The 57671-nt window shown below is 71.5% G+C and carries 48 protein-coding genes and 1 tRNA gene (1 of these 49 running past the window's edge); 17 read left to right on the plus strand and 32 right to left on the minus strand.

What is annotated here, in order from left to right; all coding sequences use genetic code 11:
- Positions 1-171: 171 nt before the first annotated feature.
- From ABZ794_RS30910 to prmC, 4 genes are all read right to left on the minus strand, one after another.
- Positions 172-2283 carry a transglycosylase domain-containing protein gene (locus ABZ794_RS30910; protein WP_210785732.1) on the minus strand — a complete coding sequence of 704 codons (2112 nt, stop codon included), beginning with the start codon at positions 2281-2283 and terminating at the stop codon, positions 172-174.
- A gap of 106 nt (positions 2284-2389) precedes the next feature.
- The gene (locus ABZ794_RS30915) at positions 2390-3001 is read right to left on the minus strand and encodes a phosphotyrosine protein phosphatase (RefSeq protein WP_210785733.1); all 612 of its coding nucleotides are present in this window, start codon (positions 2999-3001) and stop codon (positions 2390-2392) included.
- Positions 3002-3649: an L-threonylcarbamoyladenylate synthase gene (locus ABZ794_RS30920; RefSeq protein WP_091406475.1), complete on the minus strand. Its 648-nt coding sequence runs from the start codon at positions 3647-3649 to the stop codon at positions 3002-3004.
- Positions 3649-4596 carry a peptide chain release factor N(5)-glutamine methyltransferase gene (prmC, locus tag ABZ794_RS30925; protein ID WP_210785734.1) on the minus strand — a complete coding sequence of 316 codons (948 nt, stop codon included), beginning with the start codon at positions 4594-4596 and terminating at the stop codon, positions 3649-3651. The genes ABZ794_RS30920 and prmC overlap by 1 nt, the downstream gene beginning before the upstream one ends.
- Before the next feature lie 73 nt (positions 4597-4669).
- On the opposite strand from prmC, the gene ABZ794_RS30930 reads away from it, so the two are divergent.
- Positions 4670-6214 carry a GGDEF domain-containing protein gene (locus ABZ794_RS30930; RefSeq protein WP_210785735.1) on the plus strand — a complete coding sequence of 515 codons (1545 nt, stop codon included), beginning with the start codon at positions 4670-4672 and terminating at the stop codon, positions 6212-6214.
- A 37-nt stretch (positions 6215-6251) separates the two neighbouring features.
- On the opposite strand, the gene prfA is transcribed toward ABZ794_RS30930, so the two are convergent.
- Together prfA and rpmE are read right to left on the minus strand one after the other, a co-directional pair.
- Positions 6252-7340 (minus strand): peptide chain release factor 1, encoded by a 1089-nt coding sequence (gene prfA, locus ABZ794_RS30935; RefSeq protein WP_210785736.1) that lies wholly within the window; start codon positions 7338-7340, stop codon positions 6252-6254.
- Positions 7341-7473: 133 nt separating this feature from the next.
- Positions 7474-7698, minus strand: a complete 225-nt coding sequence (rpmE, locus tag ABZ794_RS30940; RefSeq protein ID WP_030333150.1) for a 50S ribosomal protein L31 — start codon at positions 7696-7698, stop codon at positions 7474-7476.
- Between the two features lie 273 nt (positions 7699-7971).
- On the opposite strand from rpmE, the gene ABZ794_RS30945 reads away from it, so the two are divergent.
- Positions 7972-8868 (plus strand): AAA family ATPase, encoded by an 897-nt coding sequence (locus ABZ794_RS30945; RefSeq protein WP_210785737.1) that lies wholly within the window; start codon positions 7972-7974, stop codon positions 8866-8868.
- A 42-nt stretch (positions 8869-8910) separates the two neighbouring features.
- Here ABZ794_RS30945 and ABZ794_RS30950 read toward each other — a convergent pair whose 3' ends face one another.
- The 10 genes from ABZ794_RS30950 to argS form a co-directional block, all read right to left on the minus strand.
- A complete protein-coding gene (locus ABZ794_RS30950; protein ID WP_357518875.1) occupies positions 8911-12408 on the minus strand; it encodes a phosphodiester glycosidase family protein in 3498 nt (1165 codons plus the stop codon).
- A gap of 194 nt (positions 12409-12602) precedes the next feature.
- Entirely contained in the window at positions 12603-14792 is a 2190-nt protein-coding gene (rho, locus tag ABZ794_RS30955; protein ID WP_357518876.1) for a transcription termination factor Rho, read from the minus strand.
- A gap of 297 nt (positions 14793-15089) precedes the next feature.
- Entirely contained in the window at positions 15090-16034 is a 945-nt protein-coding gene (gene thrB, locus ABZ794_RS30960; RefSeq protein WP_357518878.1) for a homoserine kinase, read from the minus strand.
- A 64-nt stretch (positions 16035-16098) separates the two neighbouring features.
- Complete coding sequence (locus tag ABZ794_RS30965) at positions 16099-17343, minus strand: MFS transporter (protein ID WP_210785741.1); 1245 nt, start codon at positions 17341-17343, stop codon at positions 16099-16101.
- A 106-nt stretch (positions 17344-17449) separates the two neighbouring features.
- Positions 17450-18097 (minus strand): polysaccharide deacetylase family protein, encoded by a 648-nt coding sequence (locus ABZ794_RS30970; protein WP_357518880.1) that lies wholly within the window; start codon positions 18095-18097, stop codon positions 17450-17452.
- Positions 18098-18257: 160 nt separating this feature from the next.
- A complete protein-coding gene (locus ABZ794_RS30975) occupies positions 18258-21536 on the minus strand; it encodes an efflux RND transporter permease subunit (protein ID WP_357518881.1) in 3279 nt (1092 codons plus the stop codon).
- 141 nt (positions 21537-21677) lie between these two features.
- A complete protein-coding gene (thrC, locus tag ABZ794_RS30980; RefSeq protein ID WP_357518883.1) occupies positions 21678-22727 on the minus strand; it encodes a threonine synthase in 1050 nt (349 codons plus the stop codon).
- 139 nt (positions 22728-22866) lie between these two features.
- Entirely contained in the window at positions 22867-24177 is a 1311-nt protein-coding gene (locus ABZ794_RS30985) for a homoserine dehydrogenase (RefSeq protein ID WP_208740978.1), read from the minus strand.
- A gap of 8 nt (positions 24178-24185) precedes the next feature.
- Positions 24186-25571 (minus strand): diaminopimelate decarboxylase, encoded by a 1386-nt coding sequence (gene lysA / locus ABZ794_RS30990; protein ID WP_238688517.1) that lies wholly within the window; start codon positions 25569-25571, stop codon positions 24186-24188.
- 1 nt (position 25572) lies between these two features.
- Positions 25573-27240 carry an arginine--tRNA ligase gene (argS, locus tag ABZ794_RS30995; RefSeq protein WP_357518885.1) on the minus strand — a complete coding sequence of 556 codons (1668 nt, stop codon included), beginning with the start codon at positions 27238-27240 and terminating at the stop codon, positions 25573-25575.
- A 97-nt stretch (positions 27241-27337) separates the two neighbouring features.
- Here argS and ABZ794_RS31000 point away from each other — a divergent pair, with 97 nt between their 5' ends.
- The 4 genes from ABZ794_RS31000 to ABZ794_RS31015 all read left to right on the plus strand — a co-directional run bounded on the left by ABZ794_RS31000 (position 27338) and on the right by ABZ794_RS31015 (position 29912).
- The gene (locus tag ABZ794_RS31000; RefSeq protein ID WP_210785745.1) at positions 27338-28135 is read left to right on the plus strand and encodes a DUF3105 domain-containing protein; all 798 of its coding nucleotides are present in this window, start codon (positions 27338-27340) and stop codon (positions 28133-28135) included.
- 8 nt (positions 28136-28143) lie between these two features.
- Positions 28144-28812, plus strand: coding sequence for a DUF305 domain-containing protein (locus tag ABZ794_RS31005; RefSeq protein WP_357518888.1), 669 nt, complete (start codon positions 28144-28146; stop codon positions 28810-28812).
- A 242-nt stretch (positions 28813-29054) separates the two neighbouring features.
- Positions 29055-29747: a winged helix-turn-helix domain-containing protein gene (locus ABZ794_RS31010; RefSeq protein ID WP_210785747.1), complete on the plus strand. Its 693-nt coding sequence runs from the start codon at positions 29055-29057 to the stop codon at positions 29745-29747.
- A gap of 90 nt (positions 29748-29837) precedes the next feature.
- Positions 29838-29912: transfer RNA gene (locus ABZ794_RS31015), tRNA-Arg, on the plus strand.
- A gap of 89 nt (positions 29913-30001) precedes the next feature.
- On the opposite strand, the gene ABZ794_RS31020 is transcribed toward ABZ794_RS31015, so the two are convergent.
- The 6 genes from ABZ794_RS31020 to ABZ794_RS31045 all read right to left on the minus strand — a co-directional run bounded on the left by ABZ794_RS31020 (position 30002) and on the right by ABZ794_RS31045 (position 37021).
- Positions 30002-30916 carry a hypothetical protein gene (locus ABZ794_RS31020; RefSeq protein WP_357518890.1) on the minus strand — a complete coding sequence of 305 codons (915 nt, stop codon included), beginning with the start codon at positions 30914-30916 and terminating at the stop codon, positions 30002-30004.
- A gap of 283 nt (positions 30917-31199) precedes the next feature.
- Positions 31200-33581 carry an excinuclease ABC subunit UvrA gene (locus ABZ794_RS31025; RefSeq protein WP_210785749.1) on the minus strand — a complete coding sequence of 794 codons (2382 nt, stop codon included), beginning with the start codon at positions 33579-33581 and terminating at the stop codon, positions 31200-31202.
- Between the two features lie 29 nt (positions 33582-33610).
- On the minus strand, positions 33611-34021 hold the full coding sequence (locus tag ABZ794_RS31030; RefSeq protein ID WP_357518892.1) for a VOC family protein: 411 nt from the start codon (positions 34019-34021) through the stop codon (positions 33611-33613).
- 5 nt (positions 34022-34026) lie between these two features.
- Positions 34027-34476, minus strand: a complete 450-nt coding sequence (locus tag ABZ794_RS31035) for a helix-turn-helix transcriptional regulator (protein ID WP_357518894.1) — start codon at positions 34474-34476, stop codon at positions 34027-34029.
- A gap of 69 nt (positions 34477-34545) precedes the next feature.
- The gene (locus ABZ794_RS31040; protein ID WP_357518896.1) at positions 34546-35505 is read right to left on the minus strand and encodes an ATP-dependent DNA ligase; all 960 of its coding nucleotides are present in this window, start codon (positions 35503-35505) and stop codon (positions 34546-34548) included.
- A 31-nt stretch (positions 35506-35536) separates the two neighbouring features.
- Complete coding sequence (locus ABZ794_RS31045) at positions 35537-37021, minus strand: MFS transporter (protein WP_357518898.1); 1485 nt, start codon at positions 37019-37021, stop codon at positions 35537-35539.
- A 75-nt stretch (positions 37022-37096) separates the two neighbouring features.
- On the opposite strand from ABZ794_RS31045, the gene ABZ794_RS31050 reads away from it, so the two are divergent.
- From ABZ794_RS31050 to ABZ794_RS31060, 3 genes are all read left to right on the plus strand, one after another.
- Positions 37097-37531 carry a helix-turn-helix domain-containing protein gene (locus tag ABZ794_RS31050; protein ID WP_238688513.1) on the plus strand — a complete coding sequence of 145 codons (435 nt, stop codon included), beginning with the start codon at positions 37097-37099 and terminating at the stop codon, positions 37529-37531.
- 102 nt (positions 37532-37633) lie between these two features.
- Entirely contained in the window at positions 37634-38221 is a 588-nt protein-coding gene (locus ABZ794_RS31055) for a TetR/AcrR family transcriptional regulator (RefSeq protein ID WP_357518900.1), read from the plus strand.
- On the plus strand, positions 38221-40461 hold the full coding sequence (locus ABZ794_RS31060) for an MMPL family transporter (RefSeq protein ID WP_210785755.1): 2241 nt from the start codon (positions 38221-38223) through the stop codon (positions 40459-40461). The genes ABZ794_RS31055 and ABZ794_RS31060 overlap by 1 nt, the downstream gene beginning before the upstream one ends.
- A 103-nt stretch (positions 40462-40564) precedes the next feature.
- On the opposite strand, the gene ABZ794_RS31065 is transcribed toward ABZ794_RS31060, so the two are convergent.
- Positions 40565-41821: an erythromycin esterase family protein gene (locus ABZ794_RS31065; RefSeq protein WP_238688511.1), complete on the minus strand. Its 1257-nt coding sequence runs from the start codon at positions 41819-41821 to the stop codon at positions 40565-40567.
- Between the two features lie 128 nt (positions 41822-41949).
- On the opposite strand from ABZ794_RS31065, the gene ABZ794_RS31070 reads away from it, so the two are divergent.
- Positions 41950-42141, plus strand: coding sequence for a DUF2795 domain-containing protein (locus ABZ794_RS31070; protein WP_210785757.1), 192 nt, complete (start codon positions 41950-41952; stop codon positions 42139-42141).
- A 153-nt stretch (positions 42142-42294) separates the two neighbouring features.
- On the opposite strand, the gene ABZ794_RS31075 is transcribed toward ABZ794_RS31070, so the two are convergent.
- Positions 42295-43197 (minus strand): Gfo/Idh/MocA family oxidoreductase, encoded by a 903-nt coding sequence (locus ABZ794_RS31075; protein ID WP_238688510.1) that lies wholly within the window; start codon positions 43195-43197, stop codon positions 42295-42297.
- A 322-nt stretch (positions 43198-43519) separates the two neighbouring features.
- Here ABZ794_RS31075 and ABZ794_RS31080 point away from each other — a divergent pair, with 322 nt between their 5' ends.
- Positions 43520-43912 (plus strand): hypothetical protein, encoded by a 393-nt coding sequence (locus ABZ794_RS31080; protein ID WP_181539482.1) that lies wholly within the window; start codon positions 43520-43522, stop codon positions 43910-43912.
- Complete coding sequence (locus tag ABZ794_RS31085; protein WP_210785355.1) at positions 43905-44321, plus strand: hypothetical protein; 417 nt, start codon at positions 43905-43907, stop codon at positions 44319-44321. The genes ABZ794_RS31080 and ABZ794_RS31085 overlap by 8 nt, the downstream gene beginning before the upstream one ends.
- Positions 44322-44429: 108 nt before the next feature.
- Here the strand turns inward: ABZ794_RS31085 and fabG are convergent, their stop codons facing one another.
- Both fabG and ABZ794_RS31095 read right to left on the minus strand, forming a co-directional pair.
- Positions 44430-45188: a 3-oxoacyl-ACP reductase FabG gene (gene fabG, locus ABZ794_RS31090; protein WP_357518903.1), complete on the minus strand. Its 759-nt coding sequence runs from the start codon at positions 45186-45188 to the stop codon at positions 44430-44432.
- Between the two features lie 43 nt (positions 45189-45231).
- Positions 45232-46884 (minus strand): alpha-amylase family protein, encoded by a 1653-nt coding sequence (locus ABZ794_RS31095; RefSeq protein WP_210785357.1) that lies wholly within the window; start codon positions 46882-46884, stop codon positions 45232-45234.
- Between the two features lie 85 nt (positions 46885-46969).
- Between ABZ794_RS31095 and ABZ794_RS31100 the strand changes: the two genes are divergently transcribed.
- Both ABZ794_RS31100 and ABZ794_RS31105 read left to right on the plus strand, forming a co-directional pair.
- On the plus strand, positions 46970-47584 hold the full coding sequence (locus ABZ794_RS31100; RefSeq protein WP_357518906.1) for a DUF1349 domain-containing protein: 615 nt from the start codon (positions 46970-46972) through the stop codon (positions 47582-47584).
- 70 nt (positions 47585-47654) lie between these two features.
- Positions 47655-48326, plus strand: a complete 672-nt coding sequence (locus tag ABZ794_RS31105) for a DedA family protein (protein ID WP_210785359.1) — start codon at positions 47655-47657, stop codon at positions 48324-48326.
- Positions 48327-48377: 51 nt separating this feature from the next.
- On the opposite strand, the gene ABZ794_RS31110 is transcribed toward ABZ794_RS31105, so the two are convergent.
- The 3 genes from ABZ794_RS31110 to ABZ794_RS31120 all read right to left on the minus strand — a co-directional run bounded on the left by ABZ794_RS31110 (position 48378) and on the right by ABZ794_RS31120 (position 50978).
- Positions 48378-49763 (minus strand): cellulose binding domain-containing protein, encoded by a 1386-nt coding sequence (locus tag ABZ794_RS31110; protein WP_357518908.1) that lies wholly within the window; start codon positions 49761-49763, stop codon positions 48378-48380.
- A gap of 63 nt (positions 49764-49826) precedes the next feature.
- Positions 49827-50582: a membrane protein insertase YidC gene (gene yidC / locus ABZ794_RS31115; protein ID WP_238688504.1), complete on the minus strand. Its 756-nt coding sequence runs from the start codon at positions 50580-50582 to the stop codon at positions 49827-49829.
- A 102-nt stretch (positions 50583-50684) separates the two neighbouring features.
- Positions 50685-50978, minus strand: coding sequence for a DUF6412 domain-containing protein (locus tag ABZ794_RS31120; protein ID WP_357518910.1), 294 nt, complete (start codon positions 50976-50978; stop codon positions 50685-50687).
- A gap of 161 nt (positions 50979-51139) precedes the next feature.
- Between ABZ794_RS31120 and ABZ794_RS31125 the strand changes: the two genes are divergently transcribed.
- The 3 genes from ABZ794_RS31125 to ABZ794_RS31135 all read left to right on the plus strand — a co-directional run bounded on the left by ABZ794_RS31125 (position 51140) and on the right by ABZ794_RS31135 (position 54720).
- Positions 51140-52276 (plus strand): glutamate--cysteine ligase, encoded by a 1137-nt coding sequence (locus tag ABZ794_RS31125; protein WP_357518912.1) that lies wholly within the window; start codon positions 51140-51142, stop codon positions 52274-52276.
- A 23-nt stretch (positions 52277-52299) separates the two neighbouring features.
- Positions 52300-53679, plus strand: coding sequence for an FAD-dependent oxidoreductase (locus tag ABZ794_RS31130; RefSeq protein ID WP_210785363.1), 1380 nt, complete (start codon positions 52300-52302; stop codon positions 53677-53679).
- 72 nt (positions 53680-53751) lie between these two features.
- On the plus strand, positions 53752-54720 hold the full coding sequence (locus tag ABZ794_RS31135) for a LacI family DNA-binding transcriptional regulator (protein WP_210785390.1): 969 nt from the start codon (positions 53752-53754) through the stop codon (positions 54718-54720).
- A 184-nt stretch (positions 54721-54904) separates the two neighbouring features.
- Here the strand turns inward: ABZ794_RS31135 and ABZ794_RS31140 are convergent, their stop codons facing one another.
- The 3 genes from ABZ794_RS31140 to ABZ794_RS31150 all read right to left on the minus strand — a co-directional run.
- Positions 54905-55858 carry a carbohydrate kinase gene (locus ABZ794_RS31140; protein WP_357518914.1) on the minus strand — a complete coding sequence of 318 codons (954 nt, stop codon included), beginning with the start codon at positions 55856-55858 and terminating at the stop codon, positions 54905-54907.
- Positions 55855-57120, minus strand: coding sequence for an AGE family epimerase/isomerase (locus ABZ794_RS31145; RefSeq protein ID WP_357518916.1), 1266 nt, complete (start codon positions 57118-57120; stop codon positions 55855-55857). The genes ABZ794_RS31140 and ABZ794_RS31145 overlap by 4 nt, the downstream gene beginning before the upstream one ends.
- Positions 57121-57355: 235 nt before the next feature.
- Positions 57356-57671: the 3' portion of a nucleoside deaminase gene (locus ABZ794_RS31150; protein WP_210785366.1), read on the minus strand. Its footprint extends 110 nt past the window's final position; only the last 316 of its 426 coding nucleotides appear in the window; its start codon lies beyond the right edge, outside the window; the stop codon is at positions 57356-57358.

Here is a 57671-nt window from a genome sequence, read left to right on the forward strand (position 1 = left end):
CCGCTGCCTCAAGCGCTACATCGCCCGACAGCTCTACCGAACCATCACCCCCCACCACCGCACCCCTTGACAACCCCCACTCACAGATCGGCGCGGCGCGGCGGGGCGGGGCGGGGCGGGGCGGGGGTGGGGCGGGGCGGGGCGGGGGTGGGGTGGGGTAGGGGGTGGGGGTTAGTTGCCGGCTTGGGGTTGGGGTTGGAAGGCGGTTCGTTCGCTCGGCGGGACGAAGTCGCGGACCGGTTGGTCGCGCAGGGCGAAGGCGAGCACCTCACCGACCGCGTTCACCATCTGGGCCTGCACCGCCTGACCGACCGCGTCCCGGGGATCGTCCGGGTTCGCGGCCATCGACGCGACCGCGAGCTGCGGCGTGAACGCCACTACCGTCTCCGTCTCGTACCGCTCCGAACTGCCGGTCTTGCCCGCCACCGGACGGCCGAGCTTCGCCCGCAACCCGGGTGCGGTGGCGCCGTCGCAACGCCCGTACATCGACTGGTCGCCCACCGGGCAGCGGGCCGCGTCGATGGCCGCCCGCGCCACGTCGGCGTCGAGCACCTGTCGGCAGTCCGGCTTGGCGGCGTCGACCGGCCGGCCGCCCGAGTCGGTGATCGAGACCACCGGCAGCGGCGCACACCAGGTCCCCTCGGCCGCCACCGTGGCGTACGCGCTGGCCAGGTCCAACGGGGTGGTCGCGGCCACGCCCAGGGTGAACGGACCCCAGTCCTTCGCGCCGTAGCGGGCCAGCTTGGCGTCGGACTCGGCCCGCAGCACGATGCCGAGCCGCTCGGCCATCTCCACCACCCGATCGGCGCCGACCTTCTCGGTGAGCCACGCGAAGTACGTGTTCACCGAGCGGCCGAACGCGCTCCACATGGTGCGGGGGCCGTCCATCGACGACGGGCTGGCGTTCGCCGGGCACCACCGTCCGTCGCAGCTCGCCTCCCCGGTCACCGGGAAGCGGGTGAGCAACTGGGTCGGCGCCACGAAGTCGGTCGACAGCGGCAGGCCGGACTCCAGCGCGGCCAGCAGGGTGAAGAGCTTGAACGTCGAGCCGCCCTGGTACCCCTCGATCGCGCCGCCGCCGGCGATCAGCTGGTTGACGGTGTTCGGGCGGTTCTTCTGCCCGACCGGGTTGTCCGCCACGCTGTAGGCGCGGTTCACCGACATCGCCAGCACCCGCCCGGTGCCCGGTTGCACCACCGCGGTGGGCACCGCCTCGGCCCTGGTCGTCGGATAGATCTTCAGCACCTGCTCGGTGGTGGCCCGCTGCACGCCCGGGTCCAGCGACGACACGATGGAGAAGCCGCCCCGGCGCAGCGCACGCTGCCGCTCGTCGGCGGTCGCCCCGAACGCGGACTGACTGCTCCACCAGCGGGTGAACCAGTCGCAGAAGAAGCCCCAGTCGTTGTGCCCGTCGGGCACGCCCGTGCAGTCGTTCGGGGTCTCGCTGGGCCGCAGTTGCAGCGGTTCGGCGCGCGCCGCCGCCGCCGCGTCCGCCGGTACCTGCCCGGACTCCACCAGCCGTTCCAACACGTACGACCGCCGGGCCACCGCGCTGTCGGCGTCGCCGTTGATCGGATCGTCGCTGTCCGGCGAACGCACCAGACCGGCGAGCAGTGCCGCCTGGGCCAGGGTCAGCTCGGCCGGGGAGCGGGAGAAGTACCGCTTGCTGGCCGCCGCGATGCCGTACGCCCCGGCACCGAAGTAGGCGATGTTGAGGTAGCGGGTCAGGATCTCGTCCTTGTCGAGTTCCCGCTCCAACGCGAGCGCGTACCGCATCTCCTGGAGCTTGCGGACGGTGGTGAGTTCGGTGGCGGCGTCCCGCTGCGCCTCGGTCAGCCGGGGGTCGTTGCTGAGTACGTTGCGGACGTACTGCATGGTCAGCGTGGAGGCGCCCTGCCGGGTCCGGCCGTCGCGCTTGTTGACCGTGAACGCGCGCACCACGCCCCGCAGGTCGACCCCGCTGTGCTGGTAGAACCGGACGTCCTCGGCGGCCACTATCGCCCGGCGCATCACCGGAGCCACCTCGTGCAGCGGCACGTCCACGCGATCCTCCTGGTAGAAGGAGGTGATCAGGGTGGTGCCGTCGTTGGCGTAGAGGTTGGAGCGCTGCGCGGTGGGCGGCGTCCGGAGCGTGTTCGGCAGCTCCGAGTACGGCGTCGACAGGGCGCTGAAGCCGATCCCGAGGACCAGGGCCGCGGGTAGGGCGGCGGCGGCCAGCACCAACCCGGCCAGCACTCCGGCGATCACCACGGTCAGCAGTTTGTCGAGTTGGGCCCGGATCATCAGCTCTCCCCGCAGGAGCCGGTCACGCTAGGACCCGTTCAGAATGACCCGGAACGCCCCTTTGGCCCTGGGTTTTCCCCAAACCCGGAGGAAACTCGCACCACGCTCAGGGCAGTAGCGCGCCGGCCAGCGGGTGGACCGTCTCCTCGATCTCGTCGGCGACCCGGCTGAAGCACTGGTCGCCACGACCCCACGGGTCGTCCAGATCATCGGTGGCCAGCGCCGAAGCGCCCAGCCGCGCGTCGTGCGCCGCCGCCACCAGGGCCATCCCCCGGGCGTACACGGCCTCCGGGGTGGCGTCGCCCGGCGGCAGCGCGGCGGCGTCCACAGCGGCCAGCAGCCGGCCGAACTCGCCCAGCACGAACGTCCGGGACGCCGCGTCCGGACGAAGCGCCACCACGTACTCCTGCTGGTCGGCGGTGGCGGTCAGGACCAGGTCGGCGGCGTCGATGTGGTCCGAGCGCAGCTTGCGCGCTGCGAACCCGGCCACGTCCCCACCACGGCCGGTGACCTGCCGTGCCGCCGGCGGGTTCATCTCCTCGCCCGCGTGCCAGCCACCCGTACCGGCGCTGTGGCTGTGCACCAGCTCCTCGGCCTGGGCCGGGTCCTGCGAACGCCGGGTCAGCCGCTCCCGCACCGCCAGGGCCAGCAGCCGCTCCGCCATCGGCGAGCGGCAGATGTTGCCCATGCACACGTGCAGAACAGTGAACGGGGGCACTCAGACCGCCCGACCGTCGACGAGATCCGGAACCACGTCGCGCAGCTTCTCCAGCGGGATCGCCCCGGCCCGCAGCAGCTGCGGCACCTCACCGGTCAGATCCACGATCGTGCTGGGCACCGGATCCGGGCAGGGGCCGGCCTCCAGGTAGGCCCGCACCGAGTAGCTGAGCTGGTCACGCGCCTCGTCGGCGGTGACCGCGGCCGGCTGGCCGGTCTTGTTGGCCGACGAGACCGCCATCGGGCCGGTCTCGCGCAGCACCTCCAACGCCACCGGGTGCAGCGGCATCCGCACCGCCACAGTGCCGGTCTTGTCGCCCAGGTCCCACTGCAGGCTCGGCGAGTGCTCGACCACGATCGTCAGCGCACCCGGCCAGAACGCCTCCACGAGGTCCCGTGCGGCGGTGGGCAGCGAGAAGACCAACCCGTCAAGGGTGTGCCGCGAGCCGATCAGCACCGGCGGCGGCATCTGCCGACCCCGGCCCTTGGCATCGAGCAGCGCCTTCACCGCGTACGGGGTGAACGCGTCCGCGCCGATCCCATACACGGTGTCCGTCGGGAGAACGACCAGCTCGCCGTTCTTGACCGCCTCGATCGCCGCAGCGATGCCGCGGTCCCGATCGGCGGGCGACCGGCAGTCGTAGAGCATCACGAGGAGTCAGTCTGCCACGCCGCCCCGATCGGGGCGTGCTGGCCGTCCGCCCGTCGGGACGCGGTCGCGTAGCGGGGACGCCCGGTGAGGTCCGGATGCTCCGCCACGGCGGTGAAGCCGCCGTCGCGGGCGAGCAGTTCGGGCACCGCCGCGCCGTGGGTGTCGTCGTGCTCGACGCCGAACACGCCCCCGGGGCGCAACAGCACCGCCGCCCGGGCGACGACCGGCCGGATCACCACCAGACCGTCAGCGCCCCCGAAGACCGCCTCCGCCGGGTCGTGCCCGGCCACCTCCGGCGGGACCACCACGTCGTCCGGTACGTACGGCGGGTTGCAGAGCAGCACGTCCACCCGGCCCGCCAGCTCGGCCAGCAGGTCCGGCGCTGTCACATCGGCCTCGACCACCTCGATCGGGCGGTCCCCCGCCGCGGCGCGCTCCGCCGCGTTGCGCCGCAGCCAGGCCAGCGCCGCCGGGGACCGCTCCACCGCGATCACCCGCGCTCCCGGCAGCTCCTGAGCCACCGCCAGCGCGATGGCGCCGGAGCCGCTGCACAGGTCCACCACCACCGGATCGGGCCGGCCCTGGGCCTGCTCGACGCCCCAGCCGGCCAACAGCTCGGTCTCCGGCCGGGGTACGAAGACACCCGGGCCGACCGACAGCTCCAGGTGCCGGAACCCGGCCCGACCGGTCAGGTGCTGCAACGGCTCGCGCGCGGCGCGGCGGCGCGTCAACTCGTCGAGCCGCACCAGCTGGTCGTCGCCCAGGTCGTCGGCGAGAGCCAACCGACCCCGGGGAACCCCGAGCACGTACGCCGCCAGCAACTCGGCCTCCACCCGGGCCGAGCCGACCCCGGCGGCGGCGAGCGCGCGAGCCGCTCGGGCCACCGCGGCGGACGCCCGGATGGGGCCTGTCCCTTCGGGGGGGTGTTGCGGCAGAGTACTCACGACATAATCATGAAGCGTCACGGGCGGCGTGACGAACAGGTGCGCCCAGGCGCGCACGACAGGAGGTTGGCGGGTGGGCTGGCTCGACCGGGTCGATGACCAGGTTGACGCCCTGACGCACGCCCGGGCGTTGCAGGAGGCCAGCCGCTCCGCGGAGGCGTACGTCCTGTTGGAGCGTGTGATCCGCACCACCAACGACCCGGCGGCGCGAGCGGACGCGATGGTGCAGCGCCTCTCCGCGCTGATCAATCTCGGTCGGACCGCGGAGTTCACCAGGGCCATCGAAGAGGCGTCGACGGCGGTCCGCGACCTCGCCGAGCCCTATCTGCACGGTCACCTCAACGCGCTGGCCGCGCTCGCCGCGCACCACCAGGGCGCACTGGACCGCTGCGTCATGCACCTCGTCCGGGCGGCCCGGGCGCTGGGCGCCGTCGCCGACCCGGACCGGGACACCGCCTGGGGCTGGCACGACCTGGCCATGGCCTACAGCTACCTCAGCTTCCACGGGTACGCCCTGGGCGCCATCGAGCGGGCCCGGCAGCTCGGGCTGACCTCCGGGATCCCGGAGGAGACGTTCGCCGCGCCGGGCATCCGGCTGCGCAACGCCGTGGCCCTGGACCACAACGGCGACAGCGATGGTTGTCTGCGGGTGCTCCGGGACGTGGCCGCCGACCTGACCCGCTTCGTCCGCGCCGGGCGGGCCGGCCAGCTACGCCCGAGCAGCCTCGCCGCGTACGGCTACGCGGCGGCCCGACAGGCCGCGCTCGGTGACCAGGTGGCGACCGAAGGCCCCGAGCCGGCCCGGTTGATCACCCACGGCGGGGACAGCGCCCGCGCCCGCGACCTGCGTCAGCTCGGGCAGGTGTGCCTCGCCGTCGCCGACGGTCGGCCGATCGAGGCGGTCGCGCGACTGGACACCGTCCAGGTCTCCAACGAGACGCTCGGGGCGGCCGAGCCGGCCCGGCTGCGCAGCATCGCGTTGACCCGCGCCGGGGACCACCTGGCGGCGCACCGGGCCGACCGGCTGGCGTTCCGGCTCGCCGCGCAGCGCAACGACCGGCTGCGTGACGTCTACATCGACGGCATCGCCGCCCGCATCGACCACGAGGAGATGCGCCGCGAGGCGGCACGCTTCGAGGGCGAGGCGTTGACCGACCCGCTCACCGGGCTGCCGAACCGCCGCCGGCTGGAGCGCTACATCACTGCCGTTGTCACCCGCGGCGATCGAGTGGTGATCGGCGTCTGCGACCTGGACGGTTTCAAGGCGGTCAACACCCGGCACGGGCACCACTCGGGCGACCTGGTGCTGCAACGCATCGCCGGCGTGATCAACCGGGTGATGCGCCGGGGTGACTTCGTGGCCCGCTACGGCGGTGACGAATTCGTGGTGGTGTTGCCGGACACCGGCATGACCGAGGCCGCCGAGGTGGCCCGCCGGATCGAGGCGGCGGTCCGCCTGGAGGACTGGGAGTCGTTGGTCCCGGGCACCCCGGTCGGGGTCAGCATCGGCTTCGCCGAGGTCTCCGGTGGCAGCGGGTTGCGCGACGCGCTCAGCGTCGCGTTCGAGCAGGCCGACCGCGAGATGCTCCGCGCCAAGACCCGCCCCCGCGCGAGCTGATCGGCCCCCGCGCGAGCGGGTCAGCTCGGTGCCGCGGTCAGCGGCGGGTCAGCTCGGTGCCGCCGGCGAGCCGGGCGGCCCGGTCGGCCTCGGTGAGGGCGTCCAGCACCCCGTCCAGCTCGCCGCCGAGGGCCAGATCCAGGTTGTACGCGGTGTAGCCGATCCGGTGATCGGTGATCCGGTTCTGCGGGAAGTTGTAGGTGCGGATCCGCTCCGAGCGGTCCACGGTGCGCACCTGGGCCTTGCGCGCGTCCGAGGCGGCGGCGTCGGCCTGTTCCTGGGCGGCGGCGAGCAGCCGGGCCCGCAGGATCCGCATCGCCTGCTCCCGGTTCTGCAACTGGGACTTCTCGTTCTGGCAGGAGACGACGATGCCGGTCGGCAGGTGGGTGATCCGCACCGCCGAGTCGGTGGTGTTCACCGACTGGCCACCCGGGCCGGACGAGCGGAACACGTCGATGCGTAGTTCGTTCTGGTCGATCGTGACGTCGACGTCCTCGGCCTCCGGCAGCACCAGCACCCCGGCGGCGCTGGTGTGGATCCGGCCCTGCGACTCGGTCACCGGGACACGCTGCACCCGGTGCACGCCGCCCTCCCACTTGAGCCGTGACCAGACGCCGTTGCCGCCGTCCGGCACACCCTTGGTCTTGATCGCCAGGGAGACGTCCTTGACCCCGCCGAGGTCGGAATCCTGTGCGTCGATCACCTCGGTGACCCAGCCGTGCCGCTCGGCGTACCGGGTGTACATCCGCAGCAGGTCACCGGCGAACAGCGCCGACTCCTCGCCACCCTCACCGGCCTTGATCTCGACGATCACGTCCTTGGCGTCGTGCGGGTCGCGCGGAATGAGCAGCTCGGCGAGCCGCTCCTCCAGCACCGGCAGAGACCCGGCGATGGCGTCCGCCTCGGCCGCGAAGGACGGGTCCTCGGCGGCCAACTCGCGAGCCGCGGCCAGATCGGCGCGGGCCTGCTCCAACTCGTCGGCGGCCTTGTGCAGCGGCACCAGCTCGGCGTACCGGCGGCCGACCCTGCGCGCGGTGGCCTGGTCGGCGTGGATGGCCGGATCGGCCAACCGCTTCTCCAGCTCCGCGTACTCGTCGAGAAGGCCGGCCAGACGCTCGCTGCTCATGCTGCGGATGCTCCTTCGACGGTGCGCGACGACCGGGCCGGGGCCGGGAGGCCAGCGGCCGGACGGAAACGGAGGAAAACGCGGACGGCGCCCGCGTCCGGTGAGAAACCGGACGCGGGCGCCGAACGAGGAGTTACTTGGCCTTCTTGGCCTGAACCTTGGCGTACTTCTGCTGGAACTTCGCGACCCGGCCGGCGGTGTCGAGAACGCGCTGCTTACCGGTGTAGAACGGGTGGCAGGCGCTGCAGGTCTCGGCGTGGATCGCCCCGCCCTTGGCGGTGCTGCGGGTCGTGAACGTGTTGCCACAGGAGCAGCTGACCTCGGTGGTCACGTACTCCGGGTGGATGTTTGCCTTCATCGCCTCGGTCCTCTCGTTGGTGGTCGCCGGGTCGCCGTCATCGCTCGTCGCGCCGTACACGACGGGCTCGGGCGTGAACCGGAACCGGTGGCCGATTGACCAGTGTGCCATGGGCCTGAGCCGACCCGGTAGTCGGGCCGCACACCTCGTCCGGCATCGTCAACACGTGCCTACCCGTCCGCATTCCCGCCGCCCGGCGGGGCATTCGCGCACCCGGCGGATCGCCGCCGGGTACCCCGGCCGGGGTACGCCCGTCGAGCCGGAGGTGCGCCGATGACCCGCCTGATCGCCACCCGGGGCCTGCCCGCCTCGGGCAAGACGACGTTCGCCCGCACGCTCCAGCCCTCCGTGTCGCGGGTCAACCGGGACGATCTGCGCCGGATGCTGCACGGTGAACGGTTGTTCACCCAGTGGGCCGAGGCGCAGGTGACAGCAGTGCAGCAGGCTCAGGTCGAGGCGTTGCTGCGGGCCCGAGCGGACGTCTGCGTGGACGACACCAACCTGCGCGCGCGGACCCTACGGGGCTGGGCCGAGCTGGCCGCCCGCCACGGCGCGGACTTCGAGGTGCACGACTTCACCGACGTGCCGCTGGACGAGTGCCTGCGCCGCGACGCCGCCCGTCCGGGCGCCGACCAGGTCGGCGCGGACGCGATCCGCCGGCTGCACGAGCGGTACCTCCAGGGGCGGGAGTTGCCGTTGCCGGTGCCGCAGGCCCGCACCGGACGCCCCGCCGTGGTGCACCCGCCGTCGGCCGAGCCACCGGAGATCGTCCTGGTGGACATCGACGGCACCGTCGCACTGGCCGTCTCCCGCAGCCCGTACGACATGACCCGGGTGGGCCAGGACCAGCCGAACAGCGCGGTGATCGCGGCGGTCCGGGCGATGCACGCCGCCGGGTACGGGGTGGTCTTCTGCTCGGGGCGGGACGCCTCCGCCCGCGCGGCCACCGAGGCGTGGCTGGCCCGGCACGTCCGAGTGCCCTACCTGGGACTACACCTGCGGGCCGTCGGCGACTCGCGGAAGGACTCGATCGTCAAGCGGGAGATCTACGACCGGGAGATCCGGGACCGTTACCGGGTGGCCGGCGTCTTCGACGACCGTGTCCAGGTGGTCCAGATGTGGCGATCCCTCGGTCTCACCGTCTTCCAGGTGGCCGACGGCGACTTCTGAGGTGTCCGGACGGGCCCCATGCGTGGGGCCCGTCCGGACAGTTCACCCGGTGACGGTGATGGTGGCCTCGGCACGGGCGCCGTTGACCTCGACAGTCAGGCGTATCGGCGCGCCGGGCCGCCGCAGTGCCGTCAGGGTGCCGGTGGCCGGGTCGAACCGGGCGGTGTGCCAGGGACGCACCCCGGCCGCCGAGCCGACGTGCACTCCCGGCGAGGCCGACCAGTCGGCGCTGACCGGTGCGGCCACCGGGACCGTACGCCCGCCGGGCTGGGTCAGCGTGGCGGTGACCGCCGCTGGGGTGCCGACCGCGACGCTGGCTGGGGCGGCCATCGTGAGGCGGTCGGTGTGCGCGTGGAACTCCGCGTCCACCCAGCGCGGGCCTTCGGCGAGCGGGTCACGGCGGGCCCGGTCGGCCTCGGCCGGGGTCACCGGGTCCACGCCGAACTCCGTCCAACCGGTGAAGCCGCCCTGGTCGGCAGGGGTGGACGGCGTCTTGCCCGCATTGCCGTTGATCACGTACGGCACCCCGTCCACCCGGTCGGCGTGGAAGGTGCCGACGTGCCCGCCCACGAACAGCGCGCCCTTGCCGGTGCGGTGCTGGAAGTCGGCCAGCCATTGCTCCAGCAGCGCCGCCTCCTTGCGGTCGCCGAGCTGGCTGGCCTGCGCCGGGCTGGGGTCGCGCGGCGGGTGGTGGTGCAGGACGACCACCGAACCCACGCGCCGGTCGGTGGCCGCCGCGTCCAGCGCCTCGCGGAGCATCCGTACCTGGTCGAAGCCTCCGCCGCGCAGCGTCCCGGTGGACGAGTTCAGCGTGACGAACCGGGTGCCGTTGTGATCGAACACCCGGGAGGTGGCACCGAACACGGCCGCGAAGTTGCTGATCGGAGCGCCCATGATCTCGTGGTTGCCGGGCACGTAGTACCAGGGCAGCGCGTCGCCCAACTCCTCGTCGAGGATCCGCCGGGCCAGCGCGAAGTCGGCCGGGTAGGCGGTGTCCACGAAGTCGCCGTTGATCAGGAGGAAGTCCGGCCGGGCCGCCCGCACCTCGCGCAACGTCCGCCGGGCCTGGGCGACCAGGTCGCTGTCCGGGTCGGCGGCGACGAACTGGGCGTCGGAGAGCACCGCGAACCGCCACGGCGCGCCGTCCACAGTGCCGTCGCGGACCACCACCCGATCGGTACGCGGGGCCGCCTCCGGCACGTCCACCGTCGGGGGCACCTTCGCCACCAGGTCGTCGATGATCACCTCGCTGGTGTACTGCGCCGCGGCGTTCGTCTCGGCCACGTAGAAGCGGCGTACCCGCACCGGGTACTGCACCCCGGCCGGCACCGCGAACTCCACGTACCGCCAACCGGTCCAGGTGATCAGTGGGCCACGCAGCACGTGCTGGGTGTCCTGGGCGTCGTGCAGGTGCAGGCTGGGCCACTCCCCGGTGCCGTTGCCGTGGATCCACATCCCGAAAGCCTGCGGCTGACCGGGCACCTCGATCCAGGCCGGCGGGTCGGCGTACGCGGCCCGCGTGCCGGTGGACTGGCTGAAGTCGTACGACATTCGCAGTCCGGTGCCGGTGTGCCCGGGCGCCGGCGCCACCGAACCGCTGGCACGGGCCTGGCTGAACCGCCAGGACGCGGCGTCGTCGAACCCGGCGACCGGCACGTCGGTCAGCCCGACGGTGACCGGCAGGACAACGCTCGAGCGTCCGACGTGAACGGTCACCAGTCCCGAGCCGGTGGCCTGCAACGCGGCGATGGACAGGTTTCCGTCCCCGGTGGGGGTGATCCGCAGCAGATTCCGGTCGTAGTCGAGGGTGAGGTCTGCCGGCTCGATCGGCGCGGTGTTGCCTTCGGCGTCGTACCCGACCACGCCGACCACTGCGTCACCGTCGCGGCCGGTCAGCCCGACCCGCGGCGCGGTGGCGCCGATCCGGGCCAGCGGGCCGAGCACTGTGAGGTTCACCGAGCCGCTGGCCCGCCCCCGTGCGGCGGTGACCGTGCTGGCCCCCGGCGCGCCGGCGCGGAACACGCCGTCACTGTCGACCCGGCCGCGTACCGCCGGGGTCGCCCGCCAGGTGGGGGCGCCCGCCGCCGGGCCGTACGTCTCGTCGTAGCCGGATGCGGTGAGGGTGCGGGTCAGCCCCGGGAAGACCCGGTCGGGCCGCCCACCTCGCACCGGTGAGACGCCCGGGGCGGCGGTGGGGTCGCTGGCCGTCTCGACCCAGTAGCCGGTGAGTCGCCCGCTGCCCTTCGGCGCGTAGATGGCCAGACCGTTGGGCACGGCCCGTTCACTGCCGTCGGAGGGGCCGTTCTCCAGCTGTACGGCGGGCGCGCCCGGCTCCCGGGCCAGCAGCGTGGACGATCCCCCACCATCGAGGTTGAGCGCGTGGTGGGCGCCCAACTCGGCCATCATCCGGCCCATCTCGGTCTGCGTCACGCCGCGGCTGTCGACCTGACGGCCGTCCACCGTCAGCATGATCATCTTTCGACCGTCGGCGCTGAATCCGACAGCGGTGCGCGGGGCGAGGGTCGGGTCGGCGATGCTCTGCACGACGCCGTCGCGGACCAGGACGTTGCCGCCCCCGACCGCCGCGTGCAGGGTGCTGCCGTCGGAGGGCTTCGGCCGCCAGGCCACCGCCACCGGGTCACCGGGGCGCAGGCCGGCCAGCGCGTCCGCGCCGAGGTCCCGGCCGAGCAGCACGGTGCTGCCGGCGACGATCGGGCCGCTACCGGCCACGCTTCCCACAGCGGCCACCCGACCGCCGGTCACTGTGACCTCGACCACCCGGGCCGCGCCCTCCACGGCACGCTGCCGGGAGTACGTCCCCCACAGCTCGGTGAAGGCGCCGATGCCGTCGGCCTGCACCATGTTGTTGAACTGGGTCAGCGGGACCGGCCCGGTGGGCAGTGTGGCGCTGCCGTCGAAGTTCACCTCGATCACCCGCCCGAGCCCGTTCGTGGTGACCGCCACCGCGTTGCGGTGACCGCTGACCCCCGACTGGATCAGCTCGCCGTCACGGACGCCGACACCCTGGGCGGCGCCGGAGTTGTTGATGTCGAAGAAGTCGCCGTTGACAGCGGCGACCGCGTGCGACTCGTCCACCGCCTTTCGCAGCGGCTCGGCCCGGCTGACCGCGCCGGAGTTGACGTAGTCGACGGTGGAGCCGCCGGCCAGGTCGGTGGTGAGCGCGTCGGCGCGCAGCCAGCCCTCGGCGTCGTACCGGTCGAAGGACGTCAGCTGCACGCCCGGCGCGACCGGCCGGGTGGCAGTCGTGGTCTCCAGCCCGCCGGCCGGCTCCAGACCACCAGCGCCGGCGGTCGGGGCGGTCGCGACTGTCGGGTCGGCGGCCAGGCTGACCGAGCCGCCCGGGCCGGAGGACGCGGGCGGCGCGTCCTCCGCGATGGTGGGCGAGGCCACGGACCGTGAGGCCACGGTGGGCGAGTCGATGGTGGGTGCCGCGGTGGCCGGCGGCGACAGGGCCAGGGCGAGCAGCGGCGTCAGCAGCAGGACGCCGGTGCGGCGGGCGGATCGTCTGCGGGTACGCATGGACGACAGTCAACCCGGCAATGAATAGAAGTTTCAATACCTGTCGACTGAACCGAAGGAAAATTCCATCACCTCACGGAGCGGGCGTCATCTCCCGCCCGCTGCGGCTCCCCCGGCTGCGGTGTCGGGCCCGGGGACATGACGAAGGGGCACGGCCGCGATGGCCGTGCCCCTTCGTCGTCACCCGGGGATGGTTACTCCCCCGGCGTCGACTTCGCGATCTGCATCAGGAACTCGATGTTCGTGCGGGACTGCTTGAGCCGGTCCAGCAGGAGATCCATCGCGGCCTGCGAGTCCAGCGAGTGCAGCACCTTCCGGAGCTTGTGGATGATGGCCAGCTCCTCCGGTGCGAGCAGGACCTCTTCCTTACGCGTACCGGACGGGTTGATGTCGATGGCCGGGAAGGTCCGCTTGTCGGCGATCTTCCGGTCCAGCTTCAACTCGGCGTTGCCGGTGCCCTTGAACTCCTCGAAGATGACCGTGTCCGCCATGGACCCGGTCTCCACCAGCGCCGTGGCGATGATGGTCAGCGACCCGCCGTTCTCGATGTTGCGGGCCGCGCCGAGGAAGCGCTTCGGCGGGTACAGCGCTGTGGAGTCGATACCACCCGACATGATCCGGCCGCTGGCCGGCGCCGCCAGGTTGTACGACCGACCGAGCCGGGTCACCGAGTCGAGCAGCACGACGACGTCGTGCCCAAGCTCGACGAGGCGCTTGGCCCGCTCGATGGCCAACTCCGCCACAGTGGTGTGGTCCTGCGGCGGACGGTCGAACGTGGCCGCGATGACCTCGCCCTTGATCGACCGCTGCATGTCGGTGACCTCTTCAGGCCGCTCGTCCACCAGCACCACCATCAGGTGGCACTCCGGGTTGTTGCGGGTGATCGCGTTCGCGATCGCCTGCAGCACCATCGTCTTACCCGCCTTGGGCGGAGACTGGATGAGTGCCCGCTGGCCCTTGCCGATCGGCATGACCAGGTCGATGACCCGGGTGGTCAGGATGTGCGGCTCGGTCTCCAGCCGCAGGCGCTCCTGCGGGTAGAGCGGGGTGAGCTTGTAGAACTCCGGACGACGCCGGGCCTCCTCCGGCTCCATCCCGTTGATCGTGTCCAGCCGCATCAGCGGGTTGTACTTGTCGCGCCGCTGGTCGCCGCTGTTGCCGCCCTCGCGGGCCGCCCGCACCGCACCGGTGATCGCGTCACCGCGGCGCAGGCCGTACTTCTTGATCTGGGACATCGAGACGTACACGTCGTTCGGGCCGGCCAGGTAACCGGTCGTCCGCACGAAGGCGTAGTTGTCGAGAACGTCGATGATGCCGGCCACCGGGACGAGCACGTCGTCCTCGTTGACCTGCGGCTCACGCCCGCCGGTCTCGGCACCGGTCTCGGTGCGCTCGCCGCGCCCGCGGCGACGGTCCCGGAAACGGCTGCGCCGGCCGCGCCGGCCGCCACCCTCGTCGTCGTCGTCGCTGTCCCGCTCGGCACGCTGACCACGGTCGTTGCGGTCACCGCGGTCGGGTCGGTCGTTGCGCTCGGCACGCTCGCCACGCTCGGCACGCTCGCCCCGGTCGTTGCGCTCGCCACGATCGGCACGCTCGCCCCGGTCGTTGCGCTCGCCACGGTCGGCACGCTCGGTCCGCTCGCCACGCTCGGTCCGTTCGCCACGGTCGGCACGCTCGGTCCGCTCGCCACGCTCGGTCCGCTCGGCACGCTCGGTCCGTTCGCCACGGTCGGCACGCTCGGTCCGCTCGGTCCGCTCGCCACGCTCGGTCCGCTCGCCACGCTCGGTCCGCTCGGTCCGCTCGGTCCGGTCGGCACGCTCCGGACGCTCAGCCCGGTCGCGGCGGTTCTCGCCACGGTCGGCCCGCTCGCCGGCTTCCGCCTCGTCGGTACGCGTCTCGGTCGCCCGCGCCTCAGTCCCCCGCGACTCGGTCCCCCGCGCCTCAGCGGGGCGAGCCTCGGTGCTACGGGCCTCCGCAGTTGCGGTCCGGCTCCGTCGGGTGCGGCTACGGCCCTCGGTCTCGGCGGCCGGCTCGGCCGGCGCCTGCTCGGCACCGCGTCCTTCGGCTGCCGGCCGGTCGGCGGTTTCCCGCACCTCGGCACGCACTCCCTCACGGGTCGGGGCGGCCGCGGCCGCGACCTCGGCCCGTGGTCGAGGGGTCCCGGCGGCGTTGCCGCCCTGCCGCTCGGAAATCGCGGCGATCAGCTCGCCCTTGCGCATGCGAGCCGTGCCGGAGATGCCGAGCGACGCAGCCAGGCTCTGCAGCTCTGGCAGCAGCATCGCCGACAGACCGGTGCCGCTACGCCGACGACGGGCGGGAGCGGCTGCGGTGGCATCGCCAGCGACGTTGGAAACATCCGACGTCACGTCGGTGGTGTCGCTCAATGGATTCCTTCCCTCGATAAGGCCGGGACTGCCCGGAGTCGGAACTCAGGTGGCCGGGCGGCCTCGGTGCACCCGCCTCGCAAGGACGCGTCGCGGGAGTCTGTGACACAGCAGCCGGTCGGTATCCCGACTCACCAACGTCGGTGAGCAGGTCTCGCCGTCTGCGGCGACCTGTGGAAACTGCGGTGCGGCGTGGGCCTTTGGCAGGGGTAGACGGGCTGACCGCCGAGAGCTTCGGGGGTGCGCCGCCCCGCAGGAGATCGCGTGCTTCGCGGCTGTGCTAGGTCTAGAGCGTAATCAACTCTTCCGACCTGCGGCAACAGGGTCCCGCTCGGCGTGTCCAAGTCTACCCCGTGCGACCCGCGCGCCGCTGACGTCTATCGGTAACTGCCAGATCTCCCAGTCTGTTCCCACTGGGAAGCCCGTTGGAGGCTGGCTGAGCGCCAGCACAGTCGGCCCCGCCCCACTGACCACAGCTGCCACATCGGCCGCTCGCAACTCGCTGACCAGGGCAGATGTGCCCGGCATCCCGGCTGCGCGGTAATCCTGATGGAGTCGGTCGACGGTGGCCGGCAGCAGCAGGGTCGGGTCCGTGGTGAGCGCGTGCACCAGCAGCGCTGCCCGCCCGGCGGTCAACGCGGCGTCACCGTGCGGCACGGTTGCCGGCAGAGCCGCCCGCGCTGTCGCTGTCAACCCGCGTTCCGCCGGGACGAAAACAGTGGGCCGCACCGCTGGGGCGACCGGCAGGGAGACGGCCCGGGCGCCGCCCGGCTCGGACCAGGCCACTGTGAAACCGCCGAGCAGGCACGGCGCCACATTGTCGGGGTGGCCCTCGATCTCGGCGGCCAGCCGCAGCGCGCCGGCGTCGTCGAGGCGGTGCTCCCCATCGACGACCAGGGCACGGGCCAGCAGCACCCCGGCGACGATCGCGGCGGAAGAGGAGCCCAGCCCGCGTGCCTGGGGGATCCGGTTGACGCACTCCACGCTCAGCCCCGAGGGGTGGGCCCCGAGCACGTCGAACGCGGCGCGCATGGCTCGCACCACGAGGTGCCGGTCGTCGTCGGGCAGCTCACCGGCGCCCTGCCCGGTCACTGTCACCCGGACACCACCCGTGGCGACCTCGGCGGCCACGTCGTCGTAGAGCCCGAGGGCGAGACCCAGCGCGTCGAAGCCCGGGCCCAGGTTGGCGCTGGTCGCCGGGACGCGGACCCGGACCGGCTCGGCGGTGAAGTTCGTCGGCACGCGCTCATGCTAGGGCTCGGGACCGACGAACCGGTCCCGCGCCCGCTGCCTGGGACCGCCGAGTTCAGCCGGCCGGGTCCGGGACCGGCTCGACGGCCGGATCGGTGAGCGACAGTCGGCGGGTGGCGATCCGCCAGCCGACCGCGTAGACGAGGGTGATCAGACCGCAGCCCGCGAGCACCACCCGTTCGTCGACCGAGTCCACCACCAGGGCCACCGCCAGTTGACTCACCGAGATCGCCAGCGTCGCCAGCATCATGTCGGTGGCGAAGACGCGGCCCCGCAGCCGGTCCGGAACTTCACCCTGGAGGGCGAAGTTCGACATCACCCAGTTGCTGCCACCCGCGAAGTGCGCAACGAAGACCAGCAGCAGCACCAGCGGAAACCATCGCACCACCGAGGTGCCCAGGTAGGACAGGCCGTAGAGCGACATGGACAGCGCGAGGCCGGGCAGCAGCCAGGCCCGGTTGGTCAACACCCGGCGCATCAGGATCGGCCCCACCAACGCTCCCGCGCCGCGTACCGCGAAGAGCAGGCCGGCGCCGAGCGGGCCGACACCGTACACGCCGGCCAGCAGCGGGAACACGGTCAGCACGCCGTTGCCCAGGCCCACCGCCGACTTGACAGTGACCAGCGCGAGCACCCGGGGGCGGTGACCGATGTAGCCGAGCGCCTCGCGAACCGCCGACCAGGTCCGCTGGGCCGGTTGGTCGGCGTCCCGGGGCGCCTGCAACGGCCGGCGGATCCGGGTGGCGAGGGTCGCGGCCACCGCGAGGCCCGCCGCCGCCACCCAGAAGCAGACGTACGGGCCGGCAGCGGTGCTGAGCACGCCGCCGAGCGAGGCGCCGACCACTGTCATGGTGCCCCAGGCCGAGCCGGCGACGGCGTTGCCCGCGGCGAGTTCGTGCGGCTCCAGCACGTTGGGCAGCGCGGCCTGGGCGGCCGGCGAGTAGAACGCCTTGGCGACCGCCACCACGCCGATCGCGACCAGCGCCAGCCACGCCGTTGCGGCGTTCCGCACGCCGAGCAGCAGCAAGACGCCCGCCAACGCGGCCACGTTCGCGGCGATCATGATCTTCCGACGGTCGAAACGGTCGGCGATCGTGCCGGTGTACGGCAGCAGCAACGCAACGATGCCGGTGTCCACCGCCAACACCAGCGCGCCCCAGACGCCGCTGCCGGTCAGGTGCGGCAGCAGCACCAGCAGCGGCACCATGACGAACCAGTCGGCGCCGAAGACCACCAGTTCGGCAAGGAACAGGTTGCGGAAGCTCCGATTGCCGGTCAGAACCGAGAGGGTGGACGCCACGGAGCGCGACCCTACCTGGTCGTCGTCTGAGCCACACCCGCTCCCAGCAGCGCCGAAACCGTGACGAAGGTGTAACCGCGCGACCGTAGCCGGTTGATCATCTCGGTCAGACCCCGCAGTGCGACCAGCCGTCGGCGCGCCCGGGGAACTCGCGCTCCACCATCTGCAACGACCAGAGCAGCAGCCGATAGTCCAGCCGGGCCGCCGTGTGCAGCACCGCCCCGCCCAGGTGGCCGTACGGCGGGCGGAGGAGCGCCGGCGGCACCCCGGTCAGGTCGGCGATCGCGTCGTGGCTGCGACGCAGGTCGCCGTACGCCTCGGCGGCGTCCAGCTCGGCCAGGTCCCGGTGCTCCCAGCTGTGGTTTCCCACCTCGTGCCCGTCGAGCCGGTCGCGTACGACGTCGGCGTGCCGGCGGACCTGCGCCCCGACCATGAAGAAGGTGGCCGGAACCCGATGCTGGGCCAGGGTGTCGAGCACCATGGGAGTCCACTGTGGTGCCGGGCCGTCGTCGAAGGTGAGGGCCACCAGGCGCTGGTTGGTCCGCCCGGACCAGACGACCTCCAGCGCGCCGGAGCCGACGTCCTGCTGGCCATTACCGAGGGTGGCGCTGGCGGGGCCGCCGGTGATCGACATTCGGCGATGGGTGATCCGCCACGCCTCGGACATCCCCGCGCCGACGGCCACACCGCCCGCCACCAGCAGGCCACGGCGCAGCAGATCGCGCCGCCCCCACCCGCCCGCGCCCTCGGCCATCCGCCCCGCCCCGCTTCACCCACACCCCCACTCGTCTACGAGGAGTATGCAAGAAGTTACAGAAAGTATGGGGTGGGCGAGTCGGAGTGTTTCCGGTCCAATGAACCCCGAAACGCCCCCGACGAAAATCCGTCGGGGGCGTTGCGAAGCACGCTGCGACCTACTCGGTCGGCTCCGCCGGAGGCAGCGGCGAGGTACGGCTACGCGGCAGCCGCAGCACCTCGAACTGGTCCGTGCCTTCCACCAACGCGGCCGACGGCGCGGGTCGCCCGGCCGGTTGCACACCCTCGGCCGCGACCGGGGCGGGCGCGCCGCTCGGCACCGCGACCTGGTTCGGCGCTGGCACCTCGTCGGTCTCCGTCGTGGTCACCGCCGACCCTCCGGAACGCCGCCGTGCGCGGCGACCCCGCAGCGACTCCTTGGTGTGCTCCACCATCGTGTACAGCGTCGGCACCAGGATCAGCGTGAGCAGCGTCGAGCTGAGCAGACCACCGATCACCACTACCGCCAGCGGCTGAGAGATGAAGCCGCCCTCACCGGTCAACCCGAACGCCATCGGCAGCAGCGCGAAGATGGTCGCCACCGCCGTCATCAGGATCGGGCGCAGCCGGCGACGGCCACCTTCGACCACCGCCTCCCGGACCCCCATGCCCTGCGCCCGGTACTGGTTGATCAGGTCGAGCAACACGATCGCGTTGGTCACCACGATGCCGACCAGCATCAGCACACCGATCAGCGCCGGCACACCGAGCGGGGTCCCGGTGACCAACAGCAGACCGATGGCGCCGGTCGCCGCGAACGGGATGGAGATCAGCAGGATCAGCGCCTGGGTGAGGCTACGGAACGTGGCCACCATGATCAGGAAGACGATGGCGATCGCGGCCAGCACCGCCAGGCCCAGGTCCGCGAAGGCGTCCGCCTGATCCGCGCTGACACCACCGATGGTGAGGCTCGCACCCGGCACGTCGATGCCGTCCAGCCGCTTCTGCAACTCCTGGCTGGTCGCGCCCAGGTTCGAGCCGGTCGCCGCGCCGGTCACCGACACGCTGCGCTCACCGTCGATGCGGGTGACCTGCTGCGGGCCCTCGCCCTGGGTGACCTGCGCGATGTCGCCCAGCTTCACCGGACCGACCGGCAGTGCCCGCAGCTGCTCCACGGTCGTCGGCGGCTGCGTGCCCAACCGCAGCACCACGTTCTGCTGCTGGCCGTCGAGCGCCACCTGACCCAGCGGCGCTCCTCGGAACGCCTGCGACACGAGCTGCCCCACGGCGGCCTCGGTGAGCCCGACCCGACCGGCGGCGACCCGGTCGACCACCACGTCGACCCGCGGCACCCGTGCGGCCAGGCTGGTGGAGACCTCCTCGACGTCCGGAATCCCGGCCATCGCGGCCCGCGCCTCCTCGGCGGCCCGGGTCAGCGCCTCCGGGTCGCTGGCCTGGACGATCACCTCCAGCTGGCTGGTCGACGCCTCCTGCCCGCCACCGAAGCTGATCTCGCCCACACCGGCGCCGAGCTTGTCGAACTCCTTGCGCAGCACCTCACGCATCTGCTTCGCGTCGGTGTCACCGTCGAGCGCCAGCGACCAGCTGGCGACGTTGTTGCCGCCGCCACCCGCCCACGGATTGTCCCCACCGCCCGCGGTCACCTGGTACGTCTCGACGCCATCGGTGCGGGACAGCACCGACTCGACCTGCTTGGCCGCCGCGTCGGTGGCCGCCAGGCCACTGCCGGCCGGCAGCTCCTGGCTCATGTTGAGGGTGTCCTGGCCGGAGTCGTCCAGGAAGTTGGTCTCCAACTTCTGCGCCAGACCGAAGGTGCCGAAGAGCACCAGCAGGCCGAGCCCGACGGTGATCCAACGGGTCGACCGCTTGCGGGTGGCGAACCCGATGACGGGCAGGTACGCCCGCTGCAACGGGCTGCGCAGCTCCTTCTCCTCAGCGGCGTGCCGTACCGCCTCGTCGTCCGCGGTGCCGCCGCGCGGCTTGAGGAACCAGTACGCGAGGACCGGGATCACTGTCAGCGACACCAGCAGCGAGGCGAGCAGGGCCACCGTCACGGTGATCGCGAACGGCGCGAAGAGCTGGCCCACGAACCCGCCGACCAGCGCGATCGGCGCGAACACCGCCACCGTGGTGAGGGTGGACGCGGTCACCGCACCGGCGACCTCCCGGACGCCGGTGATGATGGCGTGCTGTTTCTCCTCGCCGTACTCCAGGTGTCGTTTGATGTTCTCCAACACCACGATCGAGTCGTCGACCACCCGACCGACCGCGATGGTCAACGCGCCGAGGGTGAGCAGGTTGAGCGAGTAGTCACCGATCCACAGGGCGATCAGCGCCACCAGCACGGAGAGCGGGATGGAGACCGCGGTGACCACCGTCGAGCGCACCGACAGCAGGAAGACCAGGATGACGATGACCGCCATCACCAGGCCCAGCAGGCCCTCGGTGGTCAGCGACTCGATCGACTTCTCGACGAACGGCGCCTGGTCGAAGACCACTGTCAGCTCCGCGCCGGAGGCGTCCTTCAAATCGTCGAGCCGGTCCCGGATCTCGTGCGAGATCTCCACGGCGTTGCCGTCCGGTGCCGCGGTGACAGCGATACCGAGGCTGTCCTTGCCGTTGGTCCGGGTGATCGCCGTAGCCGGGGCGAGCTGCTGCTCGACCGTCGCCACGTCACCGAGGCGAACGGGTGCCGCGGCCGGGGCGACCACGATGCCGCGCAGCTCCTCCAGGGTGGAGATCGGCGTGCCGACCTGCACCGGGAGGGCCAGTGCGCCGTCGGTCACCGCGCCGGCCGGAACCGCCACGCCGTTGGTCTTCAGCGCCGCGCCGATCGCCGTCGGCTGGATCTTCGCGGCGGCCAACTTCGCCGGGTCCGGGGTGACCACCACGACGTCGTCGCGGGTGCCGGTCACCTCGACCGTGCGTACCCCCTCGACGCCCTCCAGCTCCGGCACCACAGTCGCGCGCAGCTTCTCGGCGAGCGCCCGCTCGTCCGCATTGCCGGCCGCGGCCAGCACCACCGCCGGAAGGTCGTCGGTGCTACCCGCGATGACCTGCGGGTCGACGCCCTCCGGCAGTTGGGCGTCGATCCGGCTCAACGCGGTCTGCATCTTGTTGACCACGTCGTCGAGGTCGGTGCCGAACTCGTACGTCACCTGGACGGTGGCCGCCCCCTCGCGGGAGGTGGAGGTGACCTGGTCCAATCCCGGGATGCCCTGGAGGGCGTTCTCGATCGGCTCGGTCACCTGCGACTCGACGATCTCGGGGCCGGCGCCGGGGTAGGGAGCCACGATGAACGCGGCCGGGAACTCGAGCGACGGCAGCAGTTGCTGCTTCAGCGACGGCACGGCGAACACTCCGAACACCGTGGTCACCACCGCGATGAGGGCAATCAGCCCTCGGTTGGCGAGGCTGAATCTGGCGAGCAGCGACATCGGCCTGGCTCACTCCTGAACGAGAATGCGGGCGGGGATACCCGAAAGTGTGCCGGACTCGCATACCTCGGCCCCCGCCGCCCCCGGGCCGTCGCGCCGTCCAGCTACCCGCCGTCGATCACCACCCGGACGGTGGCGCGCTCAGGCCAGGTCGAGGGCGCGCGCCGCAGCCAGCGGGTCGTTCGCGATGGTCACCGGCGCCGGCGCGGTGGAGATCGCCCATTCCGGGTCCTTCAGCCCGTGGCCGGTCACCGTGCAGACCACTGTGGAACCGGGCGGCACCGCGCCCGCCGCGGCCTGCTGCAACAGGCCGGCCACGCTGGCCGCGCTGCCCAGCTCGACGAAGACCCCCACCTCACGGGCGAGCAGACGGTACGCGGAGAGGATCTCCCGGTCGGTCACCGCCGCGATCATGCCACCGGAGGCGTCCCGGGCATCCAGTGCCTTGGTCCAGCTCGCCGGGTTGCCGATCCGGATCGCGGTGGCGATGGTGGACGGCTCCGGCACCACCTGGCCGGTCACGATCGGGGCCGCCCCGGCGGCCTGGAAGCCGTACATCTTCGGGGTGCGGGTGGTGGCGCCGGCGGCCGACTCCTCCTCGTATCCCATCCAGTAGGCGGAGATGTTGCCGGCGTTGCCGACCGGCAGGCAGTGGATGTCGGGCGCGTCACCGAGCGCCTCGACGATCTCGAAGGCCGCGGTCTTCTGGCCGTGCAACCGGTCGATGTTCACCGAGTTGACCAACGCGACCGGGTAGTCCTGGGCGAGCTTGGCGGCCGTCGCGAGGCAGTCGTCGAAGTTGCCGTTCACCTGGAGCAGCTTCGCGCCGTGCACCAGCGCCTGGGCCAGCTTGCCCAGCGCGATCTTGCCCTGCGGCACCAGCACGGCGCAGGTCAACCCGGCCCGGGCCGCGTACGCCGCGGCGGAGGCACTGGTGTTGCCGGTGGAGGCGCAGATGATGGCCTTGTTGCCGGCCTCGACCGCCTTGGACACCGCGAGGGTCATCCCCCGGTCCTTGAAGGAACCGGTCGGGTTGGCGCCCTCCACCTTGAGGTGCACGTGGCAGCCGAGCCGGGCGGACAGCACCGGCGCCGGCAACAGCGGGGTGTTGCCCTCGTGCAGTGTGACGACCGGCGTGGCCGCGGTGACCGGCAGCCGATCCCGGTACGCCTCGATCAGACCCCGCCACATGTCGCTCTCCTCGCCTCTACCGACGCGCCCACCCGATTGTCAGGGCCACCTTGGACCAGCCTGCTGGAGTGGTCAATGGCACACCCCCGCCTACCCACCTGGCGGGACGCGCGAGCGGTCCCGTCGATGATGTAACGACTCAGGCGTCACCCTCGACCCGCAGCACACTGGTCACCGACCGGACAATGTCCAGACCGCGCAGCTCACCGACGGTCGCGGCGAGCGCGGCGTCCGGTGCCACGTGCGTGACGATGACCAGCTCGGCGTCGCCGTCGCGGCCCGCCGGCCCGCCCGCCGAACCCTGCCGCACCGTCGCGATCGACACGTCGTGCCGGGCGAACACGCTCGCCACCGAGGCCAGCACACCCGGGCGGTCGGCCACGTCGAGGCTCACGTGGTAGCGGGTCAACGCCTCACCCATCGGCCGGACCGCGAGGTCCGCGTACGCGCTCTCGCTGGCCGCGCGCACCCCGGCGAGCCGGTTGCGGGACACCGCGACCACGTCACCGAGCACCGCGCTGGCGGTGGGCGCGCCACCGGCGCCCCGACCGTAGAACATCAACTGCCCGGCCGCGTCCGCCTCCACGAAGACCGCGTTGAACGCGTCCCCGACGCTGGCCAGCGGGTGGCTGCGCGGGATCATCGCCGGGTGCACCCGGACGCTGACCGTCTCCCGGCCGGTGGGGTCGACACCCCGGGCCGCGATGCAGAGCAGTTTGATCGTGCAGCCCATCGCCTGGGCGCTGGCCATGTCCGCGGCGGTCACCTCGGTGATGCCCTCGCGGTGCACGTCGGCGGCGCCGACCCGGGTGTGGAACGCCAGCGAGGCGAGGATCGCCGCCTTCGCCGCCGCGTCGAAACCCTCCACGTCGGCGGTCGGGTCGGCCTCCGCGTACCCCAGGGCGGTGGCCTCTTCGAGGGCCTCGGCGAAGCCGGCGCCGGTGGCGTCCATCGCGGAGAGGATGAAGTTGGTGGTGCCGTTGACGATGCCGGTGACCCGGTTGATCCGGTCGCCGTGCAGCGACTCCCGTAGCGGACGCAGCAGCGGGATGGCCCCCGCCACGGACGCCTCGTAGTAGAGGTCGCCGCCGCCCTCGGCCGCCGCCTCGTGCAGGGCCACGCCGTCCTCGGCGAGCAGCGCCTTGTTCGCGGTGACCACGCTCTTGCCGGCGCGCAGCGCCTCGACCAGCCAACTCCGGGCCGGTTCGATGCCACCGATCACCTCGATCACCACGTCCACGTCGTCGCGCTTGATCAGGCCGAGCGCGTCGGTGGTGAACAGGTCCTCGTCGACCGGCAGGTCACCCCGGTCGCGGCCGAGCCGACGGACGGCGATGCCGGCGATCTCCAGCGGAGCGCCGATCCGCGCGGTGAGGTCGGCCGACTGCTCGTGCAGCAGCCGGACCACCTCCTGGCCGACAGTGCCACAGCCGAGCAGCGCCAAGCGCACAGGTGACGTCATCCCACATCCAAAGCCAGCAGGTCCTCTTCGGTTTCCCGCCGGACGATCAGGCGCGCCTGGCCGTCGCGCACCGCGACCACCGGTGGCCGGGGCACATGGTTGTAGTTGCTGGCCATGCTTCGGCAGTACGCACCGGTGCCGGGCACTGCGACAAGATCTCCGGGCTGCACGTCGGCGGGCAGGAATTCATCCTTCACCACGATGTCCCCGGACTCACAGTGCTTTCCCACCACGCGGGCGAGCAACGGCTGCGCGGTCGAGGCCCGCGAGGCCAACGTCGCCGAGTAGGACGCGTCGTAGAGGGCGGTGCGGATGTTGTCGCTCATCCCGCCGTCGACGCTGACGTACGTCCGGAGGCCGTCGAGGTCCTTGACAGTGCCGACCTCGTAGAGGGTGAACACGGCCGGCCCGACGATGGCCCGGCCCGGCTCGATCGACAGGTGCGGCACTGCCAGGTTCTCCGCCGCGCACTCCGAATCGACGATCTTGCGAAGCCGCTTGGCCAGATCCTGCGGGGTCGCCGGGTCGTCCTGGGTGGTGTACGCGATGCCGAAGCCGCCGCCCAGGTCCAGCTCGGGCAGCTCCACCCCGCGCGCGTCGCGGATCTGCGCCTGGAGGGCGAGCACCCGCCGGGCCGAGACCTCGAAGCCGCTGGCGTCGAAGATCTGCGAGCCGATGTGCGAGTGCAGACCGCGCAGCTCCAGCACGCCCTCGTCGAGGATCTTGAACGCGGCGTTCGCAGCGGCGCCGCCGGCCAGCGAGAAGCCGAACTTCTGGTCCTCGTGTGCGGTGGCGATGAACTCGTGGGTGTGCGCCTCGACCCCCACCGTGACCCGGACCAGCACCCGGGGCCGGACCCCGCGCTCGCGGGCCAGCGCGGTGAGCCGGTCGATCTCGGTGAACGAGTCGACGATGATCCGGCCCACCCCGGCGTCCAGCGCCCGGCCCAGCTCGGCGACCGACTTGTTGTTGCCGTGGAAGCCGATCCGCTCCGGCGGCATCCCGGCCGACAGTGCGGTGGCCAACTCGCCACCGGTGCAGACGTCCAGGTGCAGCCCCTCCTCGGCGATCATCCGGACCACCGCCCGGCAGAGGAACGCCTTGCCCGCGTAGAACACGTCCTCGGTCGGGAAGGCCTCCCGGAAGTCGCGGCAGCGCGAGCGCAGGTCGGCCTCGTCGAGGACGTACACCGGGGTGCCGAACTCGGCCGCGATGTCGCGGACGCTCAGGCCCGCGACGGCGACCGCGCCGTCGGCGCCGCGCGTCACCGACCGCGGCCACAGCGCCGGCACGAGGGCGTTGACGTCGGCCGGGGTACGCAGCCAGGCCGGCCCCTGGTTGCTGATGTCCGCGTGCAGCGCACCAGCCTCATGAGCCCTCATGTCACATCCTCTCGGGTGCGGAGACGCCGAGCAGGTAGAGGCCGTTGGCGATCACCGTGCGGGTGGCGTTGTTGAGCCAGAGCCGGGCGCGGTGCAGGTCGGTGATCTCCTCGTCGCCCAGCGGCAGCACCCGGCAGTTGTCGTAGAACCGGTGGTAGGAGGCGGCGACGCTCTCCTCCAGGTAGCGGGCCACCCGGTGCGGCTCCCGCAGCTCGGCGGCCGTCGCCACCACCGCGGGGAACTGGGCGAGCGCCTTGAGCAGCTCGTTCTCCTTCTCGTGGTTGAGCAGCTCGGGGCGGAACGCGTCGGCGTCGCCCGGAACCAGCCCCACCTCGGCGGCGTTGCGGGCCACGCCCGCCGTCCGGGCTGCCACGTACTGCACGTAGTAGACCGGGTTGTCGCGGGTCGCCCGGGTCCACAGCTCGATGTCGATGTCGATCGGGGAGTCGCTGGAGTAGCGGGCCAACGCGTACCGGGAGGCGTCCACGCCGATCGCGTCGACCAGGTCCTCCAGGGTGATCACGGTGCCGGCCCGCTTGCTCATCCGCATCGGCGCGCCGTCGCGCAGCAGGTTGACCAGCTGCCCGATGAGGATCTCCAGGTTGCGCTCCGGGTCGTCGCCGAAGCAGGCCGACATCGCCTTCATCCGGCCGATGTAGCCGTGGTGGTCGGCGCCCAGCATGATCACGACCCGCTCGAAGCCGCGCTCGCGCTTGTCCAGGTAGTAGGCGCAGTCAGCGGCGAAGTACGTCCACTCACCGTTGGACTTGCGCAGCACCCGGTCCTTGTCGTCGCCGAAGTCGGTGGTGCGCAGCCAGGTGGCGCCCTCGGACTCGTAGAGGTGCCCCTGCTCGCGCAGCCGGTTCAGCGCCAGGTCGAGTTCACCCCGGTCGTGCAGGTCCTTCTCGTTGAAATAGGTGTCGAACTCCACCCCGAAGTCGCGCAGCGAGGTGCGGATCTCGTCGAACATCAGCGCGACGCCCTCGACCCGGAAGACCTCCTGGGCGGCGTCGTCGTCGAGCGAGCGCACCTCCGGCCGGCGGGCCTGCACCTCGGCGGCGATCTCGGCGATGTACGCCCCGCCGTAGCCGTCCTCCGGCGCCAGCTCACCCTTGGCGGCGGCGAGCAGCGACCGGGCGAACCGGTCGATCTGCGAACCGGCGTCGTTGAAGTAGTACTCCGTGCCGACGTCGGCGCCGGTGGCCCGCAGCAGCCGGCTCAGCGCGTCACCGACGGCCGCCCAGCGGACCCCGCCGATGTGCACCGGCCCGGTCGGGTTGGCCGAGACGAACTCCAGGTTGATCTTTTCGCCGGCGAGCCGGTCGCTGCGGCCGTACTCCGCGCCGCTCTCCACGATCACCCGCGCGAGCTGACCGGCCGCGGCGGCGTCGAGCCGGATGTTCAGGAAGCCCGGCCCGGCGATTTCCACCGATTTGACCCCCGGCGCCCGGCCCAGCTCGTCGGCCAGGGCCGTCGCCAGCTCCCGGGGCGGGACGCCCACCTTCTTGCTCAACTGCAGCGCGAGCGTCGAGGCGTAGTCGCCGTGCTCGGGGTTGCGCGGTCGCTCCACCACAGTGCTCGCCGGCAACGCGGCGCGGTCGAGCCCACGCTGCTCGAAGACGGCGTGGGCGGCGGCGAGGACGACCGAGGCTAGTTCTGCAGGAGTCACCCAACCATGTTATCGGGGGTAGACTCGGGCACTCGGCGGCTCCCCTGCGCGTCATCCGGCCCGCCACTCCCCTGACCGACCGACTTGACGAGGCACGATGAGCATCAGCACCCCGGGTGGCCCTGAGCGCCGCCCGACCGTGGTCAGCACCGGCAAGAAGCCGGCCGCAGGCCGGCCGGCTTCCGGCGCCAAGGCCGGTTCCGGCAAGCCGACGGGCTCCCCCCGGGCCGGGGGCAAGGGCCCGCGCAAGCCGGTCACCCCGGTCAAGGTGAGCCAGGGCCGCGCGTGGGGGCCGATCGCGCTCTTCGTCGCGGTCGGCGTGCTCGCGGCCGGCATCATCGGGTACGGCGCGTGGGCGTCGTTCCAGGGCTCCAAGCCGTGGGACAAGCGGGCCAACGCCATCGACGGCATCGCCAACATCCGCAAGTCCGACCCGGACAGCCTGAAGTACGAGTCGCACAAGTCGGGCCCGCTGACCTGGAACTACTCGCCGCCGGTTGGTGGGGTGCACAACGCCGCCTGGCAGAACTGCATGGGCGACGTCTACGACGCCCCGATCGCCAGCGAGCACGCGGTGCACAGCCTGGAGCACGGCGCGGTGTGGATCACCTACCGCCCGGACCTGCCCAAGGACCAGGTCGACAAGCTCGCCGGCAAGGTGCGTGGCGTCGAGAAGATGCTGATGAGCCCGTACGAGGGCCTGGACAAGCCCATCTCGCTGCAGGCCTGGGGCTACCAGCTCAAGCTCGACAACGCCGACGACTCGCGGATCGACGAGTTCATCAAGGACCTGCGGGTGAACGCCTCCGTCGAGGGCCCGACGGCGCTCTGCAACACCGGCATCACCGCCACCGGCACCACGCCGCGTGAACTCCAGCAGCAGCCCACCCAGTAAGGACGGCAATGACCGCTCCGGCAACCACCGACAGCGAGTACGACGAGATCCCGGCCGCCCCGGACGAGGGCGGCCGGGCCCCGGCGTCGCGCTACGGCGTGCTGGCGCTCGCCATCATGCTGGTGGTGGGGCTCCTCCTCGGGTATGCGGGTGGTCTGCTCACCCCACGGATCACCCGACCCGGTGACGCCTCGGTCGAGGCGGGCTTCGCCCGGGACATGACTACCCACCACGCGCAGGCGGTGGAGATGAGCCTGATCGCGTACCGGTCGGCGGCCCTCCCCGAGGTGCGGCAGATCGCCGTCGACATCGCCACCGGGCAGCAGGGCGAGATCGGCGCGATGCAGACCTGGCTGCGCGAATGGGGCCTCAGCCCGACCGGGTCGAAGCCGCCGATGTCGTGGATGTCCGACGGGGCCACCGTCAAGGACGGTCTGATGCCGGGCATGGCCACGCCGCAACAGATGACCGTCCTGCGCGACGCTCAGGGCATCGAGGTCGACAGGCAGTTCCTGGCCCTGATGTACGACCACCACCTGGGCGGCATCCACATGATCGACGCGGCGCTCGGCGCGACCGACAACGCCGAGGTGGTGCGGGTGGCGAACACCATGAAGAACACCCAGCAGACCGAGCTGAACAACCTCCGGCAGCTCCAGGCGCAGGCCAGGGGCTGACCGACCGGACGGGCGCACCCGGCCCGCGTCCCCGCCGATCCGTGGGCGGTGACGCGGGCCGCACCGTGTCGAGGCCATGCACCCGCCCACCCCGACCCCGCACGGCCGAACCCGTGGCCTATGACCTGAAAGCCCTTCTCGTCCCTTGTGGGCGTTTTGCGAGGCACAGGCGATTACGTTGCTTAGAGAGTTTTCTCCCCACATATCGTGACCAGTTGCGATTCGGGCTCGTTGCCCAAGACGTGGGGGTTGCACTCAGAGACGCACGGCGCTCGGTAACCAGTTGGTGCCGACGCCACACCATCGGTGGTGACGGGGCGGTGGCAGCCGTCCGTCGCGGACAGCGGCAGGGCGAGCCGGGATTGCTCAGCCGCGAACAGGAACTCGAGTTGATTGACACGCTGCGAGGCGTCCATCCCGACGAGTTCGGCCTGGACGAGGAGTTGTGGACGCGGCAGAGCCTCACCACGCTCATCCAGCGGCGCTTCGAGCTACCGCTGGACGCCGGCGCGGTCGGGGCGTACCTGCGGGCCTGGGGGTTGGGTCCGCGGGAGCCGCGCGAGCGGGCCTGCGGGCTCTGCGTCAGCGCGGTCGAGCGTTGGGTCCGCAGCGAGTACCCGGGGATCACCCGGGCCGCCCAGGAGCACCTCGCGGAGGTCTACTGGATCGGCCGGATCCGGCTGCGCGGCACGATGCCGGCCGCCGACGTGATCTCCGCCGTCTCGTCCCGCGGCCGGGTGCGCTTCATGATCACCACGCCGACTGTGGACCCGCCGCTCCCCCGCGACTTCGTGCTGCGGCTCAGTGGCGAGGAGCAGCGCACCGTCCACCTGATAGTGGACGGCTCCTGGCCGCGCAACGAGTGGCCGCGCCGGCTCCCTCGGCGAATCGTCCTGCACCCGCTGCCCAGCTGCGGGCGGGCGGTAGCCGCCTGAGCGCCGGGTGGGCCGGTCCGACACGATCGGCTCACCCGATACCGATTCGGCGTACGCAGGGGAGGTTTGCTAGTATTCTCCAGTCGCTGAGCCCCCGTAGCTCAGGGGATAGAGCACCGCCCTCCGGAGGCGGGGGCGCAGGTTCGAATCCTGCCGGGGGCACCAAGATTGCTTGGCACAAAGATGCCCCTGACCAGGGAAACCCGGTCAGGGGCATTACTCATGTGCCCAGTCAGGCCGGCGGCGTGCTTCGATCAGAACACCAGGACGCCAACATCGAGCACAACTATCATCGCGATCGCCAACACCGGAATAGCGATTGCCATCGCAAAAACGCTGATCAGCAATAAACCCAACCCCTCTTTCCATTCCTCTCGGCTTGTGCGAGGAGGGGAGGGCTGGCCTGCTGGGCGGGTCGCAGGTGCCGGACGGGCAGTGAAGTATGAAGAAGCGGCACTGGCGAGACATCCCACGGCGATAACAAGAACTGGGGATAAAGCTACTGCCAGCATCGACACTGGGTGGCTGGTAGTCCATTCCCAGAAGGCTTGGACATCGGCGTCGAATCTTCCGGCTTCTTGAATCTTGGCGTTCGCTGACCTGCCTATCCAGGTGAGGTGTGCCATGGTCAGCAATAATGGAGCCACGATAAACCAGGTGGCCGGCACGACCCACTCACGCGCCGCCCCGAAGAAGCCGGAGCACCCTTCGGTGGGGACTCCATCCGCAACTGCGGCATCTCCGGGATTTTCGAAGCTTGGCGTGGGCGCGCTTGATTCGATCGTCGCCGGCGACTCGCGTGCCGCCAGTGTCGCGATCACCTCAGGGCCTGCATCCGTTGCCGCCGGGTCGCTCGTTGCAGGTGACCCGGAGACTGGTTGTCCCTCCATCGGCCTGGCGTTCGCTGTCGTCATGGCGGGTTCCGGGATTGTTGGTGGCTCCGAGGCCGCCGAGGTTTCCTGGGTTCCCTGGATCGCTACGTGCAACGCCATGTCGGCAGCCGGCGACGATGCCGCTTCGGCTTTCGTCGAAGCGGATGAATCGTTTGGTTTCGGGTTTCGGGGACCACCGTTACGCAACACTCGGACGGTTATCACTGCGCTGGCGATGCCGGCGACGGCCGAGACAACCGAAGCGATCTTGTCCGAGACATCCAGGAGATCCGCCATAGGCAATATCATAGATTAGGTGGGAAGTGAGAAGGGGTGGCCAGCCGACCCATGGCCGTCCTATACGTGACAGGCCCCGCCCAGAACGCATCGACGTCGACCTGCGGGGCGACCAAAACGACCCGTACAGGTCGCTCGAATAGGAACGACAAGCACCTCGTCTCACCGGAAGCGCGGCGTTGCGACCCCGATTGACGACTCGACGATTCCCTAGCCGTCTCGGCCGCGCACGGACCCTGGCCGCCGGTCGCGTAGTGGTTCGATCGGCGGCCAGGGCCTTTGGTCAGCTGCCGACGTACGCGGCCAGGTGCTCGCCGGTGAGGGTGGAGCGGGCGGCGACGAGGTCTGTGGGCGTGCCCTCGAAGACGATCCGGCCACCGTCGTGGCCGGCGCCGGGGCCGATATCGATGATCCAGTCGGCGTGCGCCATGACCGCCTGGTGGTGCTCGATGACGATCACCGACTTGCCGGAGTCGACCAGGCGGTCGAGCAGGCCGAGCAGTTGCTCGACGTCGGCCAGGTGCAGGCCGGTGGTCGGCTCGTCGAGGACGTACACGCCGCCCTTCTCCGCCATGTGGGTGGCCAGCTTCAGCCGTTGCCGCTCCCCGCCGGACAGAGTCGTGAGCGGCTGCCCCAGGCTCAGGTAGCCGAGCCCGACGTCGGCGAGCCGGTCGAGGATGGCGTGCGCTGCCGGCGTGCGCGCCTCGCCGGCGCCGAAGAACTTCTCGGCCTCCGTCACCGACATCGCGAGCACCTCGCTGATGTCGCGACCGCCGAAGCGGTATTCCAGCACCGATGCCTGGAACCGCTTGCCCTCGCAGTCCTCGCAGGGGGCGGCTACGCCCGCCATCATCCCCAGGTCGGTGTAGATGACGCCGGCGCCGTTGCAGCTCGGGCAGGCACCCTCGGAGTTGGCGCTGAACAGCGCCGGCTTCACCCCGTTGGCCTTCGCGAACGCCTTGCGGATCGGGTCGAGCAACCCGGTGTACGTGGCCGGGTTGCTACGCCGTGAGCCGCGGATCGCGCCCTGGTCGATCGAGACCACGCCCGCGCCGGCCGGGATCGAGGAGTGCACGAGCGAACTCTTGCCGGAGCCGGCGACGCCGGTCACGACGACGAGCACCCCGAGGGGTACGTCGACGTTCACGTCCCGGAGGTTGTTGGCAGTGGCGCCCCGGATCTCCAGCTTGCCGGTGGGCGTCCGCACCGTCTCCTTGAGGGCCGCCCGGTCGTCGAGGTGGCGGCCGGTGATGGTGCCGCTGGCCCGCAGACCTTCCACTGTGCCCTCGTAGCAGACGGTCCCGCCCTCGGTGCCGGCGCCGGGCCCGAGGTCGACGACGTGGTCGGCGATGGCGATGGCCTCCGGCTTGTGCTCCACGACCAGCACTGTGTTGCCCTTGTCGCGCAGTTGGAGCAGCAACTCGTTCATTCGTTGGATGTCGTGCGGGTGCAGCCCGATCGTCGGCTCGTCGAAGACGTAGGTGACGTCGGTGAGCGAGGAACCGAGGTGACGGATCATCTTGGTGCGCTGCGCCTCACCGCCGGAGAGGGTGCCCGACGGTCGATCGAGCGACAGGTAGCCCAGCCCGATCTCCTCGAACGAGTCGAGGAGGTGTTGCAGGCCGGCCAGCAACGGGGCCACCGACGGCTCTTCGATCCCGCGCACCCAGGCGGCCAGGTCGCTGATCTGCATCGCGCACGCGTCGGCGATGTTCCTGCCCTTGATCTTCGACGACCGGGCCTCCTTGCTGAGCCGGGTGCCGGCACACTCGGGGCAGGTCGTGAAGGTCACCGCGCGCTCCACGAAGGCGCGGATGTGCGGCTGCAACGCGTCGATGTCCTTGGCGAGGAAGGACTTCTGGATCGACGGGATGAGGCCCGCGTACGTCAGGTTGATCCCGTCGATTTTGATCTTGGTCGGCTCCCGGTGGAGCAGGTCCTGCAGCTCCCGCTTGGTGAACTTGGCGATCGGCTTGTCCGGGTCGAAGTAGCCGCAGCCCCGGAAGATCCGGCCGAACCAGCCCTCCATGCTGTAACCGGGGATGGTGATCGCGCCCTCGTTGAGCGAGAGGTTGTCGTCGTAGAGCGCCGACAGGTCGATGTCGGTCACCGCACCCATGCCCTCGCACCGCGGGCACATGCCGCCGAGACGGTTGAAGGTCGCCTTCTCGGTCTTCGTCTTGCCAGCGCCGCGATCGACTGTGATCGCCCCGGTCGCCTTCACCGACGGAACATTGAACGAGTACGCGTTGGGCGAGCCGATGTGCGGCTGCCCGAGCCGGCTGAACAGGATGCGCAGCATCGCGTTGGCGTCGGTGGCGGTGCCGACGGTGGAGCGGGAGTTGGCGCCCATCCGCTCCTGGTCCACGATGATCGCCGTGGTCAGGCCATCCAGCAGGTCGACCTCGGGCCGCGCCAACGTCGGCATGAAGCCCTGAACGAAGGCGCTGTAGGTCTCGTTGATCATGCGCTGCGACTCGGCCGCGATGGTGCCGAACACCAGCGAGCTCTTGCCGGAGCCGGAGACACCGGTGAACACCGTCAGCCGCCGCTTCGGGATCTCGACGCTGACGTCCTTGAGGTTGTTCACCCGCGCGCCCTGCACCCGGATCAGGTCGTGGCTGTCGGCGACGTGCGGCTCGGACGGCTGGATGGCCGTGCTCATCGTGTCTCCATCTGTCGGGCGCGCAGGACTCAGCGCACTTCCTGGATTCGGACCATGTTGCCCGCCGGGTCCCGGAAGGCACAGTCGCGCACGCCGTACGGCTGCTCGGTCGGCTCCTGGACGACCTCGGCGTCGCTGGCCTCCAACTTGGCGAAGGTGGCGTCGAGGTCGGTGGTGGCGAGGTTGACGCCGAAGTAGCTGCCCTTGGCCATCAGCTCAATGATGGTCTGCCGCTCGTCGTCGGTGATGCCGGGGTTGGCTGCCGGCGGGTGCAGGACGATGGCCGTGCTGGGCTGGCCGACCGGCCCGACAGTGATCCACCGCATCCCCTCGTAGCCGACGTCGAGGCGGACCTCGAAGCCGAGGACGTCGCGGTAGAAGACCAGCGAGGCGTCCGGGTCGGTATGCGGCAGGAAACTCGAATGAATGGTGATGTCCATGCTGGTCACGCTAGTTGCGGCTCGGTGACCCGCGCTTCTCGATTCCTGACCGGTCTGGTCACCTGCTTCGCCACGCACGACGGCATTCCGGCCGTCGCCTGCGCCGCCTGCCGCCGGTAGACGCTGGGCGGCACGCCGACCAGCTCGGTGAAGCGGGTGCTGAAGGTGCCCAGCGACGAGCAACCGACAGCGAAACAGACGTCGGTGACGCTCAGGTCGCCACGGCGCAACAGGGCCATCGCCCGCTCGATCCGTCGGGTCATGAGGTAGCTGTACGGAGATTCGCCGTAGGCGAGCCGGAACTCACGGCTGAGGTGACCGGCCGACATGTGCGCGCCACGGGCGAGCGCCTCGACGTCCAACGGCTGCGCGTACTCCCTGTCGATCCGGTCGCGGACCCGGCGCAGCCGCGCCAGGTCTGCCAGCCGCTGGGCCGCGTCGGATTTGCTGCTCACCTGCGAAATCGTGCCACAACCCACCGACAATCCGCCGCACGCCGGCGCGGGCGGGGGCCGACGAGCCGGTCAGCCGGCCTCGCGGCGGGCGCGGGCCCGGCGCTTCCCCTCGTGCATGGCCTGCACCCGGGCCACCGGGATGGTCCGGCCCTCGGCCACCAGGTCGGCGGGGAGCGGTTGCGGGGCCGGCATCAGGGCGGTCCACGGATCGCCGTCGGCGAGCAGTGCGGGCGCGGTCCGGATGGTGAAGTCGGCGGGGGTCACCTCGGTCAGGTCGGCCCAGTCGACCGGGAACGAGACCGGCATCCCCGGGCGCAGCCGGGGGCTGTACGCGGCGGCCACTGTCGCCCCGCCCGCCCGGGTGGCGTCCACGAAGACCCGGCCACCCCGGTCCTCCTTGATGTACGCCGTGGTGGCCAGCGCCGGGTCGAGCCGCTCGGCGCGGACGGCGAGCGCCCGGGTGGCGGCGGCCAACTCCTCGGCCGTTGGTTCGTCGGTCACCGGGACGAAGACGTGCACGCCCTTGGCGCCGCTGGTCTTGACGGCGCCGGCCAGGCCGGCGTCGGCGAGCGCCTGACGGACCAGCAGGGCGGCGTCGACCGCCGCGCGGAACCCGTCGCCGTCCGGCGGGTCCAGGTCGAGGATCAGGTGGGTCGGGCGGTGCAGATCCGCCACGGTGGCCAGCGTCGGGTGGTACTCCACGGCCCGCTGGTTGGCGAACCAGAGCAGGGTGCGGCGGTCGTCGCAGAGGGCGTACGAGATCTCCCGGTGCGACGCCTCCGCCCAGACCGGTGCCCGGCGGACCCAGTCCGGGGTGTAGCGGGGCAGGTTCTTCTGCATGAACGGCGGCTGGCCGGGGCGGACCCTGATCACCGACAGCGGCCGGCCCCGCAACTGCGGGAGGAGGCGGTCCCGAACCGCGTCGAGGTAGTCGACCAGGTCACGCTTCGTCGCGTCGTCACGGTCGGACAGCGGCTGGTCCAGGTTGGTCAGGGCCACGCCGTCCCGGGTCTCGTCAGCCTCGCTCACCCGACCACCCTCCCGGCCCCGGTGCCGTCGGTCAACTGGACGCGGCGCTTCGGTACGGATCGATTCCGGCACCCACCCCGGCCGGTTCCGTCGGGTTGGCCGCTGACGACGGCCGGGCCGGGCGGCGGGGCAGGGTTGTCAGCGCCACCAGCCACGCGGCGACCACCAGAGCGGCGGCCACGGCGAACGCGGTCCGGTAGCCGCCGGCGAGCGCGGCGGTCTCGGCCCAGCCGGCGGCCCGCAGCCCGTCGCTGCGGGTGGCGGCCAGGGTGGCCAGCGCGGCCAGGCCGACCGCCCCGCCGACCTGTTGGGTGGTGTTGGCCAGGCCGGAGGCGAGCCCGGCGTCGGTGTCGGTCGCGCCGGCCATGGCCAGTGTGGTGACCGCCGGCAGGGTCAACCCGCCGGCCACCCCGAAGATCAACATCGCCGGGAGTACGTCCGCGACGTAGCCGCCGTCGGCGGGCAGCCGGGCGAGCAGGAGGAAGCCGACGGTCGCCAGGCCGAGCCCGACCAGCAGAACCATCCGGGCACCGAAGCGGGCGATCAGCCGACCGGCCAGGCCGAGCGAGACCACGGCGATCACGACCGGGGTGGGCAGAAAGGCCCAGCCGGTCGCAGCGGCGTCCAACCCCAGCACCAGTTGCAGCTCCACGGCGAGCAGGAACTGGAACCCGAAGTACGCGCAGACCATGAGGAACTGCACGGCGTTCGCCGCCACCAGGCCCGGGACGCGCAGCACCCGGTACGGCACCAGCGGGGCCGCCGCCACCCGTTGACGCAGCGCGAACCCGCCGAGCAGCAGTGCCGCGAGGGCCACCGCGCCGAGCGTCCGAGGGCTGGTCCAGCCGTGCTCGCCCGTGCCGACGATGCCCAACACGGCGGCCATCAGCCCGGCGGTGGCGAGCAGCGCGCCGGGCAGGTCCAGGCCGGCGCGCAGGCCGATCCCTCGTTCGGCAGGGAGCCGGCGGAGGGCCGCGATGAGGATGGCCGCCCCGATCGGCACGTTGACCAGGAAGATCGTCCGCCAGCCGGCGGCCTGGGTGAGCACCCCTCCGGCCACAGTGCCGACCGACGCACCGGCGGCGCCGGTGAAGCTGAAGACGGCGATGGCGCGGGCCCGCTCGGCCGCTTCGGGGTAGAGCCGGACGATCATGCCGAGGCTGACCGCCATGGCCAGCGCGCCGCCGACGCCCTGCCCGAACCGCGCGCCCACCAGCAGGGCCGGCCCGGTGGCGACCGCGCAGGCCAGCGAGGCCAGTGTGAACAACGCGACGCCGGCCAGGAAGACCCTGCGCCGGCCCAGCAGGTCACCGAGCCGGCCGGCGAGCAGCAGCAGCCCGCCGAACGCGACCAGGTAGGCGTTCACCACCCAGGCCAGACCGGCGGCGCTGAAGCCCAGGTCGCGTTGGATGGCGGGCAGCGCCACCGCGACGACGGTGCCATCCAGGATGATCATCAGGCTGCCGGCGCAGAGCACCAGCAGCGCCGGCCAACGAGATGGGACGACACGCTCCACGAAACGCCTCCTTGGTGCACTGTTTGTTACCGAGGTCATCGTCTGTGACCATGAACCGGAGCGGAAGGAGGCACTTTGATGTCCCAGAGGAACAGCGATGTGTCCGCGCTGGTCAAGGCCGAGCTGACCTGCGCGGCCGAGAACGTGCCGTTCACCCCGGGCCAGGCTCGGGCGTGCACCGTCCGCGAGGTGCTGGACCGGGTCGGCGGCAAGTGGAGCATCGGCATCCTGGTGGCCGCCTCGCACGGACCGGTGCGCTTCACCGAGCTGGAGCGGCACATCGAGGGGATCAGCCGCCGGATGCTCACGCTGACGCTGCGCAACCTGGAACGGGACGGCCTGCTGCACCGCACTGTCTACCCGACAGTTCCGCCCAAGGTCGAATACACGGCCACCCCGATGGCGCTGGAGCTCTACGAGTCGCTGGTCGCGCTGACCAGCTGGGCCGAGCGGCACCGGCGGGCCATCGCCGAGGCGCGGACCAGGTACGACACCCAGCACGCCGGGTAAACCCAGCGAGGGGTGTGGCGAATACCACCGCTTCCATCTGACCGATCGGTCAGGGTCTGACCGATCGGTCAGGCATGCTGGTCTGCGGGAGGTGGACCGGGCATGGTCAGAGCGGTACCCGACACGCACGGCGAGATCCTCGCCGCGGCGGCGCGGCAGTTCACGGTGACCGGCTACCGGGGCACCTCCCTGCAGGACATCGCCCGGGAGGTCGGCTGCTCCAAGGCCACGGTGCTCTACCACTTCGCCAACAAGGAAGCCCTGCTCGCCGAGCTGATGGCCCCCGCGATCGAGGTGCTCCGCAGCCTCGACGACCAGCTCACCGGCCTGACCGGAGCTGCCGCCCAGGAGGTCGCCGCACAGGGCTTCGTCGACCTCGCGGTCCGGTTCCGGCAGGAGATCGCGGTACTGCGCGGCGAGTTCCCGGAACTGCTGTGCCAGCCGGCCTTCGCGCACATCCAGGAGATCTCCGACCGGCTGCGGGACGCGTTGGCCGGGCACTCCGACCGGCCGGGCGCCCGGATCGCCGCGCTGGTGCTGCTCGCCGGCATCTCCGAGGCGTGCGGCGAGTTCGCCGACATCCCCGACGACGAACTGCGCCTCGCCCTGCTCACCCTCGCCCGGCGGGCCGTCGAACCCGTCGACGCGCCACTGCCCCATCCACCCACGACCGAGGACAAGGACTCCTGATGGCCACCCTGCTCTACCGGCTCGGCCGGGGCGCGTTGCGCCGGCGACGGCTCGTCGTCGCGCTCTGGCTCGTCGTACTCGTCGCCGCCGGCCTGGCCGCGGCGACCCTGCGCGGCCCGACGGCGAGCAACTTCACAATGCCCGGCACCGAGAGCCAGCGCGCGCTCGACCTGCTGGCCGACCAGTTCCCCGCTGCCAGCGGCGCCACCGGCACCATCGCGGTCAAGGCGCCCGCCGACGGCCAACTGGCCACCCCGCAGGGTCAGGCAGTGGTGCAGGAACTCGTCCAGCAGGCGTCGGCACTGCCCGGCGTGGTCGGCGCGGTCAACCCGCTCCAGGTCGGCGCGGTATCACCCAACGGCCGGTACGCGCTGGTCCAGGTCCAGTTCGCCAGCGGCGGGGACGACGTCACCGACGAGCAGCGCACCGCCTACGAGCAGGTCGGCGCAGCGGCAAAGGCGCAGGGTTGGCAGGTCGCCCCCGGCGGCGAGGTGCTCGGCGGCGAGCCGGAGATCGGCTCCACCGAGGCGCTCGGCGTACTGGTCGCCGCGATCGTCCTGATCATCACGTTCGGTTCCCTGGTCGCCGCCGGCATGACGATGCTCAACGCGCTGATCGGCGTGGGCGCCGGCATGGCCGGACTGTTCGCGCTGAGCGGCGTCGTCCAGCTCACCAGCACCGCGCCGATCCTGGCGCTGATGCTCGGTCTCGCGGTCGGCATCGACTACTCACTCTTCATCACCTCCCGGCACCGGCAGAACCTGCTCGACGGCCTGTCCCCGGAGGAGGCGGTCGGCCGGGCCGTGGGCACCGCCGGCTCGGCAGTGGTCTTCGCCGGCGCCACAGTGGTCATCGCCCTGGCCGGACTCGCCGTGGTGGACATCCCGTTCCTCACCGTGATGGGTCTCGCCGCCGCCGGCACCGTCACCGTCGCCGTACTGGTCGCCATCACCCTCCAGCCGGCGCTGCTCGGCTTCGCCGGTCGCCGGGTCCTCCCCCGCCGGCTGCGCTCCGTTCCCACCGACGGCACCACCACCGACGGCACCGCCGCTGACGAGGACGACTCGGACGTCACCGACCGGCCGGCCGCGACGACGACCACGACCGAGGAGCGCAACCGGTTCGGTTTCCGCTGGGCGCGACTGGTCACCCGGTTCCGCGTACCGGTCATCCTGGTCGGCCTGCTCGGCCTGGGGCTGCTCGCGCTGCCCACGCCGGACATGCGGCTGGCCCTGCCGGGCGCCGCGACGGCCGCTGTCGGCTCGCCCGCCCGGGTGGCGAACGACCTGACCGTCGAGGGCTTCGGAGCGGGCTTCACCGGCCGGCTCGCCGTGGTGGTCGCCGGTGACACGCCACAGGCCACCTCGGCCGCCGTGCCGCAGGTCACCGCCCTGCTCCAGCGCACCGAGAACGTCCTCGCGGTGGCGCCGCCCCAGCTCAGCCCGGACGGCCGGACCGCGCTGCTCGGCGTGGTGCCGAAGACCGGCCCGACCGACGAGGCCACCGAGACCCTGGTGCACGACATCCGTGGCGCGGTGAGCGGGATCCCCGACGCGGACGTGCTGCTCACCGGCGTCACCGCCATCGGCATCGACGTCTCCGAGAAGCTCTCCGACGCGCTACCGATCTACCTGCTGCTGGTGGTCGGGCTCTCGGTGCTGCTGCTGATGCTGGTGTTCCGCTCGCTGCTGGTGCCGATCAAGGCGGCGCTGGGCTTCCTGCTCACCGTCGCCGCCACGTTCGGCATCACGGTGGCCGTCTTTCAGCAGGGGCACCTCGCCGACCTGGTCGGCCTGGACACGCCCGGCCCGCTGATCAGCTTCCTGCCGATCCTGCTCATCGGCATCCTGTTCGGGCTCGCCATGGACTACGAGGTGTTCCTGGTGTCCCGGATGCGGGAGGACTTCGTGCACGGTGAGACGGCCCGGCAGGCCACCATCAGCGGCATGGGGCACGGTGCACGGGTGGTCACGGCCGCCGCGCTGATCATGATCTCGGTCTTCGGGGGCTTCGTCTTCCTGGAGGACCCGGTGATCAAGTCGATGGGCTTCGCGCTCGCCATCGGTGTCGCCATCGACGCGTTCGTGGTCCGGATGACCATCGTCCCGGCAGTGATGTCGCTCCTCGGCGACCGCGCCTGGTGGCTGCCCCGCTGGCTCAACCGCGCCCTGCCCAACGTGGACATCGAAGGTGAGGGCCTGCGCACCCACCTAGAAGACCGCACCCCAACCCGCGTCTGACCCCCACCACCCTGTCGATCATGGAGTTGTGGTGCCCGTCGTGCCCCGATCAGGGGCCTTCGTCCAGCACCACAACTCCATGATCGATGCGATCGAGCGGGCGTCAGACGCCCGCCGGGTAGGTCTCCATCTCGCCGGGGACCGCCGGCACCGGTAGCGGATGCAGGGCCGTGGTGTCATCGCACCAGATGAAGGCGTCATAGCGGTCGCCGAGCCGGGTGGGCACGTAGTTGCCCCAGGACTCGAACGACGGGTCGTAGACGACCCCGATCGCCCGGTGGTCCACGGTCTCGGTGACCCAGCCCGGCTGGTCGTCACCGCCGAAGATCAGCACCGCCCGTTCCGGCATCAGCTCGTGCAACCGCCGCTCGATCGAACCCTCCCGAGCCGGGGGCACCACCATCGCCTCGGGCGGTGAACCCCACCGGGGTGCGGCGATCACAGTGCCCCGGTAGCTGCCGAAGCCGACCAGGGCCACCGCGTCCTCGCCGTGCCGTTCCCGGGCCAACTGACCAATGTTGACCATGCCGTCGGCGGCCATGTCGGTGGCCCGCGCATCCCCGACGTGCGTGTTGTGCGCCCAGACGATGCCCCGGGCGTCGGGGCCGTAGCGGTCCAACAGCCGGTCCAGGGTGTCCTGCATGTGGGTGTCGCGGATGTTCCACGAGTCCGGCCCGCCGGCCACCATCGCCCGGTAGTAGCGTTCGGCGCCGGCCACCACCTCCGCGTTCTGCCAGGCCGAGAAGCGGTCCGGGCCGTCGGAGAGGGCGTGTTCGCGGGTCCGGGCGAGCAACCGGACAACCTCCTCCTCGCACCGCGCGGAGACGAACCGGCTGGCCGCACCGTACTCCTCGACCCTCTTGCCGTACGGCTCGAAGCACCGGTACGCGTCCTGCGCCGCCTCCAGCGACTTCGGGTCCTCCTCCCCCAGGTAGTCGAAGATCGCCTGCATCGACTCCCAGAGGCTGTAGACGTCGAGGCCGTGGAACCCGGCCCGTTGCTCCTCCGGCCGCTCCACGTTCCAGGCCCGCAACCAGCTGGCGAACCGGGCCACCTCGGCATTGGCCCACATCCAGGTCGGCCATCGCTCAAACTGGTCGAGTGCGAGCTGCGGTTCGAGCGCGCCGCCCGGCGCGGCCGTCACCGAACGGTGCACCCGATCGCAGTCGGGCCAGTCACCCTCCACGGCGACGAAGGAGAAACCGCACTCCGCGATCAACCGGCGGGTGAGTTGCTCGCGCAACCGGTAGTAGTCGTAACTGCCGTGGGTGGACTCACCGATCATCACCACCCTGGCGTTCCGAACGCGCTCCAGCAACGGGTCGAAATCGCTCGGCGCGCCGAGCCGCTGAACCAGCATGCCAGCGGCTACCCGGCCGCCGCTGCGGCAAACCGTGCGCGCGTCGCGGGCCGACACGCCGACCGCCGGGCCGTCGTGGGCCCCAACCCCGCCGGTGTACGACCACCGCGAGCGGGTAGCCGGCCGACATGACCGTCACCGGGGTTCAGTTGCAGGAGTACCTGGCCGGGCTCGACTACCCGGTCTCGCGGGAGGACCTGATCCGCTGGGGTCAGGAGAACGGGGCCAGCACGGCAATGTTGCAGATGCTCCAGGCCCTAACACCCGAGCAGTTCAACTCCCCCGACGAACTGAACGCCGCCCTCTCCACCCCCACCTAAACCCGCCCAACCCAACCCCAGCCCCAACCCGGCCCCCGCCCAGCCCGAACCCGGGTGATCAAGAGGTTTGCGTCATGCCGCGTGGCGTGTCGTGACGCAAACCTCTTGATCAACTTGGGCTGGCGGTTGGGGTGGGTGGGGTGGGGTGGGGTGTTAGGGGAGGGGGATGGTGCGGGATTCGGTTCGGGCGGTTTCGGCGGCGGCGAGGATGGTGACGACCTCGCGGCCGAAGCGGACGTCGCAGCGGTGGTCCCGGGTGCCGGCCCGCACCTGCTCGACCAGCTGGTCGATGGCGACGCCGAACGCGGTGGCGGCGTCGTTCTCGCCGAACGGGACGTTCTCGATGCCGTTCTCGCCGTAGAACACGAACTCCCGGGCCATCGACTCGGTCGGGGCATCCAGGGAGAGCGAGGCGCTGCTCGTGGCACCGCCCTCGTGGGTGAGCAGCAGATGCACCATCCCGTTCGGTCCGTCCATTGCCGCCACCTGCGTCACCCGGCCCAGCACCGGCAGGAGGATCGAGAGCGCGTGCGGGGCGATGTCCCAGAGCGCACCGTGCTCCCGACGCCACAACGAGCCGCCGTACGGGCTGCCGTCCTGGAAGATCGAGGCGAACGCGGTGGTCCGGCCGTGCTGCCAGCCCCCGGCGGCGGCGGTGGCGGCGAGGAACGCGGTCACGTTCGGCTGGAACCGCTGGGTGAAGAAGACGACCGAGGCGACCCCGGACTCCTCGGCGGCGGCCACGACCCGGTCGGCGTCGGCCACGCTGAGCGCCAGCGGCTTGTCCAGCAGCAGGTGGCGGCCGGCGCGGGCGGCCCGGACCGCGATGTCGGCCTGGATGTCCGGCGGCAGGGCGACGGCGATCGCCTCGCACTGCTCGATCAGCGCGTCGACGTCGGCGTAGGCGGGCACGCCGTACCGCTCGGCCAGTGCGGAGGCCCGCTCCGGGTTGCGGCCCCACACCCCGACCAACTCCGCGTCGGGATGGGCGTGCAGCGCCTTCCCGTGCGTCTCGATCGCCCAGTGACCGGTGCCGAACAAGCCGAACCGCAGCACGTGTACCTCCGCTGTTTCCCCGCACCGCGACAACGCCACGGACGTGATCCACGCTAGTCGCCCGGGCGGCCATGACGGCGGCGGGTTCGACCAATCGAAGCAGCTCACCTTCATTTCCAGATTCACAACGACGGACCGGACCCGCTCCTCGCCGTCTCCGTCTCCTGGCTGCAAGCAGGCGGCTGACCCCGTCCGAGAAGCGTGGCACCGGGGCTGCGGACCCCTGGACGGGTGCGCGTCACACGCGGAGAGGCAGGGCACCCCGTTACTACGACGGTTAGTAGGCTGTGCCGGTGACCGAGGCAACGACCGGGTGGCGCCGGTGACCAGCGTGGGCGCCGATTCGCCGGTGGACGGGATCGTCGCGACAGTGCCGATCGTGCTGTCGCTGCTCGTGGCGGTGTGGGCGCTGGTGGCGGCGGTACGCCACCGACCGCCGGACCGGGTGCAGTTCGTCGGTCTGGCCGTACTCGAAGTGGCGTTGTTGGTGTTGAGCGTGCTGGCGCTCGTCGCGGTCGGCGGCGGGGATCGGCCCGGCGAGCCCGGCGCGTTCTTCGGCTACCTCGTCACGCTGGTGTGCCTGCCGCCACTGGCCTGGGTGCTGGCCCGGATGGAACCGACCCGCTGGGGTTCGGCGATCGTGTGTGCGGTCTGCCTGGTGACCCCGGTGGTGGTGGTCCGGTTGCAACAGACCTGGGAGGTCCTCGGTGGTTGAGACAGGACCGGCTCGGCAGCGCACGAACTCCGGCCCGGGTCGGCTGCTGATCGCGGTCTACCTGCTCTTCGCGATCGCGGCGACGAGTCGGGCGGGCCTGCAGCTCGCCACCAAGTTCGACGAGGCGCCGGTGGCGTACCTGCTCTCCGGGGTGGCCGCGCTCATCTACATCGTGGCGGCGGTGGGGTTGGCCCGCGCCGGTCACACCGGCCGTCGGGTCGCGCTGGCGTGCTGCTCGGTGGAGCTGGTCGGGGTGGTCGCGGTCGGCATCCTGAGCCTGGTCGACAAGGACCTCTTTCCGGACGAGACGGTCTGGTCGCAGTTCGGCAGCGGGTACGGCTACATCCCACTGGTGCTGCCGGTGCTCGGCCTGATCTGGCTCTGGCGCACCCGCCGCGCCCCCGCCTGACCCGCCGCTCAACCGGCTGACCCGGTGCCGACCCGGCTGACCCGGCGACGAGGCCCGGCGACGAGGGCGCCGGCCCACCTGCCGGAGCGCCCTCGTCGGGGGTACGGGTCAGTCCCGTGGGCCGCCCGCGACGTAGATGACCTGACCGGAGACGAAGCCCGCGCCGTCGCTCGCCAGGAACGAGATGGTGTGCGCGACGTCCTCCGGCCGCCCCGGGCGGCGGACCGGGATCTCGGCGGCGGCGTGCTTCTGGAAGTCGTCGAAGTCGACCTTCATGCGGGCGGCGGTGGCCGCGGTCATGTCCGTGACGATGAAGCCGGGCGCGACAGCGTTCACTGTCACCCCGAACGGACCCAGCTCGATGGCGAGCGTCTTGGTGAAGCCCTGTAGACCGGCCTTGGCGGCGGCGTAGTTCGCCTGGCCCCGGTTGCCCAGCGCGGAGGTGCTGGAGAGGTTGACGATCCGCCCCCACTTCCTGTCCACCATGTGCTTCTGGGCGGCCTGGCTGAACAGGAACGCGCCGCGCAGGTGCACCCCCATCACCGTGTCCCAGTCGGCGTTGGTCATCTTGAACAGCAGGTTGTCGCGGAGCACACCGGCGTTGTTGACCAGCACGGTGGGCGCGCCCAGCTCGGCGGCGATGCGGCTCACCGCCGCCTCGACCTGGTCCCGGTCGGACACGTCGGCGCCCACTCCGAGCGCCCGGCCACCGGCGCCGACGATGGTGTCCACCGTCTCCTTGGTGGCCGCCTCCTCGATGTCGACCACGGCGACTGCCATTCCGTCGGCGGCCAGCCGTCGGGCGGTGGCCGCGCCGATGCCGCGTGCGGCTCCGGTGACGATGGCGACGCGGGACTCCTCCGACATGATTACCTCCCGGTAACTTGGGGTCGATCGGAGGAGCTTAACCTCAACAGGCCGACCCCCGGCATAGGCGAATCCACCGGTATCCGTGGCCGGAGACCTTCACCGCGCCGAGCTTGCCCAACTCTCCGTAGCCACGGTCGGCGAGCACGTCGATCGGCAGGTCGGCCTCCGGTTCGAGGCTGCTGAGATCCACCTCGACGTCGTCGGTGCCCAGGTTGTGCACGAAGACCATCGTCCCGGTCGGCCCGTCCGCCCGGTGCGTCAGCACGCCGGGCGGCACCGGCACGTCGATGTGGCTGGTCGAGCCGGAGCCGATCTCCGGCGCCTCCCGCAGCGTACGGATCATGCGCTCGAACCAGGCGAGCAGTGACTTCGGGTCGCCCCGCTGGGCGGTGACGTTCACCGTCTGGTAGCCGAACTCACCCTTGTCGATGACCGGGCGGACCAGCTTCTCCGGGTCCGCCGTGGAGAAGCCGGAGTTCGGCTGGTACGACCACTGCATCGGGGTACGGATCGAGTCCCGGCCGCGCAGCGACAGGTCCTCACCCATCCCGATCTCCTCGCCGTATCGCAGCACCGGCGTGCCGCGCATCGAGAACTGCAGGGCGTACGCCAGCTCGATGCGCCGCCGGTCGTTGCCGAGCATCGGGGCGAGCCGGCGACGGATGCCCCGGTCGTAGATGCGCATGTTCTCGTCCGGGCCGAACTCCGCGTACACCTGGTTGCGCTGTTCGGTAGTCAGCCGGGACAGGTCGATCTCGTCGTGGTTGCGCAGGAAGGTGGCCCACTGCCCACCGACCGGCAGCTTCGGGGTGTCGTGCAACGCGTCGATCAACTGCTCCGGGTCCTGGCGGGCCAGGGAGAGCATGAGTCGCCCGTTGAGCATGAAGTCGAAGAGCATGTGGATCCGGTTGCCGGAACCGCTGGCGTCGCCGAAGAACGTCGGTAGCTGGTCCGGTTCGACGTTCGCCTCGGCCAGCAGGACGGCGTCGCCGCGGCGCCACTGGACGTGTTGGCGCATCTCGGTCAGGAACTCGAAGTCCTTCGGGGAGTTCGGGTTGCCCGGTTCGGTCAGCTCGATGATGAACGGCACCGCGTCCATCCGGAAGCCGGAGACGCCGAGCTGGAGCCAGAACGACATGATCTTCTTGATCTCGTCCCGGACCTGCGGATTGGCGAAGTTGAGGTCCGGCTGGAACTTGTAGAACCGGTGGTAGAACCACGCCTTGGCGGTCCGGTCGTAGCTCCAGGTCTCGTCCTGCTCGCCGGGAAAGACCATGCCCTGGTGCCTGTCGTCCGGCTCGGTGTCGGACCAGACGTACCAGTCCCGGTAGGGCGAGTCCGGCGAGGAGCGGGCGGACTGGAACCACGGGTGCTCGTCCGAGGTGTGGTTGACCACCAGGTCGATGATCACGCGGATGCCCCGGTTCTGCGCCTGGTGCAGCAGCTCGGCGAAGTCGCCCAGGGTGCCGAAGCGCGGGTCCACGTTGTAGAAGTCGGTGGCGTCGTAGCCGTCGTCGCGGTTGGGCGACGGGTGGATCGGGTGCAGCCACAGGCAGGTCACCCCGAGCCGGGCCAGGTAGTCCAACCTCCCGATCAGCCCACGGATGTCACCGACCCCGTCGCCGTCGGAGTCGGCGTACGTGTCGATGTCGAGGCAGTAGACGACGGCTTCGGAATACCAACGGTCACCCATGCCGGAGGAACATCTCCGTTCGATCACCGCGGCAAACCCGTCCGGCGGGCGGCGGGCGCGGGGTGGCGTTGGCTACCGTGCCGCCATGGAGAACGACCTCGTACCGCCGAGCGAACTGTTGGACTGGTCCCGGGGCAGCTGGCTGCACCCGCCGGTACGCGTCGAGGAGGGCCCGGCCGGCGAGTTGATCGTCGAGCCGGCGGCGGAGAGCGACTTCTGGCGGCGGACCAGCTACGGCTTCGTGCACGACAACGGCCCGGCGCTGCTGGCGCCGCTGCCGGTGGGTGCCGCCATGGAGGTGAGCTTCCGGCTCGACTTCTCGGCCCAGTTCGACCAGGCCGGTGCGTTCGTCCGCGTCGACGAACGGACCTGGACCAAGGCGGGCGTGGAGGTGAGCGACGGCGAGGCGCAGCTCGGCGCGGTGGTGACCCGGGAGTTCTCCGACTGGTCGGTGGGGCCGGTGCCGGAGTGGGCGGGCCGGGAGGTGACCGTCCGGGTGAGCCGGGCCGGTGACGCGCTGACCGTCCGCGCCCGGGTCGACGACGAGCCGTGGCGACTGGTCCGGCTCGCCCCGCTGGACCCGACGGCCGAGGCCGTCGCGGGCCCGTTCTGCTGCGCGCCGTCCCGCGCCGGCCTGACAGTGGTGTTCACTGGCTGGCGACAGGGGCCGGCGGACACCGTGCTGCACCCGGAGCACTGAGCGCAGGTGTAGTTCGGGCCCCGCCGGGTATGACCCTCCGATCCCCGAAAGCGGACCGGAAGGACGACCTATGGCGTACGCCCAGGCTGGCGACCCGTCCGAGTTCACCGGGTTGACCGGCTGGGTGGCCTCGGTGATCGAGGCGATGGGTCCGGTCGGAGTGGCGCTGCTGGTGGCGCTGGAGAGCATCGTTCCGCCGATCCCCAGTGAGATCGTGCTGGCGCTCGCCGGTTTCCTGGCGCACGAGGGCGAGTTCAACGTCTTCCTCGTGGTGCTGGCCGCGACGGTCGGCTCGCTGGTGGGCGCGTTGGTGCTCTACTGGCTGGGCGCGGCGCTGGGCGAGGAACGGCTCAAGCGCTGGTTGGACCACATCCCCTTGGTGGACAGCGACGACCTGGAGAAGGCCGACAAGTGGTTCGAGCGGCACGGCCGGTGGGCGGTGCTGATCGGCCGGGTGGTGCCGGTGGTCCGCAGCCTGGTCTCCGTGCCGGCCGGGGCCAACCGGATGCCGCTGGGTGAGTTCATCCTGCTCACCACCATCGGCAGCGGGGTGTGGAACGGTCTCATCGTGGGCGCGGGTTACGCGCTCGGGCGCCGTTGGCAGGACGTCGAGCGCTACAGCGACTGGTTCAACTACGCGATCGCCGCGGTCTTCGTCGTGATGGTGGCCAGTTGGGCGATCCGTAAGGTTCGCAAGCGTCGGGGTCGCGACGACCGGCGGTCGGTGACCGCCGGTCGCTGATCCGCGTTACCGCCTACCGCCGGCGTCCTGACCGGACGCCGGCGAGCGCGCTCAGGGCAGGGTGTCCAGGTGCGGGCCCACCGTGTTGGCGAAGCCGTTGCCGTTGCTGACGTCCCAGTTCACCGACCAGGTCATCGCGCCCCGGATGCCGGGGTAGGTGCGCGGTGGGCGGAAGCTGCCGCAGTTGGTGCCCCGGGCCAGACAGTCCAGGGCGGCGTTGACCACGCTGGGCGCGACGATGCCGCCACCGGCCGCCCCCGCTCCGGCGGGCAGGCCGAGGCCGACCTGGTCGGGGCGGAGCCCGGCCTCCAATTGGATGCAGGCCAACGCGACGATGAAGTTCACGGTGCCCTGGCCGTATGCGGCGTTCTGGTCGCAGCCGAGCATCGCGCCGGAGTTGTAGTACTGGGTGTTGACGACGGTGAGGATGTCCCTGATGTCGAGCGCCAGCTTGAAGTAGCCACCGGCCGGGTTCTGCATGTCGATGGTCTGCGGCGCCATCGCGATGATCAGCCCCGACCCGACAGTGGCCCGCAGCGCTCGCAACGCCTGCGCCATGTACGTGGGGTTGAGCCCGTTCTCCAGGTCGATGTCGATCCCGTCGAAGCCGTACCGGGCGATCAACGCGGCGGCCGTGTCGGCGAACGCGGCGGCCGAGGCGGCGTTGTTCACTGTGACCCGGCCGGTCTCACCACCGACGGAGAGGATCACCCGCTTGCCCCGGCTGTGCAGGGTGCGGACGTCGGCGGTGAAGTCCGCGTCGGTGTAGCCGCCGAGCGCGGCGGCCAGCCCGGGGTCGACGCCGAAGGTGAGCGCGCCGGGAGTCGTGGTGGCCTCGGCGAAGGCGACCGCCACCAGGTCGTATTCGGCGGGGACGTCGCGTAGCCGCAGCTCGACGGCGGGGTTGTCGAAGTTGTGCCAGTACCCGGTGAGCAGGTGTTTCGGCAACCCACCGGTGGGCGGGTCGGTCGGCGGGGGCGTCGTCGGCGGTGGGGTGGTGGGTGGCGGCGTGGTGGGTGGCGGCGTGGTGGGTGGGGTGCCGCCGCCGCAGGACGCGCCGTTGAGCTGGCAGCCGCCCGGTGAGCCGGAGCCGCTGGCCAGGAAGCCGAAGGAGACCGACGCGCCGGGGGCGATCGTGCCGTTCCAGGATCGGTTGGTGAAGGTGTGCCGCTGGCCGGACGAGCTGAGCAACGCGTCCCAGTAGCTGCCGAGGGTGGTGCCGGACGGCAGGTCGAAGGCGAGGCTCCAGCCGTTGATGGTCGAGCTGCCGCCGTTGGTGATGGTGTACTTCCCCTCCCAGCCGGAGCCCCAATCGGCGGTCTTGACGAAGCTGGCGGTGGCGCCGGCGGCGTACGCGGGCAGCGCCACCCAGGCCGCGCCGAGTGTCGCCGCGAGGGCGGCGACGAGGGACAGGACAAGCGATCTGGAGCGTTTCATGCGACCCTCCGGGCCCGGACGGGCATTTATGGACGTCAACGTTGCTGCCAATTATTAAGACAGTTAACTGTTTCTGTCCAGAGGGCGCGTCGAGACCGCCTGCGGGCGGCGGAGCACCGCCTGCTCAAGAGCCGACCACACGCTGGTGGTCACCAGGTAGATCACCGCGGCGAGCGGCAGCACCAGCGCCACCAGCACTGTCGTGAACGGCAGCAGGGGCAGCAGCCGGCCGAGCGTGGCCGCCCCCGGTCCCTCGGTCGGCGTACCGGCCACCGTGCCCACCGCCGCCGACGCCCGCCGGGCCCGCCGCGACGACCACCAGGCCACCACCAGCAACACCACCAGCAGTACGCCGAACAGCGGTCCGGCCGCACCGGCCAGCCCGTCGCTGAGATGGTGACCCAGTGGCACCCCGGCCAACCGCTCGTCCAGCAACCCGGTGCCACCCTCACTGGTGCTGAACAACCGGTACAGCACCAGCAGGAACGGTGCCTGGATGAGCAGCGGCAGGCAGCCGGCGATCGGGTTCGCGCCGGCCTCGCGGTACAACGTGAACACCTCCCGCTGAAGCGTCGCCGGGTCGTCCGCGTACCGCTTCTGAAGGTCACGCACCTGCGGGGCGAGCGCCGCGCGGCGCCGCTCGCCGCGGACCTGCGCGACGGTCAGCGGCGAGATCAGCAGGCGGACGGCGATGGTGAAGAGCACGATGGCGGCGGCGGTCGCTCCGCCGCCGGCCAGTGGTTCGAGCAGCTCGGTGAGCCAGGACAGCGCGCTGCCGGCAGCGGCGACAGCGTCGTGCAGCGGTGCGAAGGCAAGCATGGGAAACCCCTCGGTCCGATTCCGGTGAGGCCCTCCCCCGGGCGGTGTCCGCTCAACAAGGGGGGCCGGTGACGGCGGGATCGGCCGCGCGGCGGCGTGGCGCTACGCGGCCGAGGGGTGCCCCGGAGCACGGGGACGAGGACGACCGGCCGCATCCGGGTCGATCTGGCGAGGCATTCGGCGGCTTCGGGAGCGGGCCCGCAGCCCGGCCCACCGCCGACCGGCACCGGGCACGCCCGCCCGGTCGTGCACCCGGGCCGCCAGCACCACCGCGAGCAGCACCAGGGCGGTCAACGCGGCGCCCGCCAGCAGGTCGACCGGACGGCCCGCGAGCACTGTGAGCTGGGCGAACGCGGACATCCACGCGACCCCGACATAGCCCAGCAGCACCGGCACGGGCCCAGCATAGGACCCGCTGTCACCTCACCCAGCCGAATCCGGCGGCCCGCCCCGAGTACGGCGCGCCGCCGCCACGTTTCCCGGCATCGCCACGTTGGGTAACCAACGAAGGACCAACGCGGACGGACCGCGACGGTAGGAACGGACGGGTGATGTCGATGACCGGTCAGGTGGCGGAGGCGCCCAGCGACATGGCTGCGGCGACCGGGTTGCTCACCGTGGGTGTCGAGGAGGAGTTCCTGCTCGTCGATCCGCACACCGGGGCCGCGGTTCCGGCCGTGGACCTGGTCATGGAGCAGGTGCCGGCCGAACTTCGCGGGCAGGTGGAGCGGGAGTTCCAGACCAGTCAGATCGAGATCGGCAGCCCGCCCGGCCTGGAACTCTCGTCGATCCGGCACTCCCTCGGCGTACTGCGTCGGGCGCTCTCCGACGCCGCCGAGCGGGCCGGCGTACGCCTGCTCGCCATCGGCACCGGCCCGGTGGACGGCCCGGTGCCGCCAGTGGTGGACAAGCCCCGCTTCGACCGGATGATCGAGCGGTTCCGGCTGCTCGTCCCCGGCCCCGGCAACAACGGCATGCACGTACACGTCGGGGTGCCCGACCCGGACACCGGTGTGCAGGTGCTCAACCACGTACGGCCGTGGATGCCGATGCTGCACGCGGTGACCACCAACTCGCCGTTCTCCCGGGGCGAGGACACCGGCTACGCCAGTTGGCGCTCCGTGGAGTGGGAGCGCTGGCCGTCGGTGGCGCCGACGCCGTTCCTGGAGTCGCACGAGCACTACCAGCGGCTGATCCGCCAGTTGATCTCCAGCGGGGTGATGCTCGACGAGGGGATGCTCTACTGGTACGCCCGCCTGTCGGCGAAGTACCCGACAGTGGAACTGCGGATCGGCGACGTCTGCCCGTCGGTGGACGACGCGGTGCTGGTCGCCGCGTTGGTCCGGGCGCTGGTGGCCACCGCCATGGCGGATGTCGAGGCCGGCCGGCCGGCGTTGCAGACCGACCACCACCTGCTGGTCGGCGCGCACTGGCGGGCCGCCCATGACGGCCTGGAAGGTGAAGCCGTCGACGTCACGAACGGTGAGCTGCGCCCAGCCTGGGAACTGTTGGACCGGTTCGTGGAGCGGATGCGGCCGGCGCTGGAGCAGCACGGCGACTGGGCCGAGGTGACCGACCTGCTGGGCGGGTTGCGCCGGCACGGCAGCGGCGCGGCGCGGCAGCGCGCGGTGTTCGAGCGCACCGGCCGACTCACCGACGTGGTGCAGGACGTCGCACGGCAGACCCGCGGCTGATCACCGCGTGACAGGATGAACCCGTGGCGCAACGGCTGATCGTCATCGGCGGGGACGCCGCCGGAATGTCGGCGGCGTCCCAGGCCAGACGCCGCCGTGACCGTGGCGACCTGGAAATCGTGGTCTTCGAGCGGGGCCACTTCACCTCCTACTCGGCGTGCGGCATCCCGTACTGGATCAGCGGCCTGGTTCCCGGCCCCGAGGCGTTGATCGCCCGCACCCCGGAGACGTTCCGCACCGAGTACGCGATGGACGTCCGGATGCGCCACGAGGTCACGGCCATCGACCTGGAACGCCGCGAGGTGGTGGCCCGGGACCTCAAGGGCGGCGGCGAGGTCCGCGAGCGCTTCGACGACCTGATGTACGCCACCGGCGCGGTGCCGGTGAAACCGTCGTGGGCGATCACCGACGCGGGCGGCGTGTTCGGCATGCAGACCCTCGACGACGGTGCGGCGCTACGCGACTGGCTGGACGCCGACCCGCAACCGCGCCGGGCCGTTGTGGTCGGCGGCGGGTACATCGGCGTCGAGATCGCCGAGGCCCTCATCCAACGCGGCCTCTCGGTGACCCTGGTGGAAGCCGGCGAGCAGCCCATGTCGACCGTCGACAGCGACATGGGCGAGCTGGTCGCCGAGGCGATGCGCGGCCTCGGCATCACGATTCGCGGCAGCCTGCCGGTGACCGGCCTGGAGGAGCGGGACGGCAGGGTGTCCGCCGTGGTCACCGCCGAGGGGCCGATCCCGACCGACGTCGTGGTCATGGGTCTGGGCGTACGCCCCAACGCCGCGCTCGCCGAGGCGGCCGGGCTGCCCCTCGGGCCGACCGGCGCGATCCGGGTGGACCGGCGGATGCGGGTGCCCGGGCACCCCGGGGTCTGGGCGGCCGGCGACTGCGTCGAGACCCTGCACCGGATCAGCGGGTTGCCGGTGCACGTGCCGCTCGGCACGCACGCCAACAAGCAGGGCCGGGTCGCCGGAATCAACATCGGTGGCGGGTACGCCACCTTCACGGGCGTGATCGGCACGGCGGTGACAAAGGTCTGCGACCTGGAGGTGGGTCGGACGGGTCTGCGCGAGCGCGACGCCACGGCTGCCGGCTTCGAGTTCGTCTCGGTGATCGCCGAGTCGACCAACCGGGCCGGCTACTACCCGGGTGCCCGGCCGATGACCGTCAAGCTGATCGCCGAGCGCCCCAGCGGCCGGTTGCTCGGCGCGCAGATCGTCGGCTGGTCCGAGGCGGCCAAACGGATCGACTCGCTGGCCGTGGCGCTGTGGAACGGCATGACGGTGGACGATATGACGCAGCTGGACCTCGGCTACGCTCCGCCGTACGCGCCGGTGTGGGATCCGGTGCTCATCGCTGCCCGAAAAGCGGTCGACGCGCTCGCCGCTCTCGACCGTTGACCCGCGCCCGCCGTGGAGGACCACCCCGTGACCCAGACCCCGACCCGGCCGACAGTGCGTCGGCGTCCCACGATGGTCGACGTGGCCCGGCGGGCCGACGTCAGCCTGAAGACGGTCTCCCGGGTCGTGAACGACGAGCCGGTGGGGCAGGAGTTGGTCGGCCGGGTGCTGGCCGCCATCGCCGAGCTGGGCTTCCGGCGCAACGACATCGCTCGTAACCTGCGCTCGCGGCAGCTCAACGCCACAGTGGGGCTGCTGATCGAGGAGATCGCCAACCCGTTCTACGCGACCATCGCCAGCGTCGCCGCCGAGATCGCCGCCGCCCACGGCACCATGCTGATCACCGCATCGTCGGAGGAGGACCCGGAGCGGGAACGCGCCCTGCTCCAGGACTTCACCCAGCGCCGGGTCGACGGCCTGCTGGTGGTGCCGGCGGGCCTCGACCACTCGTTCCTGCGCCGCGAGGTCGAGCTGGGCATGCCTGTGGTGTTCCTGGACCGGCCGCCGCAGGGGCTGCAGGCCGACGCCGTGCTGTTGGACAACCGGGGTGGCAGCCGCGCCGGGGTGAGCGCGCTGCTCGACGAGGGGCACCGACGGGTGGGGCTGCTGCTCGGCGCGCCGAGCGTGCCCACCATGCGCGAGCGTCTGGCCGGGGCACGGGCGGCGCTGGACGCCGCCGGAGTCGAGCCGGACGAGTCGCTGATCCGTGAACGGCTCATCGCTCCCGAGGAAGCCGGCCGGGCGGTCGCCGCGCTGCTCGACCTTCCGGAGCCGCCCACCGCGTTCTTCTGCGCCAACAACCGGCTCACCGTCGGCGCGCTCCAGGAGCTGCACCGGCGGGGCAGTGACGCCGCGCTGGTCGGTTTCGACGACTTCGAGCTGGCTCACCTGATGCCCCGACCGCTGACCGTCGTCGCCTACGACACCCGGGAGCTGGCGAGGGTCGCCACAGAACGGCTGTTCGAGCGCATAGCCGGCGACGACTCCCCACCGACAACCACGGTGCTCCCCACGCGGCTCCGACCCCGCGGCCTCACCTGACCCCCGCCCACCCCATCCGGTGGCGGAACCGCGAGCGTTGAGCAGGACGTGCTGGCCCCGGAGGAGCAAGGCCGACAACCCCCTGCCCCCTCCTTTGCTCTGCACCCTCATGCGCACCGGTCACGGCCGGTCACGGCCGGTCACGGCTCGTAGCCGTCGCATCCGCGGGTGCAGAGCAAAGGAGTCAGTTTGCGGGGGTGAGGCGGGCCGCTACCTCCGAGCGGCGGGGCGGGTCGGCACCCCGACGGCCGCAGGTCAGCGCGGCCACAGTAGCGGCCTGCCGGAGCACCGCACCCCACTGTTGCCGGGTCACCGCGGCGAGCCGGTCGGCAGGGCGGTCACCGAGCGCGTCGAGGTCGGCCAGCGCGGCCAGCAGGCCACCGGTGAACGAGTCGCCGGCACCGACGGTGTCGACCACCGTGGTGCGGACCGCCGGCTCCTCGTGCAGCGAGCCGTCCGGCGCGAGCAGCCAGGCGCCGTCCCCGCCCCGGGTCACCACGGCGCAGGACACGCCGGCCGTCCGCCATTCGGTCATCACGTCGGCCACCGAACGGTCCGGGTAGAGCCAGGCCAGGTCCTCGTCGCTGGCCTTCACCAGGTGCGCGAGGCGAATCTGCCGGCGTACCCGCTCCTGCTCCGCCGCCCGATCGGTGACGATGCTCGGGCGCAGGTTGAGGTCGATGGAGACGGTGAGCCCGTCGCGCCGGCGTTCCCGGGCGAGCAGGCCCTCCAGGGCGTCCGCGCCGGGTGCCAACGCGAGCGCGAGGGATCCGGTGTGCAGCGCGATCGTCGGTGAACCGGCCAGCTCGGGCAGCTCCTGCGGCGTCCACTGCCAGTCGGCCGCACCGGCCAGCCGGAACTCGTAGCTGGCCTGCCCGGCGGCGTTCAGGGTGGCCACCGCCACCGACGTGGGCTCCTCGGCGCGTACCGCCCACTCCAGGTCCACCCGGTTGGCGCTCAGATGCTCGACGAGTTGCCGACCGTACTCGTCGCTGGCGAGTCGGGCCAGCAGCCGTACCGGCTGGTCGAGCCGGGCCAGGGTGACCGCGACGTTCGCCGGGGAGCCGCCGGGCACGGCCCGCTGCCCCTCGGCGGTGACGACGAGGTCGATCAGCGCCTCACCCGCGACGACGATCACGCGGTCACCTCCCCCGGTGCGAGCGGGCCGGGGCCGCCGAGCCCGTCGGCCGCGCGGGACAGCAGGACCGCCTGGTAGGCGTGGTAGACGTCCGGTCGGCCGTGCCAGACGGTGTCGGAGGGCAGGTTCTGCGCGTCCAACTCGTGCCGCCATCCGGTCTGATCGATGAGACTGCGACGGGCGTACGCCCAGAAGACCCGGTACCAGTCGAGGTAGACCGTGTCCCCGGTGCGGCGGTGCAGGGTGATCGCCGCACCGATGGCCTCGGCGAGAACCCAGTGCATCCGCGAGCGCACCACCGGCCGGTCGTCCCAGTCGATGGTGTAGACGAAGCCGTCCGCGCCGTCGACCGCCCAGCCGCGACGCACGGCGGCGGCGAACAGGGCGCGGGCGTCGGCGAGCAGCCAGCGGGGTGGCTGCGGCAGCACCGCCTCCAACTCCAGCAGCAGCCGGGCCCACTCCAGCCAGTGCCCGATCGTGGAGCCGTACGGCCGGAACGGGTCGGCGGGCTGGTCCCGGTTGTAGTCGGGCAGCGGCGTCCAGTCGGTGGTGAAGTGCTCGGGCAGCCGCCAGTCGTGTCGGGCCGCCTCACCGTGCACGAGGTGGGTGGCGATCCGCAGGGCCCGGTCGGCCCAGCTCGCGTCGCCGGTGGCGGCGGCAGCGGCGAGGAAAGCCTCGACCATGTGCATGCTGCTGTTGGCGCCCCGGTAGTCCTCGGTGACCGTCCAGTCCCGGTTCCACGATTCGCGGACGGCGCCGGCGTCGTCGTCCCAGAACCGGTCCCGCACGACGGTGAGCACGTCGGCGAGCAGCCGGTCCGCGCCGGACCGTCCGGCGCGCGCGGCGCTGGAGGCGGCGAGCAGGACGAACGCGTGGTCGTAGCCGGCCTTGCGGTCGTTGACGGGCGCTCCCTGCTGGTCCACCGCGCCGAACCAGCCGCCGTACTGGTCGTCGCGCAGCAGCGTGCTGAGCGCGGCGATCCCGTGGTCCACCAGGGCGGCGGCGTCCGGGTCGCCGTTACGGTGGGCGAGGGCGGCCACGTGGGTCATCCGGCAGGTGATCCAGGTCTGGATCGGTTCGCCGCGATCCGGGGTGCGGTCGTCGGTGAGCCACCAGAAACCGCCCTCAGGCCGGACCGAGCGGCGGGCGGTGTCGAGCAGCGTCCGGGTCTGGTCGACGAGGAACTCGTCCAGATCGGGCAGGTCTGGTGACCCCGCCGGAGCAGGGGTCGTTACAGCGTCGGATCGGGGCACGTCGGTCATCTCAGCTGGTCACCGTCGGGTAGGAAAGGGACATACGGCCAGGATCGGCGACGGACCGGGTCCGCGCCGCAAAACCGCCAACGGTACGCCACGAATCGACTGGCCAGGGTCGGCGCGCGGCGGGAGGTTTATCCTCCCATTTGCCCGTTGACATCGTTGTCACCGCTCAACCCTGCTCCGGCAGCCGGCCGACTGTCAATTCCGGCTGCGTCACACCGCCGCGGGGCAGCTCCGGTCAGTAGTAGTCGTCGATCGGCTGGCGTGCCTCATCGAACAACGCCGGCCCCTCATAGCGGACCGGAGGCAGCGGCGGGGTGGCCGGCTTGACCTCCTCGAACTGCTCGGTGGACAGCGCGTACACCACCCGCCCGAGGCCGGACCGGTCGATCGCCGTCGCACACATCGCGCAGGGCTGACAACTGGTGAACATGGTGGTGCCGGCGGCTACCTCGGGGGCAAGTTCCCGAGCCGCCCACCGGGCCAGCTTCAACTCCGGATGAGCGCTGATGTCCGCGTCGGAGACCACTGTGTTGTGGTCCTCGATCAGGACG

Source organism: Micromonospora sp. NPDC047187 (assembly GCF_040643355.1).
Taxonomy (GTDB): domain Bacteria; phylum Actinomycetota; class Actinomycetes; order Mycobacteriales; family Micromonosporaceae; genus Micromonospora; species Micromonospora salmantinae.

Coding starts and splice junctions, on each gene's coding strand:
- ABZ794_RS31005 (WP_357518888.1), top strand. CDS start 28,144: ATGACCGCTCCGGCAACCACCGACAGCGAGTACGACGAGATCCCGGCC.
- ABZ794_RS31030 (WP_357518892.1), bottom strand. CDS start 34,021: ATGGACATCACCATTCATTCGAGTTTCCTGCCGCATACCGACCCGGAC.
- ABZ794_RS31060 (WP_210785755.1), top strand. CDS start 38,221: ATGGCCACCCTGCTCTACCGGCTCGGCCGGGGCGCGTTGCGCCGGCGA.
- ABZ794_RS30970 (WP_357518880.1), bottom strand. CDS start 18,097: ATGGCCGAGGGCGCGGGCGGGTGGGGGCGGCGCGATCTGCTGCGCCGT.
- ABZ794_RS31000 (WP_210785745.1), top strand. CDS start 27,338: ATGAGCATCAGCACCCCGGGTGGCCCTGAGCGCCGCCCGACCGTGGTC.
- ABZ794_RS31145 (WP_357518916.1), bottom strand. CDS start 57,120: ATGACCGACGTGCCCCGATCCGACGCTGTAACGACCCCTGCTCCGGCG.
- ABZ794_RS31135 (WP_210785390.1), top strand. CDS start 53,752: ATGGTCGACGTGGCCCGGCGGGCCGACGTCAGCCTGAAGACGGTCTCC.
- ABZ794_RS31065 (WP_238688511.1), bottom strand. CDS start 41,821: ATGCTGGTTCAGCGGCTCGGCGCGCCGAGCGATTTCGACCCGTTGCTG.
- ABZ794_RS30950 (WP_357518875.1), bottom strand. CDS start 12,408: ATGCGTACCCGCAGACGATCCGCCCGCCGCACCGGCGTCCTGCTGCTG.
- thrC (WP_357518883.1), bottom strand. CDS start 22,727: ATGTGGCGGGGTCTGATCGAGGCGTACCGGGATCGGCTGCCGGTCACC.
- rpmE (WP_030333150.1), bottom strand. CDS start 7,698: ATGAAGGCAAACATCCACCCGGAGTACGTGACCACCGAGGTCAGCTGC.
- prfA (WP_210785736.1), bottom strand. CDS start 7,340: ATGAGCAGCGAGCGTCTGGCCGGCCTTCTCGACGAGTACGCGGAGCTG.
- ABZ794_RS31105 (WP_210785359.1), top strand. CDS start 47,655: ATGGCGTACGCCCAGGCTGGCGACCCGTCCGAGTTCACCGGGTTGACC.
- lysA (WP_238688517.1), bottom strand. CDS start 25,571: ATGAGGGCTCATGAGGCTGGTGCGCTGCACGCGGACATCAGCAACCAG.
- ABZ794_RS31100 (WP_357518906.1), top strand. CDS start 46,970: ATGGAGAACGACCTCGTACCGCCGAGCGAACTGTTGGACTGGTCCCGG.
- ABZ794_RS31025 (WP_210785749.1), bottom strand. CDS start 33,581: ATGAGCACGGCCATCCAGCCGTCCGAGCCGCACGTCGCCGACAGCCAC.
- ABZ794_RS31070 (WP_210785757.1), top strand. CDS start 41,950: ATGACCGTCACCGGGGTTCAGTTGCAGGAGTACCTGGCCGGGCTCGAC.
- ABZ794_RS30975 (WP_357518881.1), bottom strand. CDS start 21,536: ATGTCGCTGCTCGCCAGATTCAGCCTCGCCAACCGAGGGCTGATTGCC.
- ABZ794_RS30920 (WP_091406475.1), bottom strand. CDS start 3,649: ATGCTCTACGACTGCCGGTCGCCCGCCGATCGGGACCGCGGCATCGCT.
- fabG (WP_357518903.1), bottom strand. CDS start 45,188: ATGTCGGAGGAGTCCCGCGTCGCCATCGTCACCGGAGCCGCACGCGGC.
- ABZ794_RS30945 (WP_210785737.1), top strand. CDS start 7,972: ATGACCCGCCTGATCGCCACCCGGGGCCTGCCCGCCTCGGGCAAGACG.
- ABZ794_RS31125 (WP_357518912.1), top strand. CDS start 51,140: ATGACCGGTCAGGTGGCGGAGGCGCCCAGCGACATGGCTGCGGCGACC.
- ABZ794_RS31110 (WP_357518908.1), bottom strand. CDS start 49,763: ATGAAACGCTCCAGATCGCTTGTCCTGTCCCTCGTCGCCGCCCTCGCG.
- ABZ794_RS30910 (WP_210785732.1), bottom strand. CDS start 2,283: ATGATCCGGGCCCAACTCGACAAACTGCTGACCGTGGTGATCGCCGGA.
- ABZ794_RS31095 (WP_210785357.1), bottom strand. CDS start 46,884: ATGGGTGACCGTTGGTATTCCGAAGCCGTCGTCTACTGCCTCGACATC.
- ABZ794_RS31055 (WP_357518900.1), top strand. CDS start 37,634: ATGGTCAGAGCGGTACCCGACACGCACGGCGAGATCCTCGCCGCGGCG.
- ABZ794_RS31020 (WP_357518890.1), bottom strand. CDS start 30,916: ATGGCGGATCTCCTGGATGTCTCGGACAAGATCGCTTCGGTTGTCTCG.
- yidC (WP_238688504.1), bottom strand. CDS start 50,582: ATGCTTGCCTTCGCACCGCTGCACGACGCTGTCGCCGCTGCCGGCAGC.